At 45.4% G+C, this 57,671-nt stretch carries 47 protein-coding genes (2 of these 47 cut by a window edge); 25 read left to right on the plus strand and 22 right to left on the minus strand.

Annotated elements, in window-relative coordinates:
* From H9L11_RS03480 to H9L11_RS03515, 8 genes are all read left to right on the plus strand, one after another.
* On the plus strand, positions 1-946 hold the 3' portion of the coding sequence (locus H9L11_RS03480; RefSeq protein ID WP_047102642.1) for an ABC transporter permease. The gene continues 80 nt to the left of window position 1, outside the view; only the last 946 of its 1,026 coding nucleotides appear in the window; the start codon falls outside the window, past its left edge; its stop codon occupies positions 944-946.
* A 2-nt stretch (positions 947-948) separates the two neighbouring features.
* On the plus strand, positions 949-1,932 hold the full coding sequence (locus H9L11_RS03485) for an ABC transporter ATP-binding protein (RefSeq protein WP_005380040.1): 984 nt from the start codon (positions 949-951) through the stop codon (positions 1,930-1,932).
* Between the two features lie 47 nt (positions 1,933-1,979).
* Positions 1,980-2,975 carry an ABC transporter ATP-binding protein gene (locus H9L11_RS03490; RefSeq protein ID WP_005380041.1) on the plus strand — a complete coding sequence of 332 codons (996 nt, stop codon included), beginning with the start codon at positions 1,980-1,982 and terminating at the stop codon, positions 2,973-2,975.
* A gap of 63 nt (positions 2,976-3,038) precedes the next feature.
* The gene (locus tag H9L11_RS03495) at positions 3,039-4,778 is read left to right on the plus strand and encodes a glycoside hydrolase family 9 protein (RefSeq protein WP_017635902.1); all 1,740 of its coding nucleotides are present in this window, start codon (positions 3,039-3,041) and stop codon (positions 4,776-4,778) included.
* A 2-nt stretch (positions 4,779-4,780) separates the two neighbouring features.
* Positions 4,781-5,671, plus strand: coding sequence for an N-acetylglucosamine kinase (locus H9L11_RS03500; protein ID WP_205390993.1), 891 nt, complete (start codon positions 4,781-4,783; stop codon positions 5,669-5,671).
* A gap of 8 nt (positions 5,672-5,679) precedes the next feature.
* Positions 5,680-7,599, plus strand: coding sequence for a family 20 glycosylhydrolase (locus H9L11_RS03505; RefSeq protein ID WP_205390994.1), 1,920 nt, complete (start codon positions 5,680-5,682; stop codon positions 7,597-7,599).
* Positions 7,600-7,683: 84 nt separating this feature from the next.
* Positions 7,684-10,092 carry a N,N'-diacetylchitobiose phosphorylase gene (locus H9L11_RS03510; protein WP_005380050.1) on the plus strand — a complete coding sequence of 803 codons (2,409 nt, stop codon included), beginning with the start codon at positions 7,684-7,686 and terminating at the stop codon, positions 10,090-10,092.
* Positions 10,093-10,217: 125 nt separating this feature from the next.
* On the plus strand, positions 10,218-11,630 hold the full coding sequence (locus H9L11_RS03515; protein WP_005380053.1) for a phosphoglucomutase/phosphomannomutase family protein: 1,413 nt from the start codon (positions 10,218-10,220) through the stop codon (positions 11,628-11,630).
* A gap of 156 nt (positions 11,631-11,786) precedes the next feature.
* On the opposite strand, the gene H9L11_RS03520 is transcribed toward H9L11_RS03515, so the two are convergent.
* From H9L11_RS03520 to hrpB, 10 genes are all read right to left on the minus strand, one after another.
* A complete protein-coding gene (locus tag H9L11_RS03520; protein WP_005380055.1) occupies positions 11,787-12,818 on the minus strand; it encodes an ABC transporter ATP-binding protein in 1,032 nt (343 codons plus the stop codon).
* Complete coding sequence (locus H9L11_RS03525; protein WP_025768193.1) at positions 12,818-14,443, minus strand: iron ABC transporter permease; 1,626 nt, start codon at positions 14,441-14,443, stop codon at positions 12,818-12,820. Before H9L11_RS03525 ends, H9L11_RS03520 begins: the two co-directional genes overlap by 1 nt.
* A 99-nt stretch (positions 14,444-14,542) precedes the next feature.
* On the minus strand, positions 14,543-15,556 hold the full coding sequence (locus H9L11_RS03530) for a Fe(3+) ABC transporter substrate-binding protein (protein WP_005386566.1): 1,014 nt from the start codon (positions 15,554-15,556) through the stop codon (positions 14,543-14,545).
* Positions 15,557-15,708: 152 nt separating this feature from the next.
* Complete coding sequence (locus H9L11_RS03535) at positions 15,709-16,938, minus strand: ammonium transporter (RefSeq protein WP_005386568.1); 1,230 nt, start codon at positions 16,936-16,938, stop codon at positions 15,709-15,711.
* Positions 16,939-16,965: 27 nt separating this feature from the next.
* A complete protein-coding gene (locus H9L11_RS03540) occupies positions 16,966-17,304 on the minus strand; it encodes a P-II family nitrogen regulator (protein WP_005386570.1) in 339 nt (112 codons plus the stop codon).
* 188 nt (positions 17,305-17,492) lie between these two features.
* Complete coding sequence (locus tag H9L11_RS03545; protein ID WP_017635908.1) at positions 17,493-17,861, minus strand: YacL family protein; 369 nt, start codon at positions 17,859-17,861, stop codon at positions 17,493-17,495.
* A gap of 99 nt (positions 17,862-17,960) precedes the next feature.
* Positions 17,961-20,558, minus strand: coding sequence for a bifunctional aconitate hydratase 2/2-methylisocitrate dehydratase (gene acnB / locus H9L11_RS03550; protein ID WP_005380009.1), 2,598 nt, complete (start codon positions 20,556-20,558; stop codon positions 17,961-17,963).
* Positions 20,559-20,826: 268 nt separating this feature from the next.
* On the minus strand, positions 20,827-23,157 hold the full coding sequence (locus tag H9L11_RS03555) for a patatin-like phospholipase family protein (RefSeq protein ID WP_064376528.1): 2,331 nt from the start codon (positions 23,155-23,157) through the stop codon (positions 20,827-20,829).
* A 122-nt stretch (positions 23,158-23,279) separates the two neighbouring features.
* Positions 23,280-25,652: a penicillin-binding protein 1B gene (gene mrcB / locus H9L11_RS03560; RefSeq protein ID WP_017820402.1), complete on the minus strand. Its 2,373-nt coding sequence runs from the start codon at positions 25,650-25,652 to the stop codon at positions 23,280-23,282.
* Positions 25,645-28,113, minus strand: coding sequence for an ATP-dependent helicase HrpB (hrpB, locus tag H9L11_RS03565; RefSeq protein ID WP_205390995.1), 2,469 nt, complete (start codon positions 28,111-28,113; stop codon positions 25,645-25,647). Before hrpB ends, mrcB begins: the two co-directional genes overlap by 8 nt.
* A gap of 66 nt (positions 28,114-28,179) precedes the next feature.
* Between hrpB and sfsA the strand changes: the two genes are divergently transcribed.
* From sfsA to panC, 7 genes are all read left to right on the plus strand, one after another.
* Positions 28,180-28,896 (plus strand): DNA/RNA nuclease SfsA, encoded by a 717-nt coding sequence (gene sfsA / locus H9L11_RS03570; RefSeq protein WP_005380023.1) that lies wholly within the window; start codon positions 28,180-28,182, stop codon positions 28,894-28,896.
* 136 nt (positions 28,897-29,032) lie between these two features.
* Entirely contained in the window at positions 29,033-29,479 is a 447-nt protein-coding gene (gene dksA / locus H9L11_RS03575; protein ID WP_005386584.1) for an RNA polymerase-binding protein DksA, read from the plus strand.
* 95 nt (positions 29,480-29,574) lie between these two features.
* Positions 29,575-30,438 carry a tRNA glutamyl-Q(34) synthetase GluQRS gene (gluQRS, locus tag H9L11_RS03580; RefSeq protein ID WP_149192419.1) on the plus strand — a complete coding sequence of 288 codons (864 nt, stop codon included), beginning with the start codon at positions 29,575-29,577 and terminating at the stop codon, positions 30,436-30,438.
* Between the two features lie 102 nt (positions 30,439-30,540).
* Positions 30,541-31,908, plus strand: coding sequence for a polynucleotide adenylyltransferase PcnB (pcnB, locus tag H9L11_RS03585; protein ID WP_005386589.1), 1,368 nt, complete (start codon positions 30,541-30,543; stop codon positions 31,906-31,908).
* Positions 31,905-32,390, plus strand: coding sequence for a 2-amino-4-hydroxy-6-hydroxymethyldihydropteridine diphosphokinase (gene folK / locus H9L11_RS03590; RefSeq protein ID WP_005380007.1), 486 nt, complete (start codon positions 31,905-31,907; stop codon positions 32,388-32,390). Before pcnB ends, folK begins: the two co-directional genes overlap by 4 nt.
* A 24-nt stretch (positions 32,391-32,414) precedes the next feature.
* Positions 32,415-33,209 (plus strand): 3-methyl-2-oxobutanoate hydroxymethyltransferase, encoded by a 795-nt coding sequence (gene panB, locus H9L11_RS03595; protein WP_005386592.1) that lies wholly within the window; start codon positions 32,415-32,417, stop codon positions 33,207-33,209.
* Between the two features lie 11 nt (positions 33,210-33,220).
* The gene (panC, locus tag H9L11_RS03600; RefSeq protein ID WP_064376526.1) at positions 33,221-34,126 is read left to right on the plus strand and encodes a pantoate--beta-alanine ligase; all 906 of its coding nucleotides are present in this window, start codon (positions 33,221-33,223) and stop codon (positions 34,124-34,126) included.
* A 53-nt stretch (positions 34,127-34,179) separates the two neighbouring features.
* Here panC and H9L11_RS03605 read toward each other — a convergent pair whose 3' ends face one another.
* From H9L11_RS03605 to H9L11_RS03620, 4 genes are all read right to left on the minus strand, one after another.
* Entirely contained in the window at positions 34,180-35,109 is a 930-nt protein-coding gene (locus H9L11_RS03605; RefSeq protein ID WP_064376525.1) for a Kdo(2)-lipid IV(A) acyltransferase, read from the minus strand.
* Positions 35,110-35,236: 127 nt separating this feature from the next.
* Positions 35,237-36,007, minus strand: a complete 771-nt coding sequence (locus H9L11_RS03610) for an ABC transporter permease (protein WP_005386598.1) — start codon at positions 36,005-36,007, stop codon at positions 35,237-35,239.
* A complete protein-coding gene (locus H9L11_RS03615; RefSeq protein WP_005380000.1) occupies positions 36,008-36,925 on the minus strand; it encodes an ABC transporter ATP-binding protein in 918 nt (305 codons plus the stop codon).
* 250 nt (positions 36,926-37,175) lie between these two features.
* A complete protein-coding gene (locus H9L11_RS03620) occupies positions 37,176-38,846 on the minus strand; it encodes a SulP family inorganic anion transporter (protein WP_005379997.1) in 1,671 nt (556 codons plus the stop codon).
* A 281-nt stretch (positions 38,847-39,127) separates the two neighbouring features.
* Between H9L11_RS03620 and can the strand changes: the two genes are divergently transcribed.
* Positions 39,128-39,796, plus strand: a complete 669-nt coding sequence (gene can, locus H9L11_RS03625) for a carbonate dehydratase (protein ID WP_005379996.1) — start codon at positions 39,128-39,130, stop codon at positions 39,794-39,796.
* Between the two features lie 77 nt (positions 39,797-39,873).
* Here can and hpt read toward each other — a convergent pair whose 3' ends face one another.
* Complete coding sequence (gene hpt / locus H9L11_RS03630; protein WP_005379995.1) at positions 39,874-40,404, minus strand: hypoxanthine phosphoribosyltransferase; 531 nt, start codon at positions 40,402-40,404, stop codon at positions 39,874-39,876.
* A 319-nt stretch (positions 40,405-40,723) separates the two neighbouring features.
* Here hpt and opaR point away from each other — a divergent pair, with 319 nt between their 5' ends.
* Positions 40,724-41,338, plus strand: coding sequence for a transcriptional regulator OpaR (gene opaR / locus H9L11_RS03635; protein WP_005379994.1), 615 nt, complete (start codon positions 40,724-40,726; stop codon positions 41,336-41,338).
* Between the two features lie 145 nt (positions 41,339-41,483).
* Here opaR and lpdA read toward each other — a convergent pair whose 3' ends face one another.
* The 5 genes from lpdA to ampD all read right to left on the minus strand — a co-directional run bounded on the left by lpdA (position 41,484) and on the right by ampD (position 49,527).
* The gene (lpdA, locus tag H9L11_RS03640) at positions 41,484-42,911 is read right to left on the minus strand and encodes a dihydrolipoyl dehydrogenase (RefSeq protein ID WP_005379993.1); all 1,428 of its coding nucleotides are present in this window, start codon (positions 42,909-42,911) and stop codon (positions 41,484-41,486) included.
* 267 nt (positions 42,912-43,178) lie between these two features.
* A complete protein-coding gene (aceF, locus tag H9L11_RS03645; protein WP_033905589.1) occupies positions 43,179-45,071 on the minus strand; it encodes a pyruvate dehydrogenase complex dihydrolipoyllysine-residue acetyltransferase in 1,893 nt (630 codons plus the stop codon).
* Positions 45,072-45,090: 19 nt separating this feature from the next.
* Positions 45,091-47,754: a pyruvate dehydrogenase (acetyl-transferring), homodimeric type gene (aceE, locus tag H9L11_RS03650; protein WP_005386612.1), complete on the minus strand. Its 2,664-nt coding sequence runs from the start codon at positions 47,752-47,754 to the stop codon at positions 45,091-45,093.
* A gap of 48 nt (positions 47,755-47,802) precedes the next feature.
* Positions 47,803-48,570: a pyruvate dehydrogenase complex transcriptional repressor PdhR gene (pdhR, locus tag H9L11_RS03655; protein ID WP_005379989.1), complete on the minus strand. Its 768-nt coding sequence runs from the start codon at positions 48,568-48,570 to the stop codon at positions 47,803-47,805.
* Between the two features lie 405 nt (positions 48,571-48,975).
* A complete protein-coding gene (ampD, locus tag H9L11_RS03660; protein ID WP_005386614.1) occupies positions 48,976-49,527 on the minus strand; it encodes a 1,6-anhydro-N-acetylmuramyl-L-alanine amidase AmpD in 552 nt (183 codons plus the stop codon).
* A gap of 92 nt (positions 49,528-49,619) precedes the next feature.
* Between ampD and nadC the strand changes: the two genes are divergently transcribed.
* From nadC to yacG, 8 genes are all read left to right on the plus strand, one after another.
* The gene (gene nadC, locus H9L11_RS03665) at positions 49,620-50,507 is read left to right on the plus strand and encodes a carboxylating nicotinate-nucleotide diphosphorylase (RefSeq protein ID WP_033905590.1); all 888 of its coding nucleotides are present in this window, start codon (positions 49,620-49,622) and stop codon (positions 50,505-50,507) included.
* Between the two features lie 262 nt (positions 50,508-50,769).
* Complete coding sequence (locus H9L11_RS03670; RefSeq protein ID WP_033905592.1) at positions 50,770-51,234, plus strand: prepilin-type N-terminal cleavage/methylation domain-containing protein; 465 nt, start codon at positions 50,770-50,772, stop codon at positions 51,232-51,234.
* 3 nt (positions 51,235-51,237) lie between these two features.
* The gene (gene pilB / locus H9L11_RS03675) at positions 51,238-52,923 is read left to right on the plus strand and encodes a type IV-A pilus assembly ATPase PilB (RefSeq protein ID WP_033905593.1); all 1,686 of its coding nucleotides are present in this window, start codon (positions 51,238-51,240) and stop codon (positions 52,921-52,923) included.
* A gap of 23 nt (positions 52,924-52,946) precedes the next feature.
* Positions 52,947-54,170, plus strand: a complete 1,224-nt coding sequence (locus tag H9L11_RS03680; RefSeq protein ID WP_205390996.1) for a type II secretion system F family protein — start codon at positions 52,947-52,949, stop codon at positions 54,168-54,170.
* A gap of 64 nt (positions 54,171-54,234) precedes the next feature.
* Positions 54,235-55,104 carry an A24 family peptidase gene (locus tag H9L11_RS03685; RefSeq protein WP_017635919.1) on the plus strand — a complete coding sequence of 290 codons (870 nt, stop codon included), beginning with the start codon at positions 54,235-54,237 and terminating at the stop codon, positions 55,102-55,104.
* Positions 55,105-55,719, plus strand: coding sequence for a dephospho-CoA kinase (coaE, locus tag H9L11_RS03690; protein WP_017635920.1), 615 nt, complete (start codon positions 55,105-55,107; stop codon positions 55,717-55,719).
* Between the two features lie 27 nt (positions 55,720-55,746).
* A complete protein-coding gene (gene zapD, locus H9L11_RS03695) occupies positions 55,747-56,487 on the plus strand; it encodes a cell division protein ZapD (RefSeq protein ID WP_005373086.1) in 741 nt (246 codons plus the stop codon).
* Between the two features lie 158 nt (positions 56,488-56,645).
* A complete protein-coding gene (gene yacG, locus H9L11_RS03700; RefSeq protein WP_017635922.1) occupies positions 56,646-56,840 on the plus strand; it encodes a DNA gyrase inhibitor YacG in 195 nt (64 codons plus the stop codon).
* Between the two features lie 312 nt (positions 56,841-57,152).
* On the opposite strand, the gene rplS is transcribed toward yacG, so the two are convergent.
* Together rplS and trmD are read right to left on the minus strand one after the other, a co-directional pair.
* Complete coding sequence (gene rplS, locus H9L11_RS03705) at positions 57,153-57,506, minus strand: 50S ribosomal protein L19 (RefSeq protein WP_005379971.1); 354 nt, start codon at positions 57,504-57,506, stop codon at positions 57,153-57,155.
* Between the two features lie 41 nt (positions 57,507-57,547).
* On the minus strand, positions 57,548-57,671 hold the 3' portion of the coding sequence (trmD, locus tag H9L11_RS03710) for a tRNA (guanosine(37)-N1)-methyltransferase TrmD (protein WP_033905595.1). The gene runs 638 nt beyond the window's last position; 124 of the gene's 762 nt are visible here — the last part of the coding sequence; the start codon falls outside the window, past its right edge; its stop codon occupies positions 57,548-57,550.

The raw sequence follows: 57,671 nt of genomic DNA on the forward strand, positions 1-57,671 counted from the left end.
TGCGATTGCCGCTCCTTTACTTACAAAGCATGCGCCAGACAAGCGAACCGGTAACCCACACGAATACCCAAGCTTTGTTGTAAAACAGGCACAAAACAACCCTGATGGTTGGGTCGCTAAAAACCTAGCAGACGATCGTCGTACACTGCTTATGTCTAAAAAGGCCGACCACGTATTAGGTACTAGCCGAATGGGTCGCGATATCTGGTCGCAGGTGGCTTACGGTGCACGAGTATCACTGGGTGTAGGCTTTGGTGCTGGCATCATCGTGTGTTTCTTAGCAACAGTCATTGGTATATCGGCAGGTTACTTCGGCGGTAAAGTGGATGACGTATTGAGTGCCGCGATGAACATCATGTTAGTAATCCCGCAGTATCCATTGCTATTCGTGTTGGCGGCCTTTATCGGTGAAGCAGGCCCACTCACCATTGCCTTGATTATCGCTGGTACTTCTTGGGCATGGGGTGCACGTGTTGTCCGCTCTCAAACTATGGCACTACGCGAGAAAGAGTTCGTTAAAGCTGCCGAAGTATTGGGAGAGTCTTCATTCCGCATCATCTTCGTTGAGATTTTACCAAACCTTATCCCAATTGTCGGTGCGAGCTTCATTGGCTCAGTAATGTTGGCGATCAACACTGAAGCGGTCATTTCGTTCCTAGGTTTGGGTGATGCCAACACGATCAGTTGGGGCATCATGCTTTACAACGTGCAAACCTCATCAGCCATGCTGATTGGCGCATGGTGGGAAGTACTAGCACCTTGTATTGCCCTAACACTACTGGTTACTGGTCTTGCTCTGTTGAACTTTGCCGTTGACGAAATTGCGAACCCTCAACTTCGTTCTCACAAAGGCATGAAACGCTGGAAAAAACTAGCAGCAAAAGACAAGAAAGAGCGTGAGCCTGAACTGGCACCACAAAATGCACTATGGAGCGGAGATAAATAATCATGACTGCACCACTAATTTCCATCCGTAACCTATGCGTAGACTACATCACAGACGCGGGCGATGTCCGCGCCTGTAACAACGTGAGCTTCGACATTGCACCAGGTGAAGTATTCGGTCTGGCTGGTGAATCTGGCTGTGGCAAATCCACTGTTGCCTTCTCACTAATGCGCCTTCATAAGCCACCAGCGTTTATCACAGGTGGTGAGGTTATCTTCAACGGTGAAGATATCCTTCAGTACAGCGATGATCGCATGCAAGCGTTCCGCTGGAGTGAAATGTCGATGGTATTCCAGAGTGCGATGAACGCTTTGAACCCTGTTCTAACCATGGAAGAGCAGTTCTGTGACGTCATCATGCGTCATACCAATATGACTCGCGCTCAAGCAAAAACACGCGCTGAAGGTCTGCTGGAAATCGTTGATATCCACCCTAGCCGATTGAGTGATTACCCGCACCAGTTCTCTGGTGGTATGCGTCAACGTCTAGTAATCGCAATCGCTTTGGCTCTGAACCCAAAAATGATCATCATGGACGAACCGACTACCGCATTGGATGTAGTGGTTCAACGTGAAATTCTACAAAAAATTTACGCGCTTAAAGAAGAGTTTGGTTTCTCAATTCTGTTCATCACACATGACTTGTCATTGATGGTCGAGTTCTCGGATCGTATCGGCATCATGTACTCAGGTGAGTTGATTGAAGTCGCGCCTTCTAAGCAAATTCTGGAAAGTCCTTACCACCCTTACACCAAAGGTTTGGGTAGCTCTTTCCCTCCACTAACTGGACCAAAGACCAAATTGACTGGTATTCCAGGTAACCCGTTGAACTTGCTAGAAGTACCACGGGGCTGCCGCTTCCAAGCTCGTTGCGATCGCGTACATGAAGCATGTACACGTGTACCAACCCAATTACGTCAAATTGAACCAGGTCGCCTCTCAAATTGCCATTTGTACGGCGACACCATTGCTCAAGCTAAGGTTTAACAACAAAAAAACGCTAGCTAAGAACAAAAATTACACTGGAGAGAATTATGAGCAAACAATTCGGCGAACTGCTGATTGAGGGTAAAAATGTCGTTAAGGACTTCCCTTTAAACAGTAACTCAATCAAACAATCTAAGATGCGCGCAATCAACGACGTCTCTTTCAAAATGTACAAGAGCCGCGGCTTGTCAGTGGTAGGTGAATCTGGTTCAGGTAAGTCTACTACTGCAAAAATGATTGCAAAAATGTACGCACCAACCGATGGCATCATTGAATACAAAGGTCGTGATATCCAAGACATCACCTCTCGTCACGATTTAATGACCTACCGTGAAGGTGTACAAATGGTGTGGCAAGACCCGTTTGGCTCGCTAAACCCAACGCACAATATCTTCCACCATATTGCGCGCCCGCTGCTGATTCATAAGAAAGTAGCACCGGGCAACAAGAAAGAACTGGAAGAGCGTGTGTACGACCTACTTGAACAAGTTGGTCTTATTCCACCAAAAGAAACGGCGCAAAAGTTCCCGCACCAGCTATCTGGCGGTCAGCGTCAACGTGTAAACCTAGCTCGTAACATCGCAGTTGGTGCTGAAGTGGTATTGGCGGATGAGCCAACATCGATGCTCGATGTATCAATCCGTGCCGGTGTTCTGAACTTGATGGAAGAGATGAAGTTCGAGAAACAAATGTCTCTGCTTTACATCACTCACGACATCGCAACAGCGCGTTACATTGCTGAAGATCTCGCGGTCATGTACGTAGGTCACATGGTTGAATGGGGCGATACTGAAGAAATCATTCACGATCCTCAACACCCATATACGCAACTGTTGGTATCTGCGGTTCCAGATCCATCGAAGTCTATTCACGAGAAACTGAAAGGCAACAAAGGGGAAATCCCACTTTGGACACCAGAATCTGTCGGCTGTCCATTTGCTGGACGTTGTGTACACGCTACCGACAAATGTCGCGAACGACTACCGGGCGTCACTCAACTGTCCGACAACCACTTTGTCCGCTGTTACTTATTTGAAGATTAATCATAACGAGGGTCAGGTTCAGCCTGACCCATTCCTGTTTTTATCGTTTCCCGGAGACATTGAATGCTGCTACTGACTAACCACATTGGTTATGAACGTCTGGGCCCAAAGAAAGCCATTATCCAGACCGAACAACCACACTTGTCTTCTTACACTGCTCAATTGATTTGTGCCACTAGCGAGCAAACCGTGGCAACTTTTGCGGTTGAAGAACAAGGTAAAGTGGCGAACTGGCATCAGGGCTATTTCTACCTCATCGACTTTTCCTCTTTCACAACGTCAGGTGACTATTTCTTGCAAGTAGAAGATACGCGCTCTTCCTCTTTCATCGTTGGCGAACACATTCTGTTGGATCAAACTTTGTCAGATGTGATCCACTACTTCAAATCGCAACGTTGCGGCGGGATCTTCGATAAACAAGATCGACAACTTCCAGTACTAAACTCCAATAAAAAGGTTGATGTACACGGCGGCTGGTACGACGCATCAGGAGACGTTAGCAAGTATTTAAGTCACCTTTCATACGCGAATTATTTGAATCCTCAACAAACCCCAATGGTGGTTTGGAACATCCTAAAAGGGGTTTCATTGCTTGAAGGAAGCGAAGACATTGCAGCTTTCACACGTACACGTCTGATTGAAGAAGCCCTGTTCGGTGCAGACTTTCTTGTGCGTATGCAAAACGAAAAAGGCTTTTTCTACATGACGGTCTTTGACAAGTGGAGCAAAGATACTGCGCAACGCGAGATTTGCGCGTACGAAACTCAACTTGGTCACAAATTTGACGACTATCAAGCAGGCTTTCGACAAGGTGGCGGTGTCGCCATTGCAGCGCTAGCGGCAGCGTCGCGTTTAAGTGTTCACGGTGAATACGATCAACAAAAATACCGCAACGCTGCCGAAAATGGTTACTGGCACTTAAAAGAGCACAATACGCAGTACCTCAATGATGGGGAAGAAAACATTATCGACGAATACTGTGCGCTACTGGCTTGTGTAGAACTGTTTAAAGCAACCAAAGAAACTCGCTACTTGGAAGAGAGCCGTTTGTGGGCGCAACGTTTAGTTGCACGCCAAATGAGCGACGAGCAGATTCAACACTTTTGGTCAGCAAACCAAGACGGCAGCCGTCCATATTTTCACGCAGCCGAAGCTGGTCTACCAGTTATTGCCCTATGCGAATATCTATCAATTGAAGACGACTCAGCACGAGCGGAATCGGTAAAACGTATCGTCAACCTAGCGTGTGAGTTTGAGATCACAATATCGAATAAAGTGATCAACCCATTCGGTTACCCTCGCCAATATGTTAAAGGCGTAAATGAGTCAAAACGCGAGGCATTTTTTGTCGCACACAACAATGAATCCGGCTATTGGTGGCAAGGCGAGAATGCTCGACTGGGCTCACTCGCGACCATGGCGTACCTTGCTCAACCGCATATAGCGTCGCAAGAAGTACAGCAACAACTTTCTGTGTTTGCTCAAGATGCATTGAACTGGGTTGTAGGCTTAAACCCATACGACATGTGCATGCTAGATGGCCATGGTCGTAACAACCCTGATTACCTCCCTCAATATGGTTTCTTCAACGCAAAAGGTGGCGTGTGTAACGGAATCACTGGCGGCTTTGAAGACGAGGAAGACATTGCATTTAACCCACCAGCACAAAAAGAAGACGTGTTACAAAACTGGCGCTGGGGCGAACAGTGGATCCCGCATGGCGCTTGGTACTTACTCGCGATAATGAGTCAAGCTCAGCATGTTTCTCAGTTGGCGACCTCTAAAAATATGAAGGAAGAATAATCATGGGAATGTATTTTGTCGGTATCGATGGTGGCGGCACGTCATGTCGAGCCAGGATTAAAGATTCACAAGGTAATTTTCTTGGCGAGGCCAAAAGCGGCAGTGCCAACATCATGCTAGGTGCTGAAATAGCAATGGCTTCGATTCTTGAATCCATCACTTCGGCTACCGAGCAAGGCGGTCTGACACAACAAGATTTCGCGTCGATGCACGTCGGCTTAGCCCTTGCTGGCGCAGAGCACAAAGCATCTTGGCAAGCCTTCATGTCTCTTCCTCATCCATTTGCCAGTATGACTCTGAATACCGATGCTTACGGTGCGTGCGTTGGTGCGCACAATGGCGAAGATGGCGCAATCATGATTGCGGGAACCGGTTCTTGTGGCATCTACCTTAACGGATTGGAGCAACATGTTGTCGGTGGTCGTGAGTTCCCTATTTCGGATCAAGGTGGCGGCGCAGTGATGGGGCTACGCCTAGTTCAGCAAGTTTTGTTAGCTGAAGATGGCATCAGAGAAAAAACGCCCCTAGCACAACACGTTATGACGCATTTCGAAAATGAGGTCGACAACGTGGTGGCGTGGTCAAAACAGGCGCTTCCTCGTGATTATGGGCAGTTTTCTCCGGCTATTTTCCAACATGCGGAACAAGGCGATGCACTTGCCATTGAAATGCTGAAGCAAACCGCAGCGGATATAGAAATGTTTCTCGTGGCATTAAACAAGCGCGGCGCAACACGTATTTGTTTAATGGGTAGCATTGCTGAACGCATTTTACGTTGGCTCTCACCACCAGTTCAGCAATGGATTGTTGAGCCACAGTTTGACGCGATTGAAGGCGCAATTATGTTTGCTGGCAAACCAGAACATAACCTTTACTCGCTCAGTGCGGCGTAGGAGTAGATATGGAATATCGTGTTGATCTCGTGGTCCTTTCTGAGCAGAAACAAAACTGCCGCTTTGGCCTCACCTTTCATAACTTGAGCGACCAAGACCTAAACAGCTGGAGCTTAACTTTCGCTTTCGATCGTTACATTCTTCCAGACAGCGTTTCAAATGGTCAACTGACTCAAATTGGTAGTTTTTGCACACTTAAGCCAGAAGGGGTGGTACTGGCTGCCAACCATCACTATTACTGTGAATTCAGTATTGGTTCGAACCCATTCCGTTATTACTCGGATGGCTTTAACGAAGCGATGATCAACTTTGTCGTTGATGGAAACCCACAGCGCGCACAAGTGGATGTCACGCCTATCGTATTAGCTTCACCATACCGTGAACGCAGTGAGATTCCTGCAAGTTTAACCCATGCACAGCCCTTGCTGCCAAAACCAAACCATATTGAGGTCAGCGATCACTATTTTAGCTTTGATCATCATGCTGGCGTCGCGGTTTATTCAAGCCTGGCCAATTCAGCTAAAGAATGGCTACTTGATGAGCTTAAGCGCATTCACCAATTTGAGTTCGCATCAGACAATGGCAGTCAGATCATCTTCAAAGGCAACCCAACCTTGGATGAAGGCGCTTACAAACTGAAAGTAGCCGAAGAGTCAATCAAAATTGAAGCAGGATCTTCGTCTGGTTTTACCCATGCTTGTGCAACGTTATTACAACTAATCAAAGTTGGCGATCAACCTAACTCAATGGAAGTAGTTTGCTGTTCAATCAAAGACAGGCCACGTTTTCGTTACCGCGGTATGATGCTGGATTGTGCTCGTCATTTTCACTCCGTTGAGCAAGTCAAACGCTTGATCAACCAACTGGCTCATTACAAGTTCAATACGTTCCATTGGCATCTTACCGACGATGAGGGTTGGCGAATTGAAATCAAATCACTGCCTCAACTGACCGATATTAGTGCTTGGCGCGGATTGGATGAGATCAATGAACCACAGTACACGCACTTTGATGAACGTTACGGCGGCTTCTACACACAAGAAGACATCAAAGACGTTATCGAATTTGCATCGCAACGCGGCATCACCATCATTCCTGAAATTGATGTACCTGGTCATTGCCGAGCCGCCATCAAGTCGTTACCACACCTATTGGTAGAAGCGGAAGATACCACCGAATACCGCAGTATTCAGCATTACAACGACAACGTCATTAACCCTGCTCTGCCGGGGAGTTATGAATTTATCGACAAAGTGCTAGAAGAAGTCTCTGCACTTTTTCCTGCGCCTTACGTTCATATTGGTGCCGACGAAGTACCTAACGGCGTATGGTCAAAAAGCCCAGCATGCCAAGCACTAATGGAACAACTGGGTTACAGCGACTACAAAGATTTGCAAGGACACTTCTTGCGTTATGCCGAAGACAAACTTCGTAAATTGGGCAAACGCATGCTGGGCTGGGAAGAAGCTCAACACGGCGACAAAGTCAGTAAAGATACGGTGATCTACTCATGGCTAAGCGAAGAAGCGGCCTTGAACTGTGCTCGCCAAGGCTTTGATGTGGTGCTGCAACCAGCACAAACCACTTACCTAGATATGACCCAAGACTACGCACCTGAAGAACCGGGCGTGGACTGGGCAAACCCACTGCCACTAGAAAAAGCTTACAACTACGAGCCGCTCGCTGAAGTGCCTGCTGACGACCCAATACGTAAGCGCATTTGGGGCATTCAAACAGCATTATGGTGCGAAATTATCAATAACCAACCTCGCATGGACTACATGATCTTCCCTCGCTTAACTGCAATGGCAGAAGCATGTTGGACAGACAAACAACACCGAGATTGGACCGACTATTTATCACGCTTGAAAGGCCATCTACCTCTGCTTGATTTGCAGGGAGTGAATTACCGTAAACCGTGGAAGTAATACAAAACTGATGTCGAAACATCACGCTTGAAGAGTTTTTAAATTTTGGCTGCTGATGCAGCTTCGTAAAAAGGAAAGACACAAATGAAATACGGCTATTTCGATAACGAGAATCGCGAATACGTCATCACTCGCCCTGACGTACCAGCACCATGGACCAACTACCTAGGTACTGAGAAGTTCTGTACGGTTATCTCGCACAACGCGGGTGGCTACTCGTTCTACAACTCTCCAGAATACAACCGTGTTACTAAATTCCGTCCAAATGCGACATTCGATCGCCCAGGACACTACGTTTACTTGCGTGATGATGAGACAGGTGATTACTGGTCAATCTCTTGGCAACCAGTTGCGAAGAGCCTAGACGAAGCAAACTACGAAGTTCGTCACGGCTTGTCTTACTCTAAGTTCAAATGTGAATACAGCGGTATTACCGCAACAAAAACTCTGTTCGTGCCAAAAGGCGAAGACGCTGAAATCTGGGATGTAGTGATTAAAAACACCTCTGACAAACCACGTACGATCAGTGCATTCTCATTTGTTGAGTTCTCATTCAGCCACATTCAATCTGATAACCAAAACCATCAGATGTCTCTGTACTCGGCAGGTACGGCTTACAACGAAGGCGTGATAGAGTACGACCTGTACTACAACACCAACGATTTCGAAGGCTTCTACTACCTAGCTTCAACATTTGCCCCAGATTCATACGACGGCCAACGTGACAGCTTCCTAGGCCTATACCGTGACGAAGCAAACCCGTTAGCGGTAGAACAAGGTAAGTGTTTCAATACAGCGCAAACTTGTTACAACCACTGTGGCTCTTTGCATAAGCAATTTACTATTCAGCCGGGTGAAGAAGTTCGCTTTGCTTACATTCTCGGTATCGGTAAAGGCAACGGAGAGCGTCTGCGTGCTAAGTACCAAGACCTTGCAGAAGTCGACAACGCATTTGCGGGTATCAAAGCACACTGGGATGAGCGTTGTGGCAAGTTCCAAGTGAAATCACCAAACGAAGGTCTAGATACCATGATCAACGCTTGGACGTTATACCAAGCGGAAACGTGTGTGGTGTGGTCTCGCTTTGCTTCATTCATCGAGGTGGGAGGCCGTACTGGTCTTGGTTACCGCGATACAGCGCAAGATGCAATCTCAGTTCCTCACGCTAACCCAGCAATGACGCGCAAACGTATCGTTGACCTACTGCGCGGCCAAGTAAAAGCGGGCTACGGTCTACACCTATTCGATCCAGATTGGTTTGATCCAGAAAAAGCGGATGTTAAACCATCTAAATCTCCAACCGTAGTTCCAACACCTTCTGATGAAGACAAAATTCACGGCATCGAAGACACCTGTTCTGATGATCACCTATGGCTAGTTCCAACCATCTGTAAGTACGTGATGGAAACCGGTGAGCACAGCTTCTTCGACGAAGTGATCCCTTACGCCGACGGTGGCGATGCAACGGTTTATGACCACATGAAAGCCGCGCTAGACTTCTCGGCTGAATACGTAGGTCAAACCGGTATCTGTAAAGGTCTGCGTGCAGACTGGAACGACTGTCTGAACCTAGGTGGCGGCGAATCTTCAATGGTGTCGTTCCTACATTTCTGGGCACTGCAGGAGTTCATCGACCTAGCGAAATACCTAGGTAAGGAAGCCGACGTTGAAAAATACACCGAGATGGCAGCAAACGTGCGTGAAGCGTGTGAAACACACCTTTGGGACGAAGAAGGCGGCTGGTATATCCGTGGTCTAACGAAAAACGGCGAAAAGATCGGTACAGCGCAACAAAAAGAAGGTCGTGTACACCTAGAGTCAAACACACTTGCGGTACTTTCTGGTGCGGTATCTCAAGAGCGCGGCGAAAAAGCGATGGACGCTGTCGATGAGAACCTATTCTCTGAATACGGCCTCCACCTAAACTCACCATCTTTTGCAACACCGAATGATGATATCGGCTTCGTAACTCGTGTTTACCAAGGCGTAAAAGAGAACGGTGCGATATTCTCGCATCCAAACCCATGGGCTTGGGTAGCTGAAGCGAAACTGGGTCGTGGTGATCGTGCAATGAAGTTCTACGATGCGCTAAACCCATACAACCAGAACGACATCATCGAAAAACGTATTGCAGAACCATACTCATACGTTCAGTTCATCATGGGTCGTGACCACCAAGACCACGGTCGTGCAAACCACCCATGGTTAACAGGTACGTCAGGCTGGGCTTACTTCGCTGTTACCAACTTTATTCTTGGTGTGCGTACAGGCTTCGATGGCCTAACTATCGATCCATGTATCCCAACGAACTGGCCTGGTTTCGAAGTGACTCGCCAATGGCTAGGAGCAACGTACAACATCAAAGTCGTTAACCCAGACTCAGTAAGCAAAGGCGTTAAGTCGATTACCGTGAACGGTGAAGCTGTAAATGGTGCATCTGTACCAGTTCAAGCGGAAGGTTCAGTAAACGAAGTTATCGTTACTCTAGGTTAATCATCTTTTGGGGGAGTCCTTCTCCCCTTTTGATTTATCCGGTGCATTTATGTTTTACAAGTGCATCGGTTCGCTAGCAAAGATTTAAGACGCGGTGGGATGCCGCTCTTATCGAGGATCGAATCATGATCAAATTTGGTACAGGCGGTTGGCGTGCATTTATTGGTGAGGAGTTCACCAAAGATAACGTACGCTTGGTTGCCCAAGCAGTTGCAAACATCACGAATAACGAATCGGTTGCTGATCGCGGTTTTGTGATTGGCTATGACCGTCGTTTTCTTTCCGATAAAGCAGGTCGTTGGTTCGCTGAAGTTCTAGCAGCAAACGGCATTATGGTTAGCTTTATCGACAAATTTGTCCCAACACCTATCGTAATGTTTAAAGCGAAAGAAATGGGCTGCGCATACTCGGCATGTATTACCGCATCACACAACCCTGCCGATTACAACGGCATTAAAGTCTTCATTGAAGGTGGTCGTGACGCAGATGAAATCATCACCCAAAAAATCGAATCACAAATAGACGCGCTCACTGCGCAAGATGTAAAAAGCGTCGACTTTGAACAAGCGGTTGAAGATAAGCTGATTGAAATCATCAATCCGATGAACGAATTCGTTGACTCAATCATCGACTTTATCGACATCGGAGCGATCAAGAAGGCGAATTTACGTGTTTTGATCGACCCAATGTTTGGTGTCGCGAAAAACGCACTGCAAACCGTATTAATCAACGGCCGCTGTGACGTTGATGTGATTAACGATGGCAAAAACCCAGACTTCGGTGGGTTAATGCCTTCGCCAAGCGCTGCAACACTCTACCGTTTGATGCACCTAGTGAAAGAGCAAGGTTACGATATTGGCATCGGTACTGATGGCGATGCGGACCGTCTTGGTATTATCGACGAAAAAGGTAACTTCATTCATCCAAATGAAGTTCTACTGCTGCTTTACTACTACCTACTTGAATACAAAGGCTGGAAAGGCTCCGTGGTACGTAACATCGCAACCACCCACCTTCTCGATAAAGTCGCCGAAGATCATGGCGAGAAATGCTTTGAGGTTCCTGTAGGCTTTAAGCACATCAGCTCCCAAATGGAAGCGGATGACTCACTGATTGGCGGGGAAAGCTCTGGTGGCCTAACCATTCGCGGCCACATCAAAGGTAAAGACGGCGTATTCGCATCAAGCCTATTGGTAGAAATGATTTCAGTAACCGGCAAGAAGCTGTCTGAGTTGCTGGATGAAATCTACGGCAAGTACGGCTATGCCTACATGGCAGAAGGCGATTGCAAGTTCAAACCAGCGCAAAAAGACGTACTGTTCAACAAGATTTATGTTGAAAAGCAGTTGCCTGAGTTCGAGTTTGAAATCGAAAAAGTCAGCTATGAAGATGGTGCGAAAGTCTACTTCAAGAACGGCGGTTGGATCATCGCTCGCTTCTCTGGCACTGAGCCACTGCTACGAATTTTTGCAGAGATGCAAGATAAGGACACTGCGGAACGTGTTCTTCAACAGTTTAAAGACTTCTTGTCTTTATAACTGAACCTTGTGCCCGCTTCGAGCACTATGATGAGAGTCAACGCTGTCTGAAAAGGCGCTCATCAACAGGAGAAGAGCACTTGCCCGGCTCCACAGCCGGGCTTTTTATTGTATGTTGGGAAGTCGTAAACGAGATAGAAAAGATACTCAGGAGCGTTAAGCAAATGCCAGGACGCCTTGCGTTTCAATTTTCACCGCGACGGACTCACCTATATTTAATGCTTGCGAAGCTGTAGCTAACAAACGGTCACCATTCGCGTTAATCACATAACGGCAGTGATCACCCATAAAATGCTGTTCCAATACGGTTACCGAACTATCTTCATCGGATTGAATTTGCACATGCTGCGGTCTTAGCAGTAAAGAGCACTCCGCCTGTACTGGAATATCTTGTTGAGCCGTGGCTTCAACCACGCCCAAGTGGGTTTCATATTCTGAATTCGAAACCCGTTTAGCAGCAAGGTAACTGCCACCACCTAAGAAATCAGCGACAAATTTACTTGAAGGCTGGTAGTAAAGCTCAGATGCTGTGCCATATTGCTCGATGACTCCATTGTTCATCACTGCCATTTTATCGGCGAAAGCAAAAGCCTCTTCACGGCTATGCGTAACAAAAATGGCAGTCACACCTTGGGCCTTAAAAATCTTACGGATCTCACTTATCAACTCATGGCGAACTTGCGTATCAATATTAGAAAACGGTTCATCAAGTAACAATAAGTCTGGGCTGTAAGCTAATGAGCGAGCAATCGCAACACGCTGCTGCTGTCCACCAGACAATTGATGAGGATAACGATCGCCATAACCTTGAAGATGCACGAGTTCTAACATCTCTTGAACTTTGGCATTTTTCTCTTTTGTCGAGCACTGCTTTAAGCCAAAGGCAATGTTTTGCTCCACCGTCAAGTGAGGAAAAAGTGCGTAATCTTGGAAAATCATCCCGATATTACGCTGTTCTGGCGGCAACCAGTTTTCCCCATCATCAATTGTGACGCAATTTAGACTCATTTCGCCTGACGTTAACGGCAATAATCCCGCAACGGCCTTTAATAGTGTTGTTTTCCCACAGCCACTGGCTCCTAGCAAACAGACAATCTGCCCTTGTTCTACCTCAAGAGACAATGATTCGAGTACAGTTTGATCGTCATATTGGCACGTTAGGTTTTTAATTGATAATGCACAGCTCATCAGTGATTTTGCTCCAGTGAACGGTTAACAACAACAAGCGGGATCAACCCAACAAGAACCAACAGAACCGCTGGCAAAGCGGCCAATTCTAAATGCTCATCCGAGGCGAAGTTATAAACGTATGTGGCTAGTGTTTCAAAGTTAAACGGACGAAGTAACAAAGCCGCATTAAGCTCTTTCATCGACTCGATAAACACTAATAAAGCCGCAATCAGTGCACCGCGCTTAACCAGCGGAAAGTGCACGCGCCACAGCATGGCATTGGGCTTACAACCCATAGTGCGCGATGCCATATCTAACGACGGAGAAATTTTATTTAAATTACTTTCGATACTACCAATCGCTACCGCGGAAAAGCGCACAACCATGGCAAATACTAGTGCGAACATGGAACCAGAAAAGATAAGTCCCGGCCTTCCCCACTCCATGGCTTTAGCAACATCGTTGACACGATGATCCATAAACAGCACAGCGACCATCACACCGATGGCTAGTACCGTTCCTGGTACTGCATAGCCCATAGAAGAAAGACGCATAAATGCCAAGCTTTCTCGTTTACCACTGACTCGATGGGTAAAGTTAACGATCAGTGCGACAGCAACACCAATAATCGCAGCAATAACAGACACAACTAAGCTATTCCATGCGTATTCACGAAACTCTGAGGTCCAACTCTGCGCAAAATAAGTGATCGCATAATCAATCAGCTGTAGTAGCGGCAAAATAAAAGCGACTGAAACCAAGCCCCAACACCAAACCAGTGCGGTCCACTTTTTCCAGCCCGTCAACTCGTAACGAAAATCTTCGTGACTGTTAAATTGGCTTTGAAAAAGCTTTTGTTTACGGCGGCTGTATCGTTCGGCACTAAGAAGCAGTACTACAATGACGAGCATCATGGCAGAAATCTTGGCTGCCGCATTAAGATTAGAGTACCCCAACCAAGTATCGTAGACCGCTGTGGTTAACGTATTCACCGCGAAGTAACTTACCGTACCAAAGTCACCGATGGTCTCCATTGCGACCAATGATAAACCTACTGCGATAGAGGGTCTTACTAACGGCATCGAGATGCGCCAAAAGCTTTCCCATGGAGAGCACTTGAGCAAACGCGCGCTTTGCAATAAAGAGACATTTTGCTCCATAAACGCAGCCCGGCACAATAAATACACGTAAGGATACAACACCAAAGCCAACACAAAGGTCGCACCAGGCAACGTACGAATGTCAGGGAACCAATACTCGCCAGGTCCCCATCCGGTTACATCACGCAAAAAGATCTGAATCGGGCCTGCAAAATCAAACCAATCAGTAAAAATATAACCAATGATATAACCTGGCATTGCAAGAGGTAGCACCAATGCCCACTGCAACCATTTTTCGGTCGGCAGTTTACACATGGCCATTATCCAAGCGCTTGGAATACCAAGAATTAAGGACAGCACCATTACGCCAACAGTTAGCGCAACCGTGTTAAAAATATAAGTCGGCATGACCGTTGCCATTAAATGAGCAAACAAATCATCCGTTTCACCAATTGCGGTGTAGAAGATCGCTAAGATCGGCAAAACCAGTAGCAGAGTTATTACCCCACTACTGGTTTTCCATAAAGAGTGTTTATCTTTCATCGCCTAATTACTGCAAGGCTGTATGAAATACAAATGCTGTTGCAAATACATCTCATATCCTTTAATCAAATGGGGGTACTGTTATACCCCCACAAGGAATTAAAGGTCAAATTTCACTTCATCTAATAGCTTAATTGCCGCTTCGTGGTTGGCTGCAATATCGTCTAGAGAAAGCTTGTCTGCTTTAAAGTCACCCCAAGATTCCACAAGCTCAGAACGCTTCACGCCTTCTTTAACTGGGTACTCGTAGTTAACTTCTGCGTACATTTGCTGCGCTTTGTCACCCGTTAGGAATTCCATTAGCTTCACAGCATTGTCTTTGTTTGGAGAGTACTTAGCCATCGCCATACCAGAGATATTCACGTGAGTGCCTGTAGTCTCTTGGTTAGGGAAGTTGATGTAAACTGCATCAGCCCAAGCTTTTTGCTCTTTGTCGTTAACCATTTTACCTAGGTAGTAGCTGTTACCCAGAGAAACATCACATAGGCCTTCTTTGATCGCTTTAACTTGTGCACGATCGTTGCCTTGTGGTTTGCGAGCAAGGTTTGCTTTCACGCCTTCTAACCACTCTTTGGTTTCTGCTTCGCCATTGTGAGCAATCATTGCTGAAACTAGAGAAACGTTGTACGGGTGCTTACCGCTACGAGTACAAATTTTACCTTTGAACTCTGGCTTAGCTAAGTCTGCGTAGTTGAAATCTGCGCCTAGTTTACCTACGCGATCACGTGATGAATAAACGCTACGAGAACGTAGAGTTAGAGCAAACCACTCATTCTCTTTATCTTGGTATTGAGCAGGTACGTTTTCTTCAATGATTTTGCTATCGACTTTCTGAACTAAACCTTTGTTTGTCAGTTCAGCTAGACGGCTGATGTCTGTCGTAAGAATAACGTCAGCAGGGCTGTACTCACCTTCTTGAGCTAGCTTTTCTGCTAAGCCTTTTTTAGCAAATTTTACGTTTACTTTGATACCAGTTTCTTTAGTGAACTCATTGAACATAGGTTCAACTAGGAAAGGTTGACGGTAAGAGTAGACGTTCACTTCTTCAGCAGCCATTGCTGTTGGAGCTAGAGTAGCGCAAGTTAGTGCTGAAAGAGTTAGCAGTTTTTTCATTGTTTAATCCTTTACCATGCTAATGATAACGTTTATCAGTTGCGTTATTATATGTATGTTCAATAAGAAGACAATGACGAATATTAAAAAACCTGCTCATCGGAGCAGGTTTTATTGTGTTAAGTGTGTAACCATTTATTACAAGCTAATGATTATTTCACCGTAACAAACTCTGGGTAAGCACCAACACCACAATCATGCATGTCCATACCTTCCATTTCTTCATCTTCTGTAACGCGAATCCCAACGGTCGCTTTCAAGATTGCCCACACAACTAGGCTAGCACCAAATACCCAAGCAAAGATAACTACGGCACCTAAAAGCTGTGCACCAAACGTTGCATCACCGTTGCTCAGTGGCACTACCATTAGGCCGAAGAAACCACACACACCGTGAACTGAGATAGCACCTACTGGATCGTCAATTTTAAGTTTATCTAGAGCAATGATACTGAATACTACTAGTGCACCCGACACCGCACCAATCGCAACCGCGTACAGTGGTGATGGCGATAGAGGGTCTGCAGTGATGGCAACCAAGCCAGCTAGCGCGCCATTGAGGATCATCGTTAAATCGGCTTTACCCCAAGTAGTTTTACAAACGAATAGCGCCGCAATTGCACCAGCAGCCGCTGCTGCGTTAGTGTTTAGAAAGATCTGACCTACCGCTGTAGCATTCTCAAAATCTGAAACCATCAACTGAGAACCACCGTTAAATCCAAACCAGCCAAACCAAAGGATAAAAGTACCCAACGTTGCCAAAGGCATGTTAGAACCTGGAATCGGATAGATTTCACCATTTTTACCGTACTTACCCTTACGCGCGCCAAGCAGTAACACACCAGCAAGAGCAGCAGAAGCACCTGCCATATGTACGATACCAGACCCCGCAAAGTCACTAAATCCAGCTTCTGCTAGGAAGCCTCCACCCCATGTCCAGTAGCCTTCCATTGGATAGATAAACGCAGTTAAAATCGCAGAGAAAATCAAGAAAGACCAAAGCTTCATGCGCTCAGCTACCGCACCAGAAACGACGGACATAGCAGTTGCAACGAAGACAACTTGGAAGAAGAAGTCAGACTCTAAAGAGTGGTCGGCCCCTTCACCTTGAGTACCAATTAGCGTACCAAATGAAGGTAACCAGCCTCCTTCTCCATTATCGACATACATGATGTTATAACCGACAATCAGAAACATCGTGCATGCGATGGCGTACAAACAGATGTTCTTCGTAAGAATTTCTGTTGTGTTTTTAGAGCGCACAAGGCCAGCCTCTAGCATCGCAAAGCCTGCTGCCATCCACATTACCAACGCACCGGAAATGAGGAAGAAAAAGGTGTCAAGTGCGTAACGTAACTCGGTTACTGTTGTTGTTAATTCCATAATAAGTATCTCCAATCCTTTGAATTCTTAAAGTGCTTCTGCGTCCATTTCGCCAGTTCGGATACGCACCGCTTGGTTCAGATCGTAAACAAAAATTTTACCGTCGCCGATTTTTCCGGTTTGCGCAGCTTTTGTAATTGCTTCAACAACGCGATCTACATTGTCTGCGTGAGTCGCGATTTCAATTTTCACCTTTGGTAGAAAATCGACTTGATACTCTGCACCGCGATACAATTCCGTGTGACCTTTTTGACGACCGAACCCTTTAACTTCTGATACTGTCATCCCTTCGATACCGACATCAGCCAATGCTTCTCGTACATCGTCTAATTTAAACGGCTTAATAATGGCATTGATTATTTTCATTGAGTTATCTCCGAAGCTTTCATCCTGAAACACTTCTTATAATCCAATCTACGTGCCAAGTTTTTAAGTTATTGAATAATAAAAACTAACCTCAATTTACATATCTATAAACAAAAAGGGCGCACCATATCGGTGCGCCCTTTTCACAAATTTAAAGCAACGGCAGAGAAGTTACCCAAAACTGTGCATTAAATGTTCAAAAAGTCTTTCCACTGTTCGATAAGTGCCATGAAATCCTCTATCCCACAACTTGCTGTACTTTCTGCATTGTAGAAGTCGAACTCACTTTCCATCTCGACATCATATTCATGGGCTAATGCGTTTTCTTGTACAAGAACTTCGTCGCCCTGAATCATCAAGCTAATTTCCGTGCCTGTAAGGTTATGCTCCTGAGAAGGCGCTGAAAATGACCGCTCAATTAGCTTTTCAACCTGTGCAATCTTCATCGGATCTTTACCAATTTCTTCTTGCAACCAGCGCCCTACAATCTCATGTCCCATGCTACATTTTACGTAGTACTCGCCCATCAACGTGTTACGAATGAATTCAAATTCCACCGAGATTGCCTATTTCGTATCAATTTGGTGCGAGTATAGCGAATTGCTCCCATAAAAAAAGCACCTCATGTGAGGTGCTTTTGAATTGTGCATTTCTGATTATGCCGGTTCTTGGAAGATCACTTCGTCCGCTTTCTTGGTGTATTGATCCATTTTATGGAAGTTCAAGTAGCGGTACGTATCCGTTGCCGTAGCGTCGATTTGCTTCGCGTATTCTAGGTATTCTTCTTTGGTTGGAATCTTACCTAGGATTGCACCTACTGCAGCTAGCTCAGCTGACGATAGGTAAACATTCGCACCAGTACCCAGACGGTTCGGGAAGTTACGCGTTGAAGTCGACATTACTGTTGATTTATCTGCAACACGCGCTTGGTTACCCATACAAAGTGAACACCCTGGCGTTTCAATACGAACCCCTGCACGTCCGAAGATACCGTAGTAGCCTTCTTCAATCAGTTGGTCTTTATCCATCTTTGTTGGTGGCGCTACCCAAAGGCGCGTCGCTAACTGGCCATTGAACTTATCAAGCAATTTACCTGCTGCGCGGAAGTGACCGATGTTCGTCATACAAGAACCGATGAACACTTCATCAATCGCTGTGCCTTGTACTTCAGACAACAAACGAGCGTCATCTGGGTCATTCGGTGCACATAGTACTGGCTCATTGATTTCAGCCATATCGATTTCAATCACATGTGCGTATTCAGCGTCTTTATCTGCTTGCATCAGCTCAGGGTTTGCTAGCCACTCTTGCATTGCAGTAATGCGGCGCTCGATAGTACGGCGATCACCGTAGCCTTCAGAGATCATCCACTTCAGCATCACGATGTTAGAGTTTAAGTACTCTTCGATCGACTCTTGAGACAATTTCACAGTACAACCTGCCGCAGAACGCTCTGCAGATGCATCAGAAAGCTCAAATGCTTGCTCAACCGTTAGCGTTTCTAAGCCTTCAATCTCAAGGATACGGCCAGAAAATTCGTTGATCTTGCCCGCTTTTTCTACCGTTAGTAGCCCTTGCTGAATCGCGTAGTAAGGGATGGCATGAACAAGATCACGCAGTGTAATACCCGGTTGCATTTCACCTTTAAAACGAACCAAGATTGACTCTGGCATGTCTAGCGGCATAACGCCTGTCGCAGCTGCAAAGGCAACCAAGCCCGAGCCAGCTGGGAATGAAATACCCAGAGGGAAACGAGTATGTGAGTCACCACCCGTACCAACAGTATCCGGCAGTAGCATACGGTTCAGCCATGAGTGGATAATACCGTCACCAGGACGAAGAGATACACCACCGCGGTTCATAATAAAGTCCGGAAGTGTATGGTGAGTGTTAACGTCTACTGGTTTTGGATAAGCCGATGTGTGACAGAAAGACTGCATGACAAGATCAGCAGAGAAGCCGAGACACGCCAAGTCTTTAAGTTCATCACGAGTCATAGGGCCAGTAGTATCTTGCGAACCTACTGTCGTCATTTTCGGCTCACAGTAGGTACCAGGGCGAATGCCTTCTACGCCACACGCTTTACCAACCATTTTCTGTGCAAGCGTGTAACCCTTGCCAGAATCTGCGATTTCACCAGGTTTACGGAATACGTCCGAAGGCTCAAGACCTAGAGACTGGCGCGCTTTGTCTGTCAAACCACGACCGATGATCAATGGGATACGACCACCAGCACGAACTTCATCAATCAGTACTTCTGTTTTTAGCGAGAACTCAGCTAGAACCTCACCAGTTTCGTGGTTGCAAACTTTACCTTCATATGGGTAAACATCGATAACATCGCCCATGTTGAGCTTAGTTACGTCAACTTCAATTGGTAGTGCGCCAGCATCTTCCATTGTGTTAAAGAAGATAGGGGCAATTTTGCCACCAAGCACATACCCACCAGCTCGTTTGTTTGGAACGTAAGGGATATCATCACCCATAAACCAAAGCACTGAGTTGGTTGCCGATTTACGTGAAGAGCCAGTACCAACAACATCACCAACGTAAACCAATTGATGACCTTTGTCTTTTAACTCTTCAATTTGCTTGATCGGGCCAATAGTACCCGGTTGATCAGGGTTTATTCCTTCACGCTCGTTTTTAAGCATCGCCAGTGCGTGTACTGGAATATCAGGGCGAGACCAAGCGTCAGGTGCAGGTGAAAGGTCATCCGTGTTCGTTTCACCTGTTACTTTAAATACGGTTAGAGTGACTTTTTCTTCAAGCTTAGGCTTAGAAAGGAACCACTCAGCATCAGCCCATGATTGAAGTACTTTCTGTGCATGCGCATTGCCTGCTTTCGCTTTCTCTTCTACGTCATAGAAAGCATCAAACATCAGCAGCGTATGAGACAGCGCTTTTACTGCGATCTCTGCCAGTGCTTCATCATCCAATAGCTCAACTAGCGGTTCGATGTTGTAACCACCTTGCATAGTGCCTAGCAGTTCAGCCGCTTTTTCACGACTCACTAATGGTGATTTAACTTCACCTTTTGCTACTGCTGTTAGGAAACCCGCTTTTACATAAGCAGCTTCATCAACACCTGGAGGGATACGGTTTTCAAGTAGGTCAAGAATGACTTCTTCTTCACCTTGCGGGGGATTTTTCAGAAGTTCTACAAGTCCAGCAACTTGTTCTGCGTCTAGCGGTTTAGGAACAACTCCTTCAGCAGCACGCTCTTCGACGTGTTTACGGTAGGCTTCAAGCACGACTTTTTCCTCTCATTGCGGTTCCTCCTCTATTATTACTATTGTTAAAGTAAAGGAGTGAACATCCTTGGAAACTTGGCTCTCCATTGCCCTTGTTTTCATTCAATTATGATTGAGAAACAGCGCCGTAGAGGCCAAACTGTGGGCAAAATAATAGCAAATTTAACCTTAAATTAAAATCTTATCATTTTGACCAACATAGCAACTTACGACTAAAGTTCTGCTAATTTTGACCAAATATGCCAAGTTTTTGCTTTCTCATACCCGATTAATTAAACGATGTTCCTACGATCAAATACACAGCATCCAAATCTTGCTCGGTACGACCGTATGCCAACATTATTGGTCCTATTGGTGAGTCAACACCAAAGAAGATGGAGCCAGCATTGTAAAGCGGCGCTTCGTTTAGTTTCAGATCATTATCAGACCAAACACCGCCATATTCGACCGATGCGCCCAGGTAGACTGGAGCTTCAAACAATCCGAAATCATTATCAAACCACTTATATCGGTACACCAAACTGCTGAAAAATAAGTTCTGTCCGATCAGGCTATTTCTTGGGATTCCAGATAGACTTAAAAAGCCGCCCAACTCTCTGGGATCAAGCGGTAAAGATGAGTTTTTACTCTCTACAAAACTATATTCAGCATGTCCGACTAAAGTATGACGCTGATGACTCACTGCACCTTTAAATCGTGCAGAGATTTCATAAACGGTATCTTCAATAATTTTGTCAGTTTCTAAAAGGCTAACGCCCTGAGGACTTTGATCATGAGACACTAAATATTCGAGATCGACTAAAAGCCCACGAGTCGGAAATGCGAAATCATCGAGTGTATCTAGGCGATAATTGGCAAACAGGCCACGACGTTCAAAATCCAATTTACCAGCAGAAGCCAAAGTAGAAAGCTCAATATCTCCGGTTGAGTAGCGAGCGCCAAATCGAAGTTCTTGCCACAATGTGGGTTGGATACCTATCGCTACCTCTGTTGTAAAATCATCGTAAGTGACCGGAAAAAAGTCATTTACTGACTCTAAATCTGGTGCTTGAGGCTCTGTTAAAGGTAAGTTTCGGCTCTCACTGCCATAGGAAATACGCCCCGATACAAAAAGTTCTTGGCTAGATAAAACAGGGGAATACAACTCAGCTTCAATCAGCTTATCCGTGCCCATTTCTACGTTGAACGCCAACTCCGCGCCATGAGAGTTCAAGTTGGTAAAGTTGGTTGATATCCCTATGCCGTACTGGCTATCTGTATCGAAGTCATCTTCAAGAAAAAATCGGAAGTTGAGATAATTAGGCCCCCACGACTTCTCGTTAACATCAAAAACCAACAATGTCTCACCATCAACCTCTTCAAAGTGATAAGTGATGAGCTCGAACCGATCTAACGCGTAGAGGTTTTCAACGGCTTTCTCAATTTCGGCCGTTGAAATACGACGTCCGGTTTCTAATTCAATACGATTCGTCAACAACACATCGCTGTAGTGCGTGTTATTTACAATCACAATGTCATCAACCACACGCTGATCGCCATAAATCAGAGTTTTACGAACTTCTTGTTTGCGGTCGATGTATTTTTGATAGTCCGCGTTGGACAAGCGTAACTCTTTCAGCTTGTCTTTTAATTGCTTGGTAATATCGTACCCAGCTTGAAAAGCCCAAGGCATTTTGTCGAACTCGACGGTTTCCATGGTGCCCACATTGGGACGAATATAGATATCTTGAGGTTCAAGCTCGTCCACTTGCTGTTGTGTACTACGACGAACGAGATAGTTAGAGAGTTGGTCCGCGACAGTAAACAGCCCCGTAAATTCATCTTCGGTTTTGTAGTCGGTGCTAATATCGACGGCAATAACGACATCAGCCCCCATGGCGCGAGCCACATCGACAGGCATGTTATTGACGACGCCGCCATCAACAAGCATATGGCCATTGAGCTTATAGGGAGGAAGCGCTCCTGGTACAGACATGCTAGCCATCATGGCGTCCACAAGGTAACCATTGCCCAGTACGACTTCTTCTAGGGCAAGAATATCAGTCGCAACAGAACGATAAGGAATGGCAAGATCATCAAAAGAATCGAATCGCCCTAAGTTCCCTGTAGTCTCACGCAATACTCGCAACATGTTCTGGCCTTGCACCACACCCGTTGGTGCTCGTACCTCACCGAACCTTAAGCCGAGATCGGTATTAATTTGATAGCGGTCTTCATACTCTTTGTCACGAACTCGACGTTGGCTACGGTCAACACGATCTCGATAACCGCTGCCCCAATCGACGGTGTAGATAAAACTCTCGATTTCATCAGCACTCATACCCGTGGCATAAAGCCCACCCACATAGGCGCCCATACTGGTACCGGTCACAATATCGACAGGGATCTGCATTTCTTCCAATGCTTTTAAAACCCCAATGTGTGCCGCCCCTTTCGCTCCTCCACCAGCGAGCACAACCGCCACCTTTGGTCGAGGTTCCAAGTCATCCGTTTTTGTTAGAGAGTTTGCGAGGGAAACAGAAGGAGTGATCATCAAAAAGGTACTAACCCAAAGCGCAAAGTTGCGAACCGATGGGCTTGATAACAGCTTTTTGAACATTCACTTCTTCCTTTATTGAATATCTGATCAAGTAGGGCGTGCTAGCAGTACTGTACTAACACGCCCTAATATGTACTAAGAATTAATCAGATAAACAAGCTAATGTTGTTGATTTGGCGATGCTACCAATCAAATATGCTATTTAACCAGTTTGATTTCTTCTCACACTGTTGCTTTATCTGACCGGTTTTATCCCAAACCGGCAGTTTGTAATCACTACGGCAGTTCATTTCTAAACCTCCATCAGATGTAGGCTTGAACCCTAATGTGGTGATTTCTCTTGGCCATGGGAGCTCTAAGCGCTCAGGAATACGCTGCTTCAAGTACTCTGCGTACACTCGTAATGCACCACTCGACCCCGTTAGATTCACGGGTTTATTATCGTCGCGGCCTAGCCAAATTGTCGTCACCTCACGACCATCAACACCGACAAACCAACTATCGCGGTTGTCATTACTGGTACCCGTTTTTCCTGCCAATGCAGCCCAACCAAACTGGCTTTGTAAGAAGCGGCCAGTGCCTTGAGCAACCCCTTGTTTCATCGCGTAGGTCGTTAGCCATGCAGCTTGTTCATCCACGGCTCTTGATGAACGAGGCAAGGATTGATACAGCACATTACCTTCCATATCCATGACTGAGCGCAGAGCGGTCAGTTTTGCACGCTTACCTGAATTCGTCAGAGTCTGATACATCTGTGCAACTTCGAATGGCGTCAAAGAAAACGAACCCAAAAACATCGAAGGCACTGGGCGAATTTCGTCTTTGTTCACGCCCAAACGCTCTAAAGTATTGGACACTTCAGGAATGCCAAGTGCCATACCTAAGCGCACGGTTGGTACGTTAAGTGATTTCGCTAAAGCAATGTAAAGTGGCACATCACCACGATATTTTCTATCGTAGTTGCGCGGCGTCCACACGTTACCTTTACTGCTCTTCAGACTTAACGGCGTGTCGTGTAGCGTCGTGCCTAGGTTGTATTTATCCGGTTGTTCTAGAGCCGTTAAGTAAATCGCTGGTTTCACTAAAGAACCAATTGGACGACTGGCATTGAGCGCTCGGTTAAAGCCTTCATAACCGACACGTTTACCACCAACCATCGCACGGATTTCACCACTATGGCGATCAACGGCCACAGCAGCGGCTTCTAACTCTTTACCACCCCGTTTAGCTAGTTCTGGGATCTTTTTCGCGATAGCTTGTTCCATTTTGCTTTGCGATACTGGGTCCAGAGACGTAAATACGCGCAGTCCGGTCTCTGCCTTAAATCGCTCCCCAACTTTTTCTTTTAATTCAATACTCAATTGTTGGAAATAAGCTGGCTGACGGCTCGCAATACGTGGCTTGCTTTGCGTATCGAGTGGACGACTTACAGCTTGTTCATACTGCTCTGAAGTCAACATGTTTTGCTGCATTAACAGGCGCAGAACGAGATCACGACGCTCTTTCGTTCTCTCAGGGTAACGAATTGGGTTGTAGTAAGACGGTCCTTTTACCATCCCAACTAACATCGCCAGCTGATCGATTCGCAACTCCTGAATTGGCTGCCCAAAATAGTAACGCGACGCCAAGCCAAACCCGTGGATCGCTTCACCTCCACTTTGACCTAGGTACACTTCGTTTAGGTAGGCTTCTAAGATACGATCTTTGCTGTAACGGTAATCCAAAATTAGCGCGATATACGCTTCTCGAACTTTACGCCACAGTGTTTTATCACGAGTCAAAAACAGGTTTTTTGCCAATTGCTGAGTCAGCGTACTACCACCTTGAACAGTACGACCCGCCTTAATGTTCGCAACCAATGCACGTGCAATCGCGAGCGGTGACACCCCGTCATGTTGATAAAAATCCCGGTCTTCGGTCGCAAGCAGTGCATCCACCAAAATTTCAGGGAACTGATCACGACGTAAGAAAAGGCGCTGTTCATCACGGTCTTTCTCCAGCATGCCCAACATCTTCGGTTCTAAGCGCAAGTAACCAAGGTCTCCTCGAGATTCTAAAGACTGAATACGTTGCAAGCCGGAATCAGAGAAATGCAGCATAATGTGACGATCCGGCTCGGGACCATCGGCAAACTCGAATGGACGACGAATCAATTCAATCCGAGTGGAAGAAGAGGAATATTCGCCTGGGTAACGAGGTTGACTCACTTTACGGTAATTCAACACATCTAGCTCGTTGCGCAGTTCTTGGATGGTGATATTCTCACCAGGGCTTAGATTCAAGATACGGGCATAAACCACCGTTGGCAGCTCAAACAGCTGACCTTCAAAGCGTTCTTTCACCACACTATCTAAGTAAATCCCAACAAACAGCAAAACAGCGGCAAGTGCAACGCCAGCTTTCCAGCTAAACGACCACAGAACTTTCAACCACGAACGTTTCTCGTTAGTCGGCTTTTTACTCGGCGTACGTCGAGTCTGTTTTGCGGCTCCTTTATTGGTTGTACTTTTCTTCGCTGGCGCTTTTTTCGCGCTAGGCTTCTTGCTGTCAGTCATTATTCAATTGTCTTTTTGTTTTCGTTGTTGCTACATGATTGGCAGGATCATCTGGCCAAACGTGTTTTGGGTAGCGCCCTTTCATCTCTTTTTGAACGTCTTTGTAGCTTCCGTTCCAGAAAGCCGCCAAGTCCGACGTTACTTGCAATGGACGTTGTGCCGGTGAAAGCAGTTCAAGCACCAAACGCTTGCGGCCAAGAGCCACCGTTGGGGAACCACTCTCCCCAAATACTTCTTGCATACGCACCGATAATATCGGCTCATGGCCATATTGGTAACGGATACGCTTCTTTGAACCTGTGGGCAGTTGGTAATGCTCAGGTAACCATTCATCCAGTTGTTGATTGAGTGGCCAACCTAATCGAGCATTAAGCGCTTCGACCAAGTTTATCTTGCTCAGGTCTTTAACCGAACTGACAGACGTCATGTATGGTTCTAACCACTCCTCTAATGAATCCAGCAAACTGACTTCATCAAACATTGGCCATGACTGCTCAGGTAACCATTCCACCGCACAACGAATCCGAGCTAACAAGCTCTCCGCTGCCGGTGTCCAGTTTAGACTCTGTAAGCCCTGGCGGCGGACATACGTGAGTAAAGCTTGTGTCATTTTTTCTTTGCCCGGGCTTGGCAACGGCTCGCGTTCAACGACCAGCAGACCGAGTTTTGTTTGTCGCTCAGCTATTAGGCGGCCTCTTTTTTCATCCCAGTCCACTACTTGTTCAGACGAAAATAGCGTATCAAAGGTCGTTCGCAATATATTGACATCCAATTCACATGCCGAATGAATTTGACTTGAATTAGAATGAGAACGCATTAAGTCAACGGCAACCAAATACTCACAGCCACCTAGCATGTCTTCCTGACGACATTCTGCACCATGACCATTAGCCAAAGTAAATCGCCCAAATTGATTTGTGCGCTGCTGTGCAATGCGATCTGGAAATGCCAAACTTAACACCAGCGGTAATGCATCTTCATCCACGCCTTTCAGGTCAAATACCATATCCAATTTGTACGCCAGAGATTGAGCACGCTTGAACAACATCGACTTTTTTGGATGAGTACCAACAAGCCAACGATGCAAGCTATAAGCGATATTGGTAACATTTCTCTCTGGCTCTTCAATCAGTGCGACCGCCGCCAAAGCAGCATTTAACATCTTATCACTGTAAGATTGCGCTTTAATTAGCATCGCAGCCGCACGAGGCTCAACGCCTAGTTCATGCGCCTGTTTTCCTTCGGACGTTAATTGCCCTTTTTCCGTCAGTAGTCCCAATGACACCAATAGCTGCTTCGCTTGTTCCAATGACGCATTAGCGGGAACATCAAGCCACTTTAGATCGTGGATATCACTCGCTCCCCAAAAGGCAAGCTCCATAACTAAACTAGCTAAATCGGAATGCAAAATTTCGGGTTGGGGAACCAGCGGTTGCTGCTTGAACTGGTTTTCAGAATAAAGACGAACACAAATGCCCTCTTCTATTCGTCCCGCTCGTCCTGCACGCTGAATCGCTGAAGACTGTGCAATGCGTGTTTGCTCTAAGCGTGTTAAACCGTTTTTCAAATCAAAGCGGGCAACACGCTCTAACCCAGAATCAACGACGAGGCGAATGCCTTCAATCGTTAGTGAAGTTTCTGCAATGTTGGTCGCTAGAACGACTTTACGCTTACCTTGTTCTGCTGGCGTAATCGCTTTTTGTTGTTCTGCAAAACTCAGTTGACCATAAAGTGGGCATACGTCGATATCATCCGCTAAATGAGACAACCGCTCTTCAACTTGTTTTATGGCACCAACACCCGGTAGGAAAGCTAACAAAGATCCAGACTCTTTGTTCATAAGACTTTCTATTGTTTTTGCCATACTCGTAGGTAAATGCTCGTTCACACCTAACGGCTGGTAGCGCATTGCCACATCAAAGCTCCGCCCTTCAGATTCAATGTAACTGGCTTCCGGCAACAACGATTGTAATGCTTGTTGGTCAAGCGTTGCCGACATTACCACCAGCTTGAGATCGTCTCGCAATGCCTCTTGAACTTCTAAACTGAATGCCAAAGCGGTATCAGCATGAATGCTGCGTTCATGAAACTCATCAAAGATCAGTAGATCAACCCCATCCAGTTCAGGGTCAGTTTGAATCATCCGAGTCATGATCCCTTCGGTTACGATCTCCAGCTGCGTTGCTGAGCTTACCTTTGCCTCACCACGGACTCGATAACCCACGCGTTGACCAACTTGTTCTCCCAATTGCTCAGCAAGATAACGGGCAATGTTACGCGCCGCGAGTCGTCTTGGCTCAAGCATGATGATTTTTCCAGCAACCGAATGATTTAAGAGTAACTGCAAAGGGAAGTAAGTCGACTTACCGGCACCAGGCGCCGCTTTTACGATCACTTGATGTTGATTTTTGACCGCCGTCAGCAACTCAGGCATCACGGCTTCAATCGGCAATTGTGACAAAGGAAATACCTTATGGTGTAATGATGGCAACATTGTACATAAAAAATTTTTTGTCTAAATAAGCAAATGCATTTCACACCCGCTTTAGAGTCCGCCACTCTACTCAAACGCTATAAACGCTTTCTTGCCGATATCGAGCTCGATACTGGTGAAATCCGTACAATCCACTGCGCAAATACAGGTGCAATGACGGGTTGTGCAACACCCGGAAACAAAGTTTGGTTTTCTACTTCCGACAACCCGAAACGAAAATACCCCAATAGTTGGGAGTTGAGTGAGACCGAACAAGGCCACCGTATTTGCATCAACACCGCGCGTGCCAATCAATTAGCCGTAGAGGCTATTGAAAATAATGTCATTTCAGAGCTTTATGGTTATGACACACTTCAAACTGAGGTGAAATACGGTAATGAAAATAGCCGAATTGATATCTTGCTCAGCGCAGACGACAAGCCAAAGTGCTATATAGAAGTGAAAAGCGTCACTCTTCTTGATGAGACCGACTCTACTGGACAAGGATACTTCCCAGATGCGGTCACGACTCGGGGACAAAAACACCTGAGAGAGCTCACAGAAATGGCACAAAATGGAAGTAGGGCCATACTTTTATTCACTGTTTTACATTCAGGTATTGAAAAAGTATCCGCGGCGCACCATATAGACGCGAAATATTCACTATTACTCAAACAAGCACAAGACGCTGGAGTGGAAGTTCTCTGCTACAAAGCTGAACTGAGCGATACTGGAATGAAGCTGATTTCCGCTATTGATTTTATCAATTAAGAGAAAAAATGATGTCGTCTTCACATTGACGATAACTTTGCGATTCAGTATTTGCTTGCACCGCCTCTTTTTGCTATAGATACCCGCCTTAAATTGACTGCGTAGCAGTTGACTAGGTGTAAGTAGGAGATGCTGTATGCCAGAATCAAAGAAGAAAACGATAGGCATCCTAGCCATTGCCGGCGTGGAGCCATATCAGGAAAAACCTGGTGAAGAGTACATGTCACCAGAGCAGGTTGAACACTTTACGAAAATCTTAACAGCTTGGCGCGACCAGCTAAGAGCTGAAGTGGATCGTACTGTTCACCACATGCAGGACGAAGCAGCAAACTTCCCAGATCCAGTTGACCGCGCCTCTCAAGAGGAGGAGTTCAGCCTAGAACTGCGTAACCGTGACCGCGAACGCCGTTTGATCAAGAAGATTGAAAAGACTTTGGATAAAATCAAAGAAGACGATTTTGGCTTCTGTGAGTCTTGTGGCGTAGAGATTGGCGTTCGCCGTCTTGAAGCACGTCCAACCGCTGACCTTTGTATTGACTGTAAAACACTTGCAGAAATCAAAGAGAAGCAAATGCAAGGTTAATCACCCAGCATTATGATTGTTGAAGGGAGCTCAGGCTCCCTTTTTGTTTTGGCTATCTTCGCACCCTATTTGTTTACTAAATTCGAGATACACGCATGACACGCTATGTAGGTCGATTCGCCCCATCTCCTTCTGGTCCACTGCATTTTGGTTCACTGATTGCCGCTCTTGGCAGTTATTTTCAAGCGAAAGCACAAAACGGAGCTTGGTTAGTACGTATTGAGGACTTAGACCCACCAAGAGAAATGCCAGGTGCAGCGCAACTTATCCTAGAGGCACTCAAGGCCTATCAGCTGCATTGGGATGGAGAAGTGGTATACCAGAGCGAACGTCACGACCTTTACCAAGCTCAAATAAACAAATGGCTCGAAAATGGAGAAGCCTATTATTGCCAATGTACTCGTAAGCAAATTAAAGAGCATGGCGGTTTTTATCCTGGCACTTGCCGCGATAAAAACTTGAAAGAAGGCGCGATTCGCCTAAAAATGACCAAGTCTGTCGCTCATTTCCTCGACCAAAAGCGGGGAACCATTACTATTCCAGAGCAACTCGTTAATGAAGATTTCATTATTAAACGTCGAGATGGATTATTTGCTTATAATCTTGCGGTAGTATTGGACGACATCGACCAAGGCGTCACAGAAGTCGTGCGAGGTGCAGACTTAATCGAGCCGACAGGGCGTCAAATTAGCCTGTACCAAATACTTGGTCAGCCTGAAGTTAGCTACTTGCATTTACCATTGGCGATGGACAACAACGGCAATAAATTGTCGAAACAAAATCACGCGACGGCTATTGATATAGATACACCAAAACCTACTCTATTGCGCGCCATGACATTTTTAGGTTTCGAGATACCTGAAACCGTAAGGGCGGCCAACATAGAAGATATTCTTCGTTGGGGCTGCGAAAACTGGCGGTTGGAACAGCTTCCAGCAGAGATCGAGATCACACCGTGATTCTCAAATGGCATTGTGTAGGCTATCATTAGCCGCAAATTAGGCCCTAGAGGCGTATAAAACTAACCAAAGCAAGATTGGATTAAACCCAGTTATTGCCAGATGCACATGAATACAAACGACTATACACCAAGCGAACCTGCCACAATTCCAGAGCTCGCTCTCAATGTAATAACTCGTGAAGAGCACAACATTTCGCGTAAGCAGATCAGTGATAATGCGCTGAAGGTACTGTACCGCCTAAATGGTGCTGGTTTCGATGCTTTTCTTGTGGGTGGCGGGGTTCGAGACTTACTGCTTGGACAAAAACCAAAAGATTTTGACATTGCGACCAACGCAACGCCGGAACAGATCAAACAGCTATTTCGTAACTGCCGTTTGATTGGTCGCCGCTTCCGCTTGGCTCATATTATGTTTGGCCGAGACATCATTGAGGTTGCGACATTCCGTGGTCACCACCAAGAGCAAAAGAATAAGAGCATTTCTCAGCAATCAAAAGAGGGTATGCTGCTGCGTGACAACGTCTACGGCACCATCGATGAAGATGCTGAGCGCCGTGATTTCACGATTAACTCGATGTACTACAACATCGCAGATTACTCGATTCACGACTACGCACGTGGTATTGAAGATTTAGAAGATCGCCTAATTCGACTTATTGGTGATCCAGAAACACGCTACCGTGAAGACCCTGTGCGCATGCTGCGTGCGGTTCGTTTCGCGGTAAAACTAGACTTTGATATTGAAGAAGACACCGCAGCGCCAATCGAACACATGGCACCGTTGCTCGGTGACATTCCGTCAGCGCGTCTTTTTGAAGAGTCACTCAAATTATTGCAATCCGGTCATGGCTTAGAAACCTACCACCTACTGCGTGAGTACAACCTATTCCAGCAACTATTCCCGACGATTGCAGCGCACTTTACAGAAGATTACTCCTCTCACACTGAGCAGATGTTGGATCTTGTCCTAGATTCTACCGACATGCGCATCGAAGATGGGAAACGCATCAATCCAGCATTTATGTTTGCTGCAATGCTGTGGTACCCACTGTGTGCGAAAGCCGATGAACTGATGGAAGAGCGCAACTTAGGCCATTACGACGCCATTATGGAAGCGAGCAACATCATTCTTGACGAGCAAGTTCGCACAATTGCCATTCCAAGACGCCACACCGCAACCATTCGCGAGATTTGGCAGTTACAGCTTCGTCTTCCACGACGTAACGGTAAACGTGCATTCCGTCTTATGGAGCTCAATAAATTTAGAGCTGGCTTTGATTTTCTTGAAATGCGCGGTGAAATTGAAGGTGGTGACACTCAGAAGCTTGCCAAGTGGTGGGAAACTTTTCAAAATGCAGGCCGAGAAATGCGTCAAGCAATGGCTGCCGACTTAGACGGTCAATCACCGAAAACAGGCCAGCGCCGCCGTAAAACTTATCGCAAGAAAAAGAGTAAGCCCAAATCATGATTACAGCGTACATTGCGGTAGGCAGTAACTTGGCTGATCCTGTCAGCCAAGCGAAGCAAGCGATTGAAGCATTAAAAACGCTGCCTAAATCAGAGTTTGTTCAAGCTTCTTCGCTATACAGCAGCACGCCAATGGGGCCACAAAACCAACCGGATTACATCAATGCGGTTGTGTCTATTAACACCAGTTTGACGCCTATTGAATTGCTCAATTGCACACAAGCTATAGAGCAAGAACAAGGGCGTGTCCGTAAAGACGAACGCTGGGGACCAAGAACCTTGGACCTCGACATTGTGCTTTATGGCAATGAGGTGATTAATTCCGAGAGGCTGATCGTTCCTCATTATGGAATGAAAGAGCGTGAATTCGTACTCTACCCTCTTGCGGAAATTGCACCAAGTTTACAACTCCCTGATGGGACCGAGGTCTCTAAACTACTGGAACAAGTAGATAGAAACGGCCTCAGTATCTGGCAGTCATAGCCAACTCCTAGTAAGGATAAAACCATGAAAAAAATGACCATCAACGACCTAATCAAGTGGAAGCAAGAAGGTCGTAAATTTGCTACTTCAACCGCTTATGATGCGAGCTTTGCCCAACTGTTTGAAAGCCAAGAAATGCCAGTACTTCTTGTCGGTGATTCTCTAGGTATGGTTTTGCAAGGTCACAACGATACTCTACCAGTAACGGTCGATGATATCGCTTACCATACTCGTTGCGTACGCGCTGGTAGCCCAAATTGTTTGTTGATGGCAGACATGCCATTCATGAGCTACACCACCCCAGAGCAAGCTTGCGAAAATGCGGCTAAACTGATGCGTGCTGGTGCCAATATGGTAAAAATTGAAGGTGGTGACTGGCTTGTCGACACGGTGAAAATGCTCACTGAACGATCAGTTCCAGTTTGTGCTCATCTTGGTTTAACTCCTCAAGCTGTTAATATTTTTGGTGGTTACAAAATCCAAGGTCGCGATCAAGAAAAAGCAGACCGCATGGTAAAAGACGCATTAGCGCTGCAAGAAGCAGGCGCTCAAATCGTCTTACTAGAATGCGTACCAGCTGAGCTTGCTGAACGTATTACGCAAGTGCTTGACGTTCCTGTTATCGGTATTGGTGCAGGTAACGTAACAGATGGTCAAATTCTCGTAATGCATGATATGTTTGGTATTTCTGCCAACTACATGCCGAAATTCTCCAAAAACTTTCTTGCTGAAACAGGTGATATGCGCAAAGCCGTTACTAAATACATTGAAGATGTAGCCAACGGTGTATTCCCAGACGACGCTCATACCATTGCCTAGAGGATAAATGCATGCAAACTTTTGCGGAAATCTCAGCAGTTCGTGAACACCTTAAAACCTTTAAACGTGAAGGTCGTAAAGTGGCGTTTGTCCCTACCATGGGCAACCTTCACGAAGGCCACTTAACTTTAGTGCGTAAAGCACGCGAATACGCTGATATCGTTGTCGTAAGCATCTTTGTTAATCCGATGCAGTTTGATCGTGCTGACGATTTAAATAATTACCCACGCACGCTAGAGGAAGACTTAAGCAAGTTAACCTCTGAAGGGGTCGATGTGGTATTTACGCCAACACCAGAAGTTATCTACCCAGAAGGTCTGGATAAGCAAACCTTCGTCGATGTCCCTGGCCTATCAACAATTCTCGAAGGCGCGTCTCGACCAGGTCATTTCCGTGGCGTGACGACGATTGTGAATAAGCTGTTTAACATCGTACAACCGGATGTCGCGTGCTTCGGCGAGAAGGACTTCCAACAACTTGCTGTTATCCGCAAGATGGTTGATGACCTAGCAATGGACATTGAAATCATCGGTGTACCAACCGTACGTGAAATGGACGGTTTAGCAATGAGTTCACGCAATGGCTTGCTTACGCTGGACGAGCGTCAACGTGCTCCTGTACTTGCTCGTACAATGCGTTGGATCAGTAGTGCCATTCGCGGTGGCCGCGATGACTACGCATCGATCATCGAAGATGCAAGCGACCAACTTCGAGCTGCAGGTCTGCACCCTGATGAGATCTTCATTCGTGATGCTCGTACATTACAAGTGATCACACCAGAAACGACACAAGCTGTCATTCTGATGTCTGCGTTCCTAGGCAAAGCTCGTCTTATCGATAACCAAACGGTAGATATGGTTGTCGAAACGAAGGAAGAAGCTGAATCTAACAATACAAACTCAGAGAGCGCAGAGTAAGCTCTGAGTCATAAAAGTAAAAAGGTCGACTCTTAGTCGACCTTTTTTATACTCTACGTATAGACGCAATCTAACCCTTCAGGGCGAGTTTTAAACCGCTTGTGCAGCCACATCCACGCTGGAATATCACGTTTTATCATTTTCTCAAGCTCTTGGTTCAAGATGCTTGCCGCTTTAACCGCATTACGTCTCTCGAAACGCTCGCTAATGTCTTTTCCAATGTACAGCGTGTATTGGTGATTTTTACTCACTGTAACGCCAGATATAACCGCGCACTTTGTTGCATCAATGAGAACACTAGACCCGACGGTACTCGCCGCTTGTTCAACAGCAAAAAACGGCGCAAAAACAGAATGGCTAACGCCATAATCATGGTCGGGCAAATACCAAAGTCGATGACCATTCTTCAGAACTTTGAGCATTGATTTCACGTCTTTTCGATCAATCATTTGATGTCCAAAACGAGTTCGACCTCGATGTTGAATAAACTCATAAGCTGGATTCGAATTTGGGCGATAAACGCCATAACCTTGGGCAAACTGGCTAAAAATACGAGCGGTTATCTCCAAGTTTAAATGGTGACTGCACACCACCAACACACCACGTCCATTCTTTTCCTCAGCGAGTAAACGATCTTTTCCAACAATAGAGGTTATCCGACGTATCCGCCAATCTGGCCAAAACCAGGCGATACCGGTTTCGATGATCGCCATTCCAGTATATTGAAAGTTTTTTCGTACTACGTCCTTACATTGCCAATCCGTAAAATCAGGGAAACACAGCTGGAGATTACGCAGAGCGATCTTGTGTCGGCGCTTCATTACATGCATCGCAATACAGCCGATGCTTCTACCTAAGATTCGTAATACTACGTATGGCAGTACATTAACAAGAATCGCTAAAGATCCAAATGCCAGCCATACAGACCAATATTTGGGCTTAAGTAATTGATAGGAGAAAGGCGGCGGCGGGACAATATTCATAGGATCACTCATTTATTACAAATGATTGAAACCTACCATGATAAAAACCGAAAAATTGTATGGGTATGTATTGTTATGCACGCGAAAGAGCAGCATGAATCGCTGCTCTTTGCTTTATGAGAATGGCTTAGCTTCTTAGGCCAATCCCTTTGGTTACTAGGTAATGCGCAATGGCATACAGTGCAACAACAAATACTGCAAGTACACTAAATGAAGTGACAATGCCCACATCCGAGACACCTAAAAAGCCGTAGCGAAACGCATTCACCATGTAGACGATTGGGTTGATCTTAGAAACGCCTTGCCAAAATTCAGGCAGCAGACTGATCGAATAAAAGACTCCTCCCAAGTAAGTTAAAGGAGTCAATACAAACGTAGGGATGATCGAAATATCGTCAAACGTTTTTGCGTAAACCGCATTGATCAAGCCACCGAGAGCAAATACAACCGACGTCATGAAGACAGTCGCGACAATAATGCCCCAGTGCTCCACTTGCAAATCAACGAACAAAAGTGACACACAAGTAACAATTGCACCGACCAACAAACCTCGAGTCACGCCGCCCATCACATAGCCAGCAATAATCACATAGTTTGGTACCGGTGCCACCAGCAGTTCTTCAATATTCTTCTGTAGCTTTGCACTAAAGAATGAAGACGCAACATTCGAGTATGAGTTGGTGATCACCGACATCATGATCAAACCTGGAACAATGTACTCCATGTAACTAAAGCCGCTCATCTCACCAATTCGAGAGCCAATAAGATTACCGAAAATGATGAAGTACAACGTCATCGTAATGGCTGGCGGCACTAAGGTTTGCACCCAAATACGTGTAAAACGAGTGACTTCTTTGCTCAGCAAGCTGCGAAATGCCGTCCAATATAAACCGTACATTTAATTACTCCCCTCTCTTACAATGCTGACAAACAACTCTTCAAGTCGGTTGGCTTTGTTACGCATTGAGAGAACTTTAATGCCATGCTCTGTTAACTGACTGAATACCGAATTCAATCCTTGGCTTTTATCTAGTTCTATCTCTAAAGAGCCATCAACAATACTTTGTCGATTAACACCTTCAAGCTCAGGCACCTCGACTTCTGACTCAATATCCAAGATAAATGTCTCGACGCTTAGCTTACCTAGTAACGCCTTCATGGTGGTATTTTCAATCAGCTCACCACGATTAATAATGCCGATATTTCGACACAGCATCTCCGCTTCTTCTAGGTAGTGTGTCGTTAAAATAATCGTAATTCCTTGCTCTTGGTTGATCTCTTTCAGAAACCCCCACATTGAGCGGCGTAGTTCAATATCCACTCCAGCCGTTGGTTCATCTAAAATGAGTAACTGCGGCTCGTGCATCAAAGCTCTTGCGATCATTAAACGACGCTTCATCCCACCGGATAGGTTACGAGCACGCTCTTGGCGTTTTTCCCATAAATCCAATTTTTTCAGGTATTTTTCTGCTCTTTCTTTGGCTAATACTTTAGACACACCGTAATAGCCAGCTTGCTGCATCACAATTTGCTCAACGGTTTCAAACTGGTTGAAGTTGAACTCTTGTGGCACCAAGCCTAAATTCTGCTTGGCCAATTCGAGGTCGGTATCAATGTCATAACCGAAAACTTTCGTCGTTCCGGAGGTTTTATTCACTAAGGAGGAAATGATGCCAATCGTGGTCGATTTTCCTGCACCATTGGGACCCAGAAGCGCGTAGAAGTCACCCTTTTTCACTTGGAGACTTATACCTTTTAACGCCTCAAAGCCACCTGCATACGTCTTGCGCAGTTGTTCAATTTCTAATGCGTACATAAGGTCTTGATTGCCGTTTGTTTGTGATTACTAATACCGACTCATATTTAGCAGCGGTTTACTACAAAATCGCCTTGGGTATCGTACTGGAGGTCCATCAGTTTATCGTTGAATAACGATGATTACAAATAAACCTTTCGATAATGTTGGAAATATAACCCTTACCTCGTAAAGGTTATCTCTAAGTAAGACAAAATAGAGCATAAAAAAACGCAACAGGACACTGTTGCGTTTTTAACTGTCAGAATGATTACGCCGTTATGCGCTGATACTGGTCTGCCTCAACATGTGCCACCGCCGCATTCAATGCTTCATAACGGAATTGGTACATATTTTCATCAGGCACAAGGTCAATCACATGGAATTTCTCTAGCTGTTCTCGTGTTCGCTCATTCGGGCATAATAAATACACGGCACAATTGGCATCGAGAGCATCCTTAATCGCATTCTCTAACGCCAAACCGACGGTCACATCAATCATTGGTACATCCGTAAGATCGAGAATCATCACGTCATAGTCCGAAATACTAGAGTGCTGACGTGAAATGGCTTTAGAAACACTAAAGATCATCGGACCGGAAAGATAAAAGAACAGCACTTTTCCATTCGCACGATCCAACAAACCACGCTCGCTGTCAGTCAGCGGCACATCATCTTCATCCGCGTCGCTGATCGCTTTTACTTGTCGCGCCTGCTCTCGGCTCAAACGCTCGATGATGATAATGTTCGAGATAAAGACGCCTAAACCCACCGCAACGATAAGATCAACGAATACTGTAAGCAACATAACGCCATACATCACCGCCATTCCGGAAAAGCTTACCTTATGTGCCCTCTGAATAAAGCTCCAGTCTAGGATGTTAAAGCCAACATACACCGCAATGCCTGCTAACACAGCCATCGGGATTGGCTCTGTTAACCCACCAGCAACCAGTACAACCAACGCCAACATTAGTGCGCGAATCACACCAGATAATGGCGAGCGAGCCCCTACTTGGATATTCGTTACCGTCCCCATAGTAGCTCCCGCCCCCGGCAGCGCACCAAACAAGCCTGAGATCATGTTAGCTAACCCTTGACCTCGCAGCTCTTTATCTGAGTCGTGTTCTTTACGAGTTAATGAGTCACCGATAACCGCCGTTAACAAAGTATCAATACAACCTAATGTGCCGAGCACTAATGCATCAATGACCATCTCGACAAACATATCTGTGTCAATATAAGGGGCGACGAGAGAAGGTAACCCAGCAGGAATTTCACCGATACGACGAATATCTTCTGTATCAAAGAGAATCACAGACAATAAAGTCACCGCGACCAATGCCACGAGCTGTGCAGGAACGTATTTACGATATTGCTTAGGGAAGAAAAAAAGAATCCCCAAAGTCAGTAGTCCCAAAAACAACTCACTGAACTTAAGGTTAGAAATGGTCTCCGGCAAAGCAGATAACGTTCCGAGTACTCCCCCTGAAGGCGCAGCATGTCCCATCAAAGGCGATAACTGCAGAATGATAAGAATCACACCAATGCCAGACATAAACCCGGAAATAACGCTGTAAGGCATCAAGGTAACATATTTACCCAGTTTTAATGTCCCCAATAGGATTTGGAACGCGCCAGCCATCATGACAACCGTGAAAGTCATAGCCATGCCCGTTTCTGGGTATTTCGCCATCATACTGGTTAATACTGCGGTCATGATTACCGTCATTGGCCCTGTCGGTTCTGATATTAACGTATTAGAACCACCAAATAACGAGGCAAACAAACCGACCATTATTGCCCCCCAAAGGCCGGCCTCAGCCCCGGCTCCGGATGCAACACCAAACGCTAACGCCAGAGGGAGAGAGATAATCGCCGTGGTTACCCCGCCAAATACATCCCCTTTGAAATTGATATCTTCAAAACGACTACCGAACACTGCTGATTTTCCCTGCATTCAATTTTAAAAAGTAAAATATCACTACTTTAACGAGCTAGGCGAAAATTTAAACCATAAATAGATTAAGGCTAAATTCACACCACAAATAGTTTCACCAGATTTTACTTTTTTCTTAATGAAAACTAGTCAGATGAGTCCTATCTGACGAATATTTAACGAGATCGAAATTGTAACATTGTGTATAGTTACAACACTGATCGCTTGCATGTGCACACAAACAGCGGCAGCGATTTTGTCTTTTAAGGGAAGTAGTTTGCAAAATGCCGGAAATAAAACAGTTATTTGAAAACAATTCGAAATGGTCTCAAGAGATCAAATCTGATCGACCTGAATACTTCGCAAAACTCGCTGAGGGGCAAAAGCCTGATTTTCTTTGGATTGGCTGCTCTGATAGCCGCGTTCCTGCCGAGCGACTAACCGGGCTATACTCAGGTGAACTCTTTGTTCATCGGAATGTTGCAAACCAAGTTATCCATACTGATCTCAACTGTCTATCGGTCGTCCAGTACGCTGTAGACGTTCTTAAGGTTAAACACATCATTGTCTGTGGACACTATGGATGTGGTGGCGTAAACGCAGCCATTGATAACCCTAAGCTAGGTCTTATTAATAATTGGCTGTTACATATCAGAGATATCTATTTCAAACACCGCACTTACCTAGATCAAATGCCGCAACAAGATCGAGCGGATAAACTAGGCGAGCTTAATGTTGCAGAGCAAGTGTACAACTTGGGTAACTCAACCATCCTGCAAAACGCTTGGGAGCGTGGGCAAGATGTTGAAATTCACGGTGTGGTATACGGAATTGAAGATGGTCGCTTAGAGTACTTAGGCATTCGTTCTAACTCTAAGGAAACCGTAGAAGCGTCTTACCAGAAAGCTCTTTCGACGATTCTAAATACAGACAACAAGCTCCTTTGTCGCTAAGTCATATCTAAAAGTTGAACGAAAAACGCCCATCTTAGATGGGCGTTTTTTTATATTTTTAATGCTGAACTCAATGATTATTCTTGAGGTACAACTTTACCGATGTATGGTAAGTGGCGGTATTTCTGTGCGTAATCAATGCCCACCCCAACGACAAATTCATCTGGAATTTCGAAACCAATCCAATCCACAGGAACATTCACTTCACGACGAGATGGCTTATCTAGGAGCGTACAAATAGCGATAGACTTCGGCTCACGTAGCGAAAGAATCTCACGGATTTTATTTAGTGTGTTACCAGTGTCAATGATGTCTTCAACAAGCAGAATGTCTTTACCTTTGATGTCATCATCCAAATCTTTCAAGATACGAACGTCACGTGAGCTTTCCATCGTATTGCCGTAGCTTGACGCAGTCATAAAATCAACTTGGTGAGTCAGTTCGATAGCACGTGCCAAGTCTGCCATAAATACAAATGAGCCACGCAATAAGCCTACCAACACAAGATCTTCACTACCTTGATAACGCTCTGTAATTTGTTTGCCTAATTCACGAACTCGCTCCTGAACTTCTTGCTCAGAAATCATGACTTCTATTGTATGTTTCATACTGTGCTCAATCTAAATTTGTGGGTTGAGGTAAGTCGCACGCAAACGATCACCTAATCTTACGGCGTGTAGTGTATCACCACGTTCATTGGGTTGAAAGTCGCATCCTGTTGCCAAAAAATCTTGGAAGAAGGTCTTAGTTTTATAAAGTTCATAGCTAAATTTATCAATAATAATGACATTACTGTATATAAATTGTTCTACAGATGTTGACCTTGTGCATATGCACCATTACACTCATCACTGCTTTAAGCAACTATTAAAATAATCAATTAGGGGGTTACCCCCAATATCAACTCAAATGGCAAGGAAAATGGATATGGACTCAATTGCAAAGAGACCTAGAACTAGGCTTTCTCCAATTAAGCGTAAGCAACAGTTAATGGAAATCGCATTGGAAGTATTTGCGCGCCGCGGCATCGGTCGTGGTGGTCACGCAGATATCGCAGAAATTGCTCAAGTTTCTGTAGCGACTGTTTTTAACTACTTCCCTACACGCGAAGACTTGGTGGATGAAGTTCTCAATCACGTCGTACGTCAGTTCTCAAACTTCCTATCGGATAACATAGACCTAGACTTACATGCACGTGAAAACATCGCCAATATTACTAATGCGATGATCGAGCTTGTCAGCCAAGATTGTCACTGGCTAAAAGTATGGTTCGAGTGGAGTGCTTCAACACGTGACGAAGTATGGCCATTGTTTGTTTCAACTAACCGTACTAACCAGTTGCTGGTACAAAACATGTTCATTAAAGCAATTGAACGTGGCGAAGTGTGTGACCAGCACGATTCAGAACACTTGGCAAACCTGTTCCACGGTATTTGTTACTCACTGTTTGTCCAAGCGAACCGCGCTAAAGGTGAAGCGGAGCTGAAACACCTAGTGAATTCATACTTAGATATGCTTTGCATTTACAACCGTGAACACTAAAGCTTAGCTCGTAATATATGTCAGCCCACCGTTTGGTGGGCTTTTTATTGTCTGCTGTCAGCTAAGCACACATTTATATTTCTATATAACAAGCATAAAAAAACCGCTGCAATGCAGCGGCTTCTATCATTCAGTCAGAAAAAGCTTACTTCTTCTTAACTGCTTTTTTGTTTGGCAGGTCAGTGATTGAACCTTCAAATACTTCAGCAGCTAGACCTACAGACTCGTGTAGAGTTGGGTGAGCGTGGATAGTCAGAGCGATATCTTCTGCATCACAGCCCATCTCAATTGCAAGGCCGATTTCACCAAGTAGTTCACCACCGTTAGTACCAACGATAGCACCACCGATTACGCGGTGAGTTTCTTTGTCGAAGATTAGCTTAGTCATACCGTCTGCACAGTCAGATGCAATTGCACGACCTGATGCTGCCCATGGGAATGTTGCTACTTCGTACTTGATGCCTTCTTCTTTCGCTTCTTTTTCAGTCTTACCAACCCAAGCCACTTCTGGCTCAGTGTACGCAATTGAAGGGATAACTTTAGGGTCAAAGTAGTGCTTCTTACCAGAGATAACTTCAGCAGCTACGTGACCTTCATGCACACCTTTGTGAGCAAGCATTGGTTGACCAACGATATCACCGATCGCGAAGATGTGAGGAACGTTAGTACGCATTTGCTTATCAACGTTGATGAAGCCGCGCTCGTCAATTTCTAGACCCGCTTTTTCACCGTCGATTAGCTTACCATTTGGTACACGACCGATAGCAACTAGAACCGCATCGTAACGCTCAGCTTCAGCTGGCGCTTTCTTGCCTTCCATTGAAACGTAGATACCGTCTTCTTTTGCTTCAACTGCTGTTACTTTCGTTTCTAGCATTAGCTTGAACTTGTCTTTGATACGCTTAGTAAATACTTTCACGATATCTTTGTCTGCTGCAGGAATTACCTGGTCAAACATTTCAACAACTTCAACTTTAGAACCTAGAGAGTGGTAAACCGTACCCATTTCTAGACCGATGATACCACCGCCCATGATAAGCAGTTTTTCTGGCACTTCTTTTAGTTCTAGAGCGTCAGTAGAGTCCCAAATACGTGGGTCTTCATGCGGGATAAATGGCAGTTTGATTGGACGAGAACCAGCCGCAACGATTGCGTTGTCAAAGTTAACAACTGTTGGCTCACCTTCACCTTCTACAAGGATAGAGTTAGGGCCAGTGAACTTACCGTAACCGTTAACTACTGTTACGTTACGCATCTTAGCCATACCGCTTAGGCCGCCAGTTAGTTGGTTAACAACTTTTTCTTTCCAGATGCGGATTTTGCTGATGTCTGTTTGAGGCTCACCGAACACAACGCCGTGGTCAGCCATCGCTTTCGCTTCTTCAATTACTTTAGAAACGTGAAGCAGTGCTTTAGATGGGATACAACCCACGTTCAGACATACACCGCCAAGCGTGCTGTAACGTTCAACTAGTACAGTTTCAAGACCTAAGTCCGCACAACGGAATGCAGCGGAGTAACCAGCAGGACCAGAACCAAGTACAACAACTTGGGCTTTAATTTCTTTGCTCATTTTGACCTCTTGTAGTCATTATCCCTAACAGGCTGAGTGGGTATCGATTTTTTATGTTTAAGAGAGATTTGTTTTAAACAGTTATTTTCAGACCGCTAACAGTTTACAGAGATGTTAATGGTGTGAAAAGTAAATCAATTTAGCCTGTGAGCTAGACAACAATTCGATTGTGAAAACCCTGAACGAAGCAAGGCTGATAACCAAATTGTCGGTAATTATGATTAGCAGAGGCGGCTAAGTTGCCGCCTCTCATTCATCTAATTTCTATTACAGAACTAGACGACGAATGTCAGATAGACATGAGTTTAAGTAAGTGATGAAGCGCGCACCTTCAGCACCATCGATCACACGGTGGTCGTATGATAGAGACAGTGGAAGTTGTAGACGCGGTTCGAACTCTTTACCGTTCCATACCGGTTTCATTTCTGACTTAGACACACCTAGGATACCAACTTCTGGTGCGTTTACGATTGGAGTAAACGCTGTACCGCCGATACCGCCTAGGCTAGAGATAGTGAAACAGCCACCTTGCATGTCAGCCGCAGTTAGCTTACCAGCACGTGCTTTCTTAGAAACCGCCATTAGCTCTTCAGATAGCTCGTAGATGCCTTTCTTGTTCACGTCTTTAAATACAGGAACAACTAGACCGTTTGGTGTATCTACCGCGATACCAACATTCACGTATTTCTTCAGAATTAGGCTCTCACCGTCTTCTGATAGAGAAGAGTTGAACGCTGGGAACGCTTCAAGCGCTTTAGCTACCGCTTTCATGATGAACACAAGTGGTGTGATCTTCATGCCAGTGTCTTTCTTCGCTTCAATCGCGTTTTGCTCTTTACGGAATGCTTCAAGAGCCGTGATGTCTGCGTTATCCCACTGTGTAACGTGCGGGATCATTACCCAGTTACGGTGTAGGTTTGCGCCAGAGATCTTCTTAATGCGAGATAGCGGTTGAACTTCTGTCTCACCAAACTTGCTGAAGTCCACTTTTGGCCATGGTAGTAGACCAAGAGCCGCGCCGTCGCCTTTGCCAGATGCTGCTGCACCTGCGCCAGACTCAAGACGCTTAAGTGCATCTTTCACGTAAGCTTGAACGTCTTCTTTTAAGATACGGCTCTTACGACCAGAACCTTTAACCTTAGAAAGATTAACGCCAAATTCACGCGCTAGACGACGAACAACTGGAGATGCGTGAGCGTACTCATCGTTTTCTTTGAAATCGCCAGTCGCTGCTGGAGCTGCTGCCGCTGGAGCTTCTGCTTTAGGAGCTGGAGCTGCAGGTGCTGCCGCTTGAGCTGGAGCTGCTGCAGGAGCAGGTGCTGCGCCCGCCACTTCGAATACCATGATTAGTGAGCCAGTAGACACTTTGTCGCCAGCTGCAATCTTGATTTCTTTAACTGTGCCAGCGAATGGTGCAGGAACTTCCATAGAAGCTTTGTCACCTTCAACAGTGATTAGAGATTGCTCTTCTTCCACTGTGTCGCCAACCGCAACCATGATCTCAGTAACTTCAACTTCGTCGCCGCCGATATCTGGAACGTTCACTTCTTTTGCCGCAGACGCTGCTGGAGCTGCTGCCGCAGGAGCTTCAGCTGCCGCTGGTGCTGCTGGAGCGCCTGAACCTGCTGTTTCGAATACCATGATAAGTGAGCCAGTCGATACTTTATCGCCTGTTGCAACTTTGATCTCTTTTAGAGTACCTGCGAATGGCGCTGGAACTTCCATAGAAGCTTTGTCGCCTTCAACAGTTAGAAGAGATTGCTCTTCTTCGATGCTGTCGCCAACGGCAACCATGATTTCAGTAACTTCTACTTCATCACCACCGATGTCTGGTACGTGAACTTCTTTTAGTTCTGCCGCTGCTGCTGGAGCTGGAGCTGCTGCTGGAGCTGCTTCTGCCGCAGGAGCAGGTGCAGCGTCAGCTGCACCCTCGGCTTCGAAAATCATGATTAGAGAACCAGTAGAAACCTTGTCGCCTTCTGCAACTTTGATTTCTTTAACGATACCCGCTTGAGAAGCAGGAACTTCCATAGAAGCTTTATCGCCTTCAACTGTGATCAGAGACTGCTCTTCTTCAACCTTGTCGCCAACGCTTACAAGAATCTCAGTAACTTCAACCTCATCCGCACCGATGTCTGGTACATTAATTTCGATTGCCATTTCTTATCTACCTTCTTAATTAAGCGTATAGCGGGTTTGTTTTCTCTGTGTCGATGTCGAATTTCTTAATTGCTTCTGCAACTACAGATTTCTCAACTTCGCCACGTTTCGCTAGTTCAGTTAGCGCTGCTACTACTACGTAACCTGCGTTCACTTCGAAGTGACGACGTAGGTTTTCACGGCTGTCTGAACGACCGAAGCCATCAGTACCAAGAACTTTGAAAGACTCAGCAGGAATGTATGCACGAACCTGCTCTGCGTAGTTCTTCATGTAGTCAGTTGCTGCGATAGCAGGTTCAGTACCCATTACTGTTTGGATGTAAGGTACTTTCGCTTCCGCTTCTGGGTGAAGCATGTTGAAACGCTCTGCATCTTGGCCATCGCGAGTTAGTTCGTTGAATGACGTTACAGAGTAAACATCAGAAGCAACACCGTAATCTTCGCTTAGGATTTGAGCTGCTTTACGTACTTCATTCATGATAGTACCAGAGCTCATTAGCTGAACTTTCGCTTTGTCGCCCGTGTAAGTTTCTAGCTTGTAGATACCTTTACGGATGCCTTCTTCAGCGCCTTCTGGCATTGCTGGCATTGCGTAGTTTTCGTTCATTAGCGTTAGGTAGTAGAACACGTTTTCTTGTTCTGGACCGTACATGCGACGGATACCGTCTTGCATGATTACTGCTACTTCGTACGCGAATGTTGGGTCGTAAGAAATACAGTTAGGAACCGTACCCGCCAAAATGTGCGAGTGGCCGTCTTCGTGCTGTAGACCTTCACCGTTCAACGTTGTACGACCCGCAGTTGCACCTAGTAGGAAACCACGTGCTTGTTGGTCACCAGCCATCCACGCCATGTCGCCAACACGTTGGAAGCCGAACATTGAGTAGTAGATGTAGAACGGGATCATTGGTAGGTCGTTTGTCGAGTATGACGTCGCAGCAGCAACCCATGAAGACATAGCACCTAGCTCGTTGATACCTTCTTGTAGAACCTGACCTGAAGTCGCTTCTTTGTAGTAAGAAACAACGCCACGGTCTTCTGGTGTGTAAGTTTGGCCGTGCGGGTTGTAGATACCGATTTGACGGAACAGACCTTCCATCCCGAATGTACGTGCTTCGTCAGCAATGATAGGAACGATGTTCTTACCAATGTTCTTGTTCTTAAGTAGAACGTTTAGTGCACGTACGAATGCCATAGTAGAAGAGATATCACGCTTCTGTTCTTCTAATAGTGGCTTGAATTCTTCTAGCTCAGGAACGATGAATTCTTGAGTGAATTTTGGTAGACGCTGTGGCGTGTAGCCGTGTAGCGCTTTACGACGAGCGTGTAGGTATTCGTACTCTTTTGAACCTTCTTCAAGTTTCAGGTACGGAAGTTCTTTCACTGCTTCGTCAGTTAGGATGTCTTGAAGACCTAGACGATCACGTAGGTGTAGTACGTGAGTCATGTCCATCTTCTTAACTTGGTGCGCGATGTTCTTACCTTCAGCCGCTTCACCCATGCCGTAACCTTTAACAGTCTTAGCTAGGATTACTGTTGGACGACCTTTAGTTTCTGCCGCGTTTTTGTATGCCGCGTATAGCTTAGAAGACTCGTGACCACCACGCTTAAGTGCGAAGATTTCGTCATCAGTCATGTCAGCAACAAGTGCAGCTGTCTCTGGGTACTTACCAAAGAAGTGCTCACGTACGTACGCGCCGTCTTTTGATTTGAATGTTTGGTAGTCGCCGTCGATCGTTTCATTCATAAGCTGTAGAAGCTTACCAGTCGTATCTTTAGCTAGTAGTGAATCCCAGTTGTTACCCCAGATTACCTTCACTACGTTCCAACCAGCACCTTTGAACAGACCTTCAAGTTCTTGAATGATCTTACCGTTACCCATTACAGGGCCATCTAGACGCTGTAGGTTACAGTTGATTAGGAAGCATAGGTTGTCTAGTTTCTCACGCGCAGCGAAAGAGATCGCACCACGTGATTCTGGCTCATCCATCTCACCGTCACCTAGGAACGCGTAAACGCGCTGCTCTGAAGTATCTTTAAGACCACGGCCTTCTAGGTACTTAAGGAAACGAGCTTGGTAGATAGAAGCGATTGGACCTAGGCCCATCGATACTGTCGGGAACTGCCAGAATTCAGGCATCAGTTTAGGGTGCGGGTATGAAGGAATACCTTTGCCGTCTACTTCTTGACGGAAGTTGTCTAGCTGCTCTTCAGTTAGACGACCTTCAACGAATGCACGTGAGTAGATACCTGGTGAAATGTGACCTTGGTAGTAAACTAGGTCGCCACCATCCTTCTCGTTTGGTGCACGGAAGAAGTGGTTGAAACATGTCTCGTAGAACGCAGCAGAAGACTGGAAAGACGCCATGTGGCCGCCTAGCTCTAGGTCTTTCTTAGATGCACGTAGAACGATCATGATAGCGTTCCAACGAATAATTGAGCGAATACGACGCTCAAGTGTTGTGTCACCTGGGTATGCTGGTTCTTGGTCTGCAGGAATCGTGTTGATGTAGTTAGTTGTGATACCTGTTGGCATATCAACACCGTCTAGACGTGCTTTATCTAGAACTTGCTCTAATAGGAATTGAGCACGCTCTAGACCTTCTTCACGTACAACTGACTCAAGCGCTTGTAGCCATTCTTGAGTTTCCAGTGCATCTACGTCATGCTTCATATCAGACATGGCGATCTATCCTTCTGTTGGTTGGATCTACTTATTTAAGTAACGCTCTTACGAGTCATTACCCTGCTGAATTCGACGTAGAGAACGCTCTCGTCGAGACTCTTCTCGAGTCAAATCCAACAATGTTTCTTCGATGTAAGCCAAGTGCGAGTGGGACATTTCTCGCGCCTTTTCAGGCTGACCAGAAACAATCGCATCCACGATATTGGCTCGGTGTTTACTGACTTTCTCGACCGCTTCTGGGCGGCGACGTAGTAATTTAAAATTTTGTAGAATATTTTGCTCAAGCAAAGGTGCTAAGCTTCGAACAATGTGCAACAAAACCACGTTGTGCGCGGCTTCTGTCAAAGCGATCAAAAATTGCATTACTTCCGCAGATTCAGCTTCGATATCGTTGTTTGCTTGCTCTTGGCTAATGCGCTCAAGGCAACCTTGAATACGCGCAAAATCTTCTTCGGTACCACGTAAAGCTGCAAAGTAGGCTGAAATTCCTTCCATCGCATGACGAGACTCAAGCACATCAAGCTGGGTTTCAGAATGACTAGACAACAAATTCAACAAGGGATCTGAAAAGCTCTTCCAGATATTCTCACTTACGAATGTTCCGCCACCTTGGCGACGAGTCAACAAACGCTTCGCTTCCAAGCGTTGAATGGCTTCTCGGACTGAAGGACGAGACACATCGAACTGTTTTGCCAGTTCACGCTCTGGAGGCAGTTGTTGCCCCGGAGACAATGTTCCTTCCACTATCAACCTTTCTAACTCTTGTTCTATAACATCAGAGAGTTTTGGCTGACGAATCCTTTGATAAGCCATAATTTATTGTTCTTCTACTCTTGCAGGTAATTGGTAATACCAATTTTAAGTTGGTGCAGAAATTAACATAATTAAAACGCCACTGTCCAGCCGAAAATTGACCTAAATCATAGAACGAGCTTACTTCCAACACTCTGATAACAATCGACTGTTAAAACAGCAATAGAATTGGTATGACCAATTACATAAAGCATACAAATGGGAAGTCGACGTGCTAGCAGTTTTGGAAAAGAAATACAGAAAATGACAAAATTATCAGTCTATTTATTCACCAAAACGGCATGTACGAGCGTAAAAATGTAGTTAACTTTTAACAATCATTAATATTTCTGGTATCAAAAAAAGGCATACCTGATCGTATGCCTTATTTATTTCGCTTTTTTGAATTTACACTTTCGCTACAAATCAACGCTGTATAAGCAGTCTATATTTCACCCAATCAAAGCTTAGACCAGGATCGCTTTTTCTCAAGGGCGCAATATATTGATGACCGGTAATTCGTGGCGGGGTGATTTGAGGATAAGACTGCATAATCACCTCAGTGATCTCTGCAAGTGATTGATATTGCGCTTCTGTATAGGCAGTAAATTCTGTCCCTTCAAGCTCGATACCAATGGAATAGTCATTACAACGCTCCCTGCCCGCGAAACTGGATTGACCGGCATGCCATGCTCTATCGAGAAAAGAAACAAATTGAACAACCTCGCCGTTTCTTTTAATCAAGCAATGTGCAGAAACGCCCATTTTGTGAATAACTTCAAAAAATGGATGTTCATTTGGGTCTAGCTTGCCAGTGAAGAAGTCCTCTATATATGGTCCACCAAACTGCCCAGGAGGCAAACTGATGTTATGTACCACCAGCAGAGAGATGTCGTTTACATCAGAGCGTGCATCAAAAAATGGTGACGGAACATGCTTTGCCTGTGTCAGCCAGCCATTCTCGATAATTGGGCGCATATCAACCTCTCTACTTTTCAAATTAACTGCTGAAATTATTGACACCGGAGAGTATCATTCGTTGCCATCTCCCTTTCAAGACAAGATTTGCGATGAAGAACACACACAACATTCAAGAACGCCTAGAATACCTTAAACAACAACTCCCTTTAGAGATCACTCGCTCTGTCGCTGATACCTTAAAAGAAGATCTAGGTGGCAGTGTCAACGCAGATAACGACATTACTGCATCTTTGATCCCTGCCGATGCGGTTAATACCGCAACGATTATTACTCGTGAGCATGGTGTGTTCTGTGGTCAAGCATGGGCTGATGAAGTTTTTAAACAGCTCGGTGGCAAGGTCAGCATTGAATGGCACGTAAAGGACGGCGATAAAGTCGAACCTAACCAAACCCTTTGCACGCTGACAGGCCCTGCTCGTGACTTGTTGACTGGTGAGCGTAACGCAATGAACTTCATCCAAACGCTGTCTGGCTGCGCAACAGTTACCGCAGAGTACGCTGAAAAAATCGCGCATACTGAGTGTCGTCTACTCGACACACGCAAAACCATTCCTGGTCTGCGTAGCGCACTAAAATACGCCGTGACGTGTGGTGGTGGCTTTAACCATCGCATCGGCGTGTTCGACGCTTACCTCATTAAAGAAAACCACATTATTGCTTGTGGTGGCATCACTCAAGCCATCCAAAAAGCGAAAGAGCTTAACCCAGGCAAACCGGTAGAAGTCGAAACGGAAAGCTTAGAAGAGTTGAAACAAGCGATAGAGGCTGGTGCCGACATCATCATGCTCGATAACTTCACAAAAGAAATGATGCGTGAAGCCGTAGCGATTAACGCAGGTCGTGCCGCTTTAGAGAACTCCGGCAACATTACGCTAGAGACCATCGCAGAATACGCAGAAACCGGTGTCGATTACATTTCGGTAGGCGCGTTGACTAAGCATCTAAAAGCGATGGATCTTTCGATGCGCTTCAAATAATTAAAGCAACACAATCTCAATTACTTCAACTAACTCAGTGAGTTGTGAGTAACTCATCATTTAAAAGGGCCAATTGGCCCTTTCTTTTTATCCACTAAAAAAATAGTACTACTCGCAAAACTCTGCATGCGATATGCAACTTTTCACCAAAGAGTTTTATCTCACTCGAGAGCCCATCTCTTCCCCATTTTCAACCCACTTTAACTCTCCATAATCTTTCGCTAATGCAAGAGCATTATTAATTTTTTAGAAAGGGTTAAAAATGAAAAACAGTAAACAGAAAAAACAGCAAGGTTTTACCTTGATTGAATTAATGATTGTCGTCGCGATTATTGGTATTTTGGCCGCATTTGCTGTGCCTGCTTATCAAAACTACACAAAAAAAGCGACGCTGGCAGAGTTCCCAAAAGCAGCTTCTGCGATGAAGTTAGCCGTTGAGTTGTGTGCACATGAAAATGCATCAAACGCAGCTACTTTTAAAACGAACTGCTTATCTGGTAGTAATGGTGTACCTTCAAAAATTAACAACCTAAATGATATCTCTATTGAAGCAGTTGCTGGATCATCAGGCGTAAATGTCATTGCAAAAGCTGTAGCAGTAAAAGGGCCGATTGCTAGTGGAGAACAGTATACTATGGCATCTAACTACACGACTAGTGGTATTGAGTGGGCGGGCTCATGTCAAGATTCTAATGGTAATAACCAATCTGATTACTGTCCTGAATAATTCATGCAAACCAACCTCTCCACGATTCTTCGTCAAAAAGGACTATTGGCTTTTTCCCAAGAAGAATCGTTACTTGAGCAAGTCAAAGCTTCTGGCATTTCGATGCCAGAGGCTTTACTCAGTTCTGGATTATTTACATCAAGCGAACTCGCTGAGCACTTAAGTTCTCTCTTTGGTTTAAATCAGCCCGAGTTATCTCAGTACGAGTATGCTTCGCTTTGTCAGCAACTTGGCCTTAGGGAATTAATCACGCGGCATAACGCACTCCCACTCCAGCGTACGTCTTCAACGTTATTACTCGCCGTTGCCGACCCCACCAACCAACAAGCAGAAGATGATTTTCGCTTTGCCACTGGTTTACAGGTTGAATTGGTCTTGGGGGAATTTAGTCAACTCAGCGCGGCAATTCGACGCTTGTATGGTCGTTCATTGAGTCATGAGAAGTCCGGGTTAAAAGAGATCAACCAAGAAGAGTTAGCCAATCTGGTTGACGTGGGCGCAGATGAAATCGACAACATTGAAGACTTGAGCCAAGATGAGTCTCCTGTTAGCCGTTACATCAACCAAATTCTATTGGACGCTGTGCGCAAAGGCGCATCCGATATCCACTTTGAGCCTTATGAAAAGATGTACCGCGTGCGCCTGCGCTGTGATGGCATCTTAATTGAAACACAGCAGCCACCAAGCCACTTGAGTCGTCGCTTATCCGCTCGTATCAAAATCCTCTCTAAGCTTGATATTGCAGAGCGACGTTTACCACAAGATGGGCGTATTAAGCTCAAGTTGAATCAAGACACCGCAATTGATATGCGTGTATCCACGCTGCCTACTCTATTTGGAGAGAAAATTGTACTACGACTGCTCGACAGCAGCTCTGCGTCATTGGATATCGACAAGCTTGGTTATAGCGAACAACAAAAACAATTGTACTTGGATGCGCTGCGTCGCCCACAAGGCATGATTCTGATGACAGGTCCAACCGGGAGCGGAAAAACCGTTTCTCTGTACACCGGGCTGAGTATCCTCAATAAACCAGAAATCAACATTTCTACGGCAGAAGACCCAGTAGAAATTAACTTATCGGGCATTAACCAAGTTCAAGTTCAGCCTAAGATTGGTTTTGGTTTTGCCGAAGCCCTGCGCTCTTTCTTACGTCAAGACCCGGATGTGGTAATGGTCGGTGAGATTCGTGACTTAGACACTGCGGAGATCGCCATCAAAGCCTCGCAAACCGGTCACTTAGTACTTTCAACCTTGCATACCAACTCTGCGGCTGAAACGGTTATTCGTTTATCAAACATGGGCGTAGAAAGCTTTAACTTGGCCTCATCTCTTAGTTTGATTATTGCCCAGCGCTTAGCCCGTAAACTGTGCTCGCACTGTAAACAATCACAAGAGCTTACCGTTCAGCTACAACATCTTGGAATTCAAGCAAGCGACAACATTTTTAAAGCCAATCCCGATGGATGCAATGAGTGTACCCATGGTTATTCCGGCCGAACGGGGATTTATGAAGTGATGCGCTTTGATGAATTTCTTTCCGAAGCGCTTATTAAAGGCGCCTCGGTACATGAACTAGAAAAACTCGCCATCGCAAATGGTATGAGCACGTTACAAATGTCGGGCATAGAAAAACTCAAACAAGGAATCACAAGTTTTAGTGAACTACAGCGCGTACTTTATTTTTAATCCTTTAATCAGCAGTCACATCCATGAAAAGCACTACACCACAACTTAAAAACTTCCGCTGGAAAGGCATCAACAGTTCTGGCAAAAAGACGTCTGGACAAACCCTCGCGATGACAGAAATTGAAGTACGCGAGCGTCTAGACGCACAGCACATCAAGATCAAGAAGTTAAAGAAAAGCAGTATCTCGTTTCTCACTAAACTCAGCCATCGCGTGAAAGGCAGAGACATCACGGTGTTTACCCGTCAGATTTCGACGATGTTGATAACCGGTGTGCCCTTGGTTCAGGCTTTAAAATTGGTCTCAGAAAATCATAAAAAAGCAGAGATGAAATCCATTTTGATGAGCGTGACACGCGCCGTTGAAGCGGGGACACCCATGTCAAAAGCCATACGCACTGCAAGTGAACACTTTGACCCACTCTATACCGATCTTATCGCCACAGGTGAGCAATCCGGTAACTTAGCAGAAGTATTCGAGCGCTTAGCCACCTACCGAGAAAAAAATGAACAACTCCGTGCGAAAGTGATCAAAGCACTGATCTACCCAGCGATGGTAGTGCTAGTAGCGTTAGGCGTGTCGTTTATCATGCTCACCAAAGTCATTCCCGAGTTTGAAAAAATGTTTGTTGGTTTTGGTGCTGACTTACCGTGGTTTACCAGGCAAGTGTTAGATCTTTCCGCATGGACACAAAATTGGAGCCCATTTATAGCACTAGGCTCCATTAGTTTATTCATCTCGGCGAGAATCCTCTCTAAGCGTTCAGATTCTTTTCGCTTAACGCTCAATCGATCTGTGCTTAAATTTCCTGTCCTTGGGCCTGTATTATCAAAAGCAGCGATCGCCAAATTTAGTCGAACACTCGCCACAAGCTTTACAGCGGGCATTCCAATTCTAACCAGTTTAAAAACTACATCAAAAACATCAGGAAACTTGCACTATCAACTCGCCATAGAAGAAGTTTACCGTGATACCGCCGCAGGTATGCCAATGTATGTAGCCATGCGCAACTGTAATGTGTTCCCTGAATTGGTGTTACAAATGGTTATGATCGGTGAAGAGTCTGGTCGACTTGACGATATGCTCAATAAAGTTGCAACAATCTACGAGTTTGAAGTCGACAACACCGTCGACAACCTTAGTAAAATTCTAGAGCCACTAATTATCGTTTTTTTAGGTATCGTTGTTGGCGGATTAGTGACAGCAATGTACTTGCCAATCTTTAACTTAATGAGTGTATTGGGCTAGAATGAGCTGTTAACTCCTTTAAAACAGCATCTTGCTGATTTCACTCATCGCTCAAGAGACAAATATGGAAGTATTCCAGTACTACCCTTGGCTATTCGTTGTGTTTGCCACCATCTTCGGTCTTATCGTGGGTAGCTTCCTCAATGTGGTTATTTATCGACTACCTAAAATCATGGAACTAGAATGGCGACGCGAATGTGCCGAGTCATTTCCTGAATACAAAATAGAACCTCCTAAAGAAGTGCTGACCTTGAGCGTCCCACGCTCCTCCTGCCAGAAATGCGCAACACCGATACGTATTCGCGACAACATTCCTGTGATTAGCTGGCTGCTTTTAAAAGGCAAATGTCACAACTGTCAGGCAACCATTAGTGCACGCTATCCACTGATTGAACTGCTCACCGCGTTCTGTTCAGGCTTTATCGCTTATTACTTTGGTTTTAGTTACTTTACCGTTGCCCTACTCTTTTTTACTTTTATCTTAATCGCCGCAACATTTATCGATCTCGATACTATGTTGTTACCTGACCAATTAACATTACCATTAACTTGGGCTGGCATTGCCTTAGCATTAGTCGAAATAAGTCCTGTTACTCTACAAGATTCTGTCATTGGTGCTATTGCTGGTTACCTATGTCTCTGGTCCGTTTACTGGGGCTTTAAGCTACTTACTGGTAAAGAAGGAATGGGGTATGGTGATTTTAAACTACTGGCGGCACTAGGAGCTTGGCTAGGTTGGCAGTCACTGCCGATGATCATTCTACTTTCTTCTGTGGTTGGCATCGTATTTGGCATCATTCAACTACGCTTGCAAAAGCAGGGAATTGAAAAAGCTTTCCCTTTCGGTCCTTACTTAGCAATTGCTGGTTGGATAAGCTTAATTTGGGGCGACCAGATTTTAAACTGGTACTTTACTTCAGTTCTAGGAGTGTAAATGGCTTTGGTTATTGGTTTAACAGGCGGTATCGCTAGTGGAAAAACAACCGTCGCGAATCTGTTCAAACAACAATTTAAAATCGATATCGTCGATGCCGACATTGTAGCAAGAGAAGTTGTCGAGCCAGGTACTCCCGGCCTAAACGCGATTATTGAACACTTTGGTCACGATATCGTTCGTGAAGACCAAACTTTAGATCGCGCAAAGCTGAGAGAAAAAATCTTTTCGAATTCAGATGAAAAAGCATGGCTCAACGCACTGTTGCACCCGATAATTCGTGAAAAGATGATCGAAGATTTGCAGCAAGTCACTTCAGAGTATGCGTTACTTGTGGTGCCGTTGCTCGTAGAAAACAAGCTAGATAGTTTGTGTGATCGCGTTCTTGTCGTCGATGTAGAACCGAATACACAGATATCTCGCACGATGAAACGAGACAATGTGAGTGAAGATCAAGTTCGCGCCATCCTTGCCTCTCAAGCATCAAGAGAGCAAAGGCTCGCGCTTGCAGACGATGTGGTTAAGAATAATCCAAGTGACCCTGATCTTTTGCTTCAAATCACAGATTTGCACGAAAAGTACCTAGCCATGTGTAAGAAAAATCTGCGAAAATAGGAACGAAACTCACAAAGGCTTATGTCGATGACCACGCACAAATTTGAACATCCGTTAAATGAGAAAACTCGTATTTATCTAAGAGTGGAGTCTCTGCTGCGTCAGGCTCACTTGGCCTCTGGGTTTAGCGAAAATCATCAGTATCAACTGTTTTTCCGTGCGTTATTCGATATGGTTGAGATCTTCGAACAAATCCAACTGAAAAGTGAACTGGCTAAAGATCTTGAGAAGCAACGGCTGTCGTACCGCCATTGGCTCAATGTTGATGGTGTCGATCAAGACGCATTAAATACCTTGCTACAAGAGATAGATGTCGTTCATAGCCAACTAATGGGTGCTGAACGTTTTGGCCAAGCATTAAAAGAAGATCGCTTCCTAAGCTCTATCCGTCAACGCTTTAATCTACCGGGTGGTTCATGCTGTTTTGATCTGCCAGCATTACACTACTGGCTTCATCTACCTATTGAACGTAAAAAGCGTGATGCACAACAGTGGCAAGCAAGCTTAAAGCCCTTATCTGATGCGCTTTCGTTATGGTTAAAGCTCACTAGAGAGACCGGACATTTCAAAGCTCAAATCGGTCGTGCAGGTTTCTTCCAAAGTGACGCTGATGAAGCCAACATTCTAAGACTTCACATCCCAATGGAATATGGCGTGTATCCTATGATTTCAGGCCATAAAAACCGCTTTGCGATCAAGTTCATGTCGTTTGAAAACGGTCAAGCATGCACACAAGATATTGAATTTGAACTTGCTGTTTGCAGCTAAGACGACACTACGCCTCGCCTCCATAATCTAAAATTCAACGCTTTATTGCGCTTATATTTGATAAAATTTCGTAGCAGCAATAGCGCGTTGAATAAGCCATCTTTAATTCGTTTAGGTATACTACCCTTTAACACCAATTAGTAATGGGACGCTCAACTATGTCTAAAGTTACCATCGTTCAATGCCCACAATGTGGCGCCGACGTAGAATGGGGAGAACAAAGTCCTCATCGCCCTTTCTGCAGTAAACAATGCCAAATGATTGATTTTGGTGAATGGGCAGATGAAGAAAACACCATCCCAGGCGCACCCGATATGTCCGATAGTGATGGCTGGTCTGAAGACCAGTATTAAATTGAGACCTAGGGTAAAGGAATACCCTAGGTTCCTTCTTGGGGAACCTGAATCACGCTCCGTCGTCGCTGTCCAGAATGACGAATTTGAACCTCGGTGCTATATAATCTTTGACCATCATTTTCCGTCATTCCGAGGAGCCATAGCGACATCAGGAATCTATTCACAGCAAGGCAGAGGCGTGGAGTGTAAATCAGTGCATGAGCATCGACAGTTCAGTTAGGGTGAAAAGAAACGAGCAAGCTAATTACACAAATAAAAAAACGGAGCCCTAAAAGGACTCCGTTTAAGATGAGAACGCTAGTTATAGCATTACTTCTTAGCAAGCTTCTCTTTGATACGAGCAGACTTACCAGAACGCTCACGTAGGTAGTACAACTTGGCACGACGTACTGCACCACGGCGTTTAACTTCGATGCTATCAACGATTGGAGAGTGTGTTTGGAACGTACGCTCAACACCTTCACCGTTAGAGATCTTACGTACAGTGAAAGCAGAGTGTAGACCACGGTTACGGATTGCGATTACAACGCCTTCGAAAGCCTGTAGACGCTCACGGTCACCTTCTTTTACCTTAACTTGAACTACAACAGTGTCACCTGGTGCAAATTTAGGTAGGTCTGATTTCATTTGCTCTTCTTCAAGAGCTTTGATGATGTTACTCATTTTTTAAATTCCTAGAATAAACTGATACTAAATAAATTAGGTTACTTTGCGTTATGTTCTTTAATGGCTTTATGCTCATTAACAAACTCAGCAAGTAATTGTTCCTGTTCGTCAGTCAGAGCTAGGTTTTCCAGGAGCTCTGGTCTTCTTAGCCAAGTACGGCCC

The organism is Vibrio sp. sp1 (assembly GCF_016920955.1).
Lineage (GTDB): Bacteria > Pseudomonadota > Gammaproteobacteria > Enterobacterales > Vibrionaceae > Vibrio > Vibrio alginolyticus.

Excerpts from the sequence above, each read along its gene's own strand:
- gluQRS (WP_149192419.1), top strand. The coding sequence starts at position 29,575 with ATGACACGCTATGTAGGTCGATTCGCCCCATCTCCTTCTGGTCCACTG.
- can (WP_005379996.1), top strand. The coding sequence starts at position 39,128 with ATGCCGGAAATAAAACAGTTATTTGAAAACAATTCGAAATGGTCTCAA.
- H9L11_RS03495 (WP_017635902.1), top strand. The coding sequence starts at position 3,039 with ATGCTGCTACTGACTAACCACATTGGTTATGAACGTCTGGGCCCAAAG.
- H9L11_RS03485 (WP_005380040.1), top strand. The coding sequence starts at position 949 with ATGACTGCACCACTAATTTCCATCCGTAACCTATGCGTAGACTACATC.
- pilB (WP_033905593.1), top strand. The coding sequence starts at position 51,238 with ATGCAAACCAACCTCTCCACGATTCTTCGTCAAAAAGGACTATTGGCT.
- H9L11_RS03540 (WP_005386570.1), bottom strand. The coding sequence starts at position 17,304 with ATGAAAATAATCAATGCCATTATTAAGCCGTTTAAATTAGACGATGTA.
- panC (WP_064376526.1), top strand. The coding sequence starts at position 33,221 with ATGCAAACTTTTGCGGAAATCTCAGCAGTTCGTGAACACCTTAAAACC.
- H9L11_RS03670 (WP_033905592.1), top strand. The coding sequence starts at position 50,770 with ATGAAAAACAGTAAACAGAAAAAACAGCAAGGTTTTACCTTGATTGAA.
- ampD (WP_005386614.1), bottom strand. The coding sequence starts at position 49,527 with ATGCGCCCAATTATCGAGAATGGCTGGCTGACACAGGCAAAGCATGTT.
- nadC (WP_033905590.1), top strand. The coding sequence starts at position 49,620 with ATGAAGAACACACACAACATTCAAGAACGCCTAGAATACCTTAAACAA.
- H9L11_RS03515 (WP_005380053.1), top strand. The coding sequence starts at position 10,218 with ATGATCAAATTTGGTACAGGCGGTTGGCGTGCATTTATTGGTGAGGAG.
- H9L11_RS03490 (WP_005380041.1), top strand. The coding sequence starts at position 1,980 with ATGAGCAAACAATTCGGCGAACTGCTGATTGAGGGTAAAAATGTCGTT.
- zapD (WP_005373086.1), top strand. The coding sequence starts at position 55,747 with ATGACCACGCACAAATTTGAACATCCGTTAAATGAGAAAACTCGTATT.
- H9L11_RS03510 (WP_005380050.1), top strand. The coding sequence starts at position 7,684 with ATGAAATACGGCTATTTCGATAACGAGAATCGCGAATACGTCATCACT.
- folK (WP_005380007.1), top strand. The coding sequence starts at position 31,905 with ATGATTACAGCGTACATTGCGGTAGGCAGTAACTTGGCTGATCCTGTC.
- H9L11_RS03525 (WP_025768193.1), bottom strand. The coding sequence starts at position 14,443 with ATGAAAGATAAACACTCTTTATGGAAAACCAGTAGTGGGGTAATAACT.
- H9L11_RS03605 (WP_064376525.1), bottom strand. The coding sequence starts at position 35,109 with ATGAATATTGTCCCGCCGCCGCCTTTCTCCTATCAATTACTTAAGCCC.
- panB (WP_005386592.1), top strand. The coding sequence starts at position 32,415 with ATGAAAAAAATGACCATCAACGACCTAATCAAGTGGAAGCAAGAAGGT.
- H9L11_RS03535 (WP_005386568.1), bottom strand. The coding sequence starts at position 16,938 with ATGGAATTAACAACAACAGTAACCGAGTTACGTTACGCACTTGACACC.
- H9L11_RS03530 (WP_005386566.1), bottom strand. The coding sequence starts at position 15,556 with ATGAAAAAACTGCTAACTCTTTCAGCACTAACTTGCGCTACTCTAGCT.
- aceF (WP_033905589.1), bottom strand. The coding sequence starts at position 45,071 with ATGGCAATCGAAATTAATGTACCAGACATCGGTGCGGATGAGGTTGAA.
- H9L11_RS03610 (WP_005386598.1), bottom strand. The coding sequence starts at position 36,007 with ATGTACGGTTTATATTGGACGGCATTTCGCAGCTTGCTGAGCAAAGAA.
- coaE (WP_017635920.1), top strand. The coding sequence starts at position 55,105 with ATGGCTTTGGTTATTGGTTTAACAGGCGGTATCGCTAGTGGAAAAACA.
- mrcB (WP_017820402.1), bottom strand. The coding sequence starts at position 25,652 with ATGACTGACAGCAAGAAGCCTAGCGCGAAAAAAGCGCCAGCGAAGAAA.
- pcnB (WP_005386589.1), top strand. The coding sequence starts at position 30,541 with ATGCACATGAATACAAACGACTATACACCAAGCGAACCTGCCACAATT.
- hpt (WP_005379995.1), bottom strand. The coding sequence starts at position 40,404 with ATGAAACATACAATAGAAGTCATGATTTCTGAGCAAGAAGTTCAGGAG.
- rplS (WP_005379971.1), bottom strand. The coding sequence starts at position 57,506 with ATGAGTAACATCATCAAAGCTCTTGAAGAAGAGCAAATGAAATCAGAC.
- lpdA (WP_005379993.1), bottom strand. The coding sequence starts at position 42,911 with ATGAGCAAAGAAATTAAAGCCCAAGTTGTTGTACTTGGTTCTGGTCCT.
- H9L11_RS03505 (WP_205390994.1), top strand. The coding sequence starts at position 5,680 with ATGGAATATCGTGTTGATCTCGTGGTCCTTTCTGAGCAGAAACAAAAC.
- dksA (WP_005386584.1), top strand. The coding sequence starts at position 29,033 with ATGCCAGAATCAAAGAAGAAAACGATAGGCATCCTAGCCATTGCCGGC.
- sfsA (WP_005380023.1), top strand. The coding sequence starts at position 28,180 with ATGCATTTCACACCCGCTTTAGAGTCCGCCACTCTACTCAAACGCTAT.
- H9L11_RS03615 (WP_005380000.1), bottom strand. The coding sequence starts at position 36,925 with ATGTACGCATTAGAAATTGAACAACTGCGCAAGACGTATGCAGGTGGC.
- H9L11_RS03685 (WP_017635919.1), top strand. The coding sequence starts at position 54,235 with ATGGAAGTATTCCAGTACTACCCTTGGCTATTCGTTGTGTTTGCCACC.
- opaR (WP_005379994.1), top strand. The coding sequence starts at position 40,724 with ATGGACTCAATTGCAAAGAGACCTAGAACTAGGCTTTCTCCAATTAAG.
- H9L11_RS03520 (WP_005380055.1), bottom strand. The coding sequence starts at position 12,818 with ATGAGCTGTGCATTATCAATTAAAAACCTAACGTGCCAATATGACGAT.
- H9L11_RS03680 (WP_205390996.1), top strand. The coding sequence starts at position 52,947 with ATGAAAAGCACTACACCACAACTTAAAAACTTCCGCTGGAAAGGCATC.
- H9L11_RS03555 (WP_064376528.1), bottom strand. The coding sequence starts at position 23,157 with ATGTTCAAAAAGCTGTTATCAAGCCCATCGGTTCGCAACTTTGCGCTT.
- aceE (WP_005386612.1), bottom strand. The coding sequence starts at position 47,754 with ATGTCTGATATGAAGCATGACGTAGATGCACTGGAAACTCAAGAATGG.
- yacG (WP_017635922.1), top strand. The coding sequence starts at position 56,646 with ATGTCTAAAGTTACCATCGTTCAATGCCCACAATGTGGCGCCGACGTA.
- pdhR (WP_005379989.1), bottom strand. The coding sequence starts at position 48,570 with ATGGCTTATCAAAGGATTCGTCAGCCAAAACTCTCTGATGTTATAGAA.
- H9L11_RS03500 (WP_205390993.1), top strand. The coding sequence starts at position 4,781 with ATGGGAATGTATTTTGTCGGTATCGATGGTGGCGGCACGTCATGTCGA.